Source organism: Streptomyces sp. LMG1-1-1.1 (assembly GCF_040815545.1).
In the GTDB taxonomy this organism is placed as follows: Bacteria; Actinomycetota; Actinomycetes; order Streptomycetales; family Streptomycetaceae; genus Streptomyces.
This window is the reverse complement of sequence record NZ_JBFPNH010000017.1, coordinates 57473-113690: the sequence shown is the minus strand read 5'-3', so window position 1 is coordinate 113690 and position 56218 is coordinate 57473. Positions and strand designations below refer to the sequence as shown.

The 56218-nt window shown below is 70.2% G+C and carries 52 protein-coding genes (2 of these 52 cut by a window edge); 27 read left to right on the top strand and 25 right to left on the bottom strand.

Features of this window, described 5'->3' with window-relative positions:
* The 4 genes in view from MRBLMG1_RS08550 to MRBLMG1_RS08535 are tightly spaced (at most 14 nt apart) and all read right to left on the bottom strand, a layout consistent with a single transcriptional unit that may run on beyond the window.
* Positions 1–580: the 5' portion of an ABC transporter permease gene (locus MRBLMG1_RS08550; RefSeq protein ID WP_367822332.1), read on the bottom strand. Its footprint begins 140 nt before the window's first position; only the first 580 of its 720 coding nucleotides appear in the window; it begins with the start codon at positions 578–580; its stop codon lies off the left edge, out of view.
* Positions 581–594: 14 nt separating this feature from the next.
* The gene (locus MRBLMG1_RS08545) at positions 595–1506 is read right to left on the bottom strand and encodes an ABC transporter ATP-binding protein (protein ID WP_367822330.1); all 912 of its coding nucleotides are present in this window, start codon (positions 1504–1506) and stop codon (positions 595–597) included.
* Positions 1503–2405: an ABC transporter permease gene (locus MRBLMG1_RS08540; protein ID WP_367822328.1), complete on the bottom strand. Its 903-nt coding sequence runs from the start codon at positions 2403–2405 to the stop codon at positions 1503–1505. The genes MRBLMG1_RS08545 and MRBLMG1_RS08540 overlap by 4 nt, the downstream gene beginning before the upstream one ends.
* Positions 2402–3376 (bottom strand): ABC transporter ATP-binding protein, encoded by a 975-nt coding sequence (locus MRBLMG1_RS08535; RefSeq protein ID WP_367822406.1) that lies wholly within the window; start codon positions 3374–3376, stop codon positions 2402–2404. The genes MRBLMG1_RS08540 and MRBLMG1_RS08535 overlap by 4 nt, the downstream gene beginning before the upstream one ends.
* A 272-nt stretch (positions 3377–3648) precedes the next feature.
* Between MRBLMG1_RS08535 and MRBLMG1_RS08530 the strand changes: the two genes are divergently transcribed.
* From MRBLMG1_RS08530 to MRBLMG1_RS08505, 6 genes are all read left to right on the top strand, one after another.
* Complete coding sequence (locus MRBLMG1_RS08530; RefSeq protein ID WP_367822326.1) at positions 3649–4494, top strand: M24 family metallopeptidase; 846 nt, start codon at positions 3649–3651, stop codon at positions 4492–4494.
* A complete protein-coding gene (locus MRBLMG1_RS08525; protein WP_367822324.1) occupies positions 4494–6296 on the top strand; it encodes an SDR family oxidoreductase in 1803 nt (600 codons plus the stop codon). Before MRBLMG1_RS08530 ends, MRBLMG1_RS08525 begins: the two co-directional genes overlap by 1 nt.
* A gap of 94 nt (positions 6297–6390) precedes the next feature.
* A complete protein-coding gene (locus tag MRBLMG1_RS08520) occupies positions 6391–7320 on the top strand; it encodes a MerR family transcriptional regulator (RefSeq protein WP_367822323.1) in 930 nt (309 codons plus the stop codon).
* A 159-nt stretch (positions 7321–7479) separates the two neighbouring features.
* Complete coding sequence (locus MRBLMG1_RS08515) at positions 7480–8037, top strand: RNA 2'-phosphotransferase (RefSeq protein WP_367822321.1); 558 nt, start codon at positions 7480–7482, stop codon at positions 8035–8037.
* Between the two features lie 151 nt (positions 8038–8188).
* Positions 8189–8641 carry a hypothetical protein gene (locus MRBLMG1_RS08510; protein ID WP_367822319.1) on the top strand — a complete coding sequence of 151 codons (453 nt, stop codon included), beginning with the start codon at positions 8189–8191 and terminating at the stop codon, positions 8639–8641.
* 112 nt (positions 8642–8753) lie between these two features.
* Positions 8754–9656 (top strand): LLM class flavin-dependent oxidoreductase, encoded by a 903-nt coding sequence (locus MRBLMG1_RS08505; protein ID WP_367822317.1) that lies wholly within the window; start codon positions 8754–8756, stop codon positions 9654–9656.
* Between the two features lie 107 nt (positions 9657–9763).
* On the opposite strand, the gene MRBLMG1_RS08500 is transcribed toward MRBLMG1_RS08505, so the two are convergent.
* Together MRBLMG1_RS08500 and MRBLMG1_RS08495 are read right to left on the bottom strand one after the other, a co-directional pair.
* The gene (locus MRBLMG1_RS08500) at positions 9764–10045 is read right to left on the bottom strand and encodes a hypothetical protein (RefSeq protein WP_367822315.1); all 282 of its coding nucleotides are present in this window, start codon (positions 10043–10045) and stop codon (positions 9764–9766) included.
* 395 nt (positions 10046–10440) lie between these two features.
* Positions 10441–10962: a MarR family winged helix-turn-helix transcriptional regulator gene (locus tag MRBLMG1_RS08495; protein WP_367822313.1), complete on the bottom strand. Its 522-nt coding sequence runs from the start codon at positions 10960–10962 to the stop codon at positions 10441–10443.
* A 69-nt stretch (positions 10963–11031) separates the two neighbouring features.
* Here MRBLMG1_RS08495 and MRBLMG1_RS08490 point away from each other — a divergent pair, with 69 nt between their 5' ends.
* The 4 genes from MRBLMG1_RS08490 to MRBLMG1_RS08475 all read left to right on the top strand — a co-directional run bounded on the left by MRBLMG1_RS08490 (position 11032) and on the right by MRBLMG1_RS08475 (position 14492).
* Positions 11032–11766 (top strand): hypothetical protein, encoded by a 735-nt coding sequence (locus tag MRBLMG1_RS08490; protein ID WP_367822311.1) that lies wholly within the window; start codon positions 11032–11034, stop codon positions 11764–11766.
* Position 11767: 1 nt separating this feature from the next.
* Positions 11768–12871, top strand: coding sequence for an SGNH/GDSL hydrolase family protein (locus MRBLMG1_RS08485; protein ID WP_367822310.1), 1104 nt, complete (start codon positions 11768–11770; stop codon positions 12869–12871).
* Entirely contained in the window at positions 12868–13518 is a 651-nt protein-coding gene (locus tag MRBLMG1_RS08480) for an NAD(P)-dependent oxidoreductase (RefSeq protein WP_367822308.1), read from the top strand. Before MRBLMG1_RS08485 ends, MRBLMG1_RS08480 begins: the two co-directional genes overlap by 4 nt.
* 89 nt (positions 13519–13607) lie before the next feature.
* Positions 13608–14492 carry a Cof-type HAD-IIB family hydrolase gene (locus tag MRBLMG1_RS08475; RefSeq protein WP_367822307.1) on the top strand — a complete coding sequence of 295 codons (885 nt, stop codon included), beginning with the start codon at positions 13608–13610 and terminating at the stop codon, positions 14490–14492.
* 105 nt (positions 14493–14597) lie between these two features.
* On the opposite strand, the gene MRBLMG1_RS08470 is transcribed toward MRBLMG1_RS08475, so the two are convergent.
* From MRBLMG1_RS08470 to MRBLMG1_RS08455, 4 genes are read right to left on the bottom strand one after another with little or no spacing between them, the layout of a single operon-like run.
* A complete protein-coding gene (locus MRBLMG1_RS08470) occupies positions 14598–16310 on the bottom strand; it encodes a GAF domain-containing sensor histidine kinase (RefSeq protein WP_367822306.1) in 1713 nt (570 codons plus the stop codon).
* A gap of 20 nt (positions 16311–16330) precedes the next feature.
* Positions 16331–19927, bottom strand: coding sequence for a thiol reductant ABC exporter subunit CydD (gene cydD / locus MRBLMG1_RS08465; RefSeq protein ID WP_367822305.1), 3597 nt, complete (start codon positions 19925–19927; stop codon positions 16331–16333).
* Between the two features lie 15 nt (positions 19928–19942).
* The gene (cydB, locus tag MRBLMG1_RS08460) at positions 19943–20944 is read right to left on the bottom strand and encodes a cytochrome d ubiquinol oxidase subunit II (protein ID WP_367822303.1); all 1002 of its coding nucleotides are present in this window, start codon (positions 20942–20944) and stop codon (positions 19943–19945) included.
* An 18-nt stretch (positions 20945–20962) separates the two neighbouring features.
* Positions 20963–22471, bottom strand: coding sequence for a cytochrome ubiquinol oxidase subunit I (locus MRBLMG1_RS08455; RefSeq protein ID WP_367822300.1), 1509 nt, complete (start codon positions 22469–22471; stop codon positions 20963–20965).
* 204 nt (positions 22472–22675) lie between these two features.
* Here MRBLMG1_RS08455 and MRBLMG1_RS08450 point away from each other — a divergent pair, with 204 nt between their 5' ends.
* Positions 22676–23056, top strand: coding sequence for a cyclophilin-like fold protein (locus MRBLMG1_RS08450; protein ID WP_367822298.1), 381 nt, complete (start codon positions 22676–22678; stop codon positions 23054–23056).
* Here MRBLMG1_RS08450 and hisC read toward each other — a convergent pair whose 3' ends face one another.
* Positions 23057–24154 carry a histidinol-phosphate transaminase gene (gene hisC, locus MRBLMG1_RS08445; RefSeq protein WP_367822296.1) on the bottom strand — a complete coding sequence of 366 codons (1098 nt, stop codon included), beginning with the start codon at positions 24152–24154 and terminating at the stop codon, positions 23057–23059. It lies immediately after the preceding gene.
* A gap of 379 nt (positions 24155–24533) precedes the next feature.
* Here hisC and MRBLMG1_RS08440 point away from each other — a divergent pair, with 379 nt between their 5' ends.
* The 3 genes from MRBLMG1_RS08440 (at position 24534) to MRBLMG1_RS08430 (ending at position 28125) form a co-directional block, all read left to right on the top strand.
* Positions 24534–25640, top strand: a complete 1107-nt coding sequence (locus MRBLMG1_RS08440; protein WP_033201421.1) for a LacI family DNA-binding transcriptional regulator — start codon at positions 24534–24536, stop codon at positions 25638–25640.
* Positions 25641–25924: 284 nt separating this feature from the next.
* Entirely contained in the window at positions 25925–27286 is a 1362-nt protein-coding gene (locus MRBLMG1_RS08435) for a metallophosphoesterase (RefSeq protein WP_414721513.1), read from the top strand.
* Positions 27287–27447: 161 nt separating this feature from the next.
* Positions 27448–28125 carry a hypothetical protein gene (locus MRBLMG1_RS08430; RefSeq protein ID WP_367822294.1) on the top strand — a complete coding sequence of 226 codons (678 nt, stop codon included), beginning with the start codon at positions 27448–27450 and terminating at the stop codon, positions 28123–28125.
* A gap of 59 nt (positions 28126–28184) precedes the next feature.
* On the opposite strand, the gene thiC is transcribed toward MRBLMG1_RS08430, so the two are convergent.
* Positions 28185–29969, bottom strand: coding sequence for a phosphomethylpyrimidine synthase ThiC (thiC, locus tag MRBLMG1_RS08425; RefSeq protein ID WP_367822292.1), 1785 nt, complete (start codon positions 29967–29969; stop codon positions 28185–28187).
* Between the two features lie 199 nt (positions 29970–30168).
* Between thiC and MRBLMG1_RS08420 the strand changes: the two genes are divergently transcribed.
* Positions 30169–31647 carry a YibE/F family protein gene (locus MRBLMG1_RS08420; RefSeq protein ID WP_414721512.1) on the top strand — a complete coding sequence of 493 codons (1479 nt, stop codon included), beginning with the start codon at positions 30169–30171 and terminating at the stop codon, positions 31645–31647.
* 119 nt (positions 31648–31766) lie between these two features.
* On the opposite strand, the gene MRBLMG1_RS08415 is transcribed toward MRBLMG1_RS08420, so the two are convergent.
* The 4 genes from MRBLMG1_RS08415 to MRBLMG1_RS08400 form a co-directional block, all read right to left on the bottom strand.
* A complete protein-coding gene (locus MRBLMG1_RS08415; protein ID WP_367822402.1) occupies positions 31767–32207 on the bottom strand; it encodes an SsgA family sporulation/cell division regulator in 441 nt (146 codons plus the stop codon).
* Positions 32208–32345: 138 nt separating this feature from the next.
* Positions 32346–33116 (bottom strand): IclR family transcriptional regulator, encoded by a 771-nt coding sequence (locus MRBLMG1_RS08410; RefSeq protein WP_200146643.1) that lies wholly within the window; start codon positions 33114–33116, stop codon positions 32346–32348.
* Between the two features lie 237 nt (positions 33117–33353).
* Positions 33354–33572, bottom strand: a complete 219-nt coding sequence (locus tag MRBLMG1_RS08405; protein ID WP_367822288.1) for a DUF5326 family protein — start codon at positions 33570–33572, stop codon at positions 33354–33356.
* 210 nt (positions 33573–33782) lie between these two features.
* Positions 33783–34100: a cupin domain-containing protein gene (locus MRBLMG1_RS08400; RefSeq protein WP_367822286.1), complete on the bottom strand. Its 318-nt coding sequence runs from the start codon at positions 34098–34100 to the stop codon at positions 33783–33785.
* Between the two features lie 50 nt (positions 34101–34150).
* Between MRBLMG1_RS08400 and MRBLMG1_RS08395 the strand changes: the two genes are divergently transcribed.
* The 5 genes from MRBLMG1_RS08395 (at position 34151) to MRBLMG1_RS08375 (ending at position 37821) form a co-directional block, all read left to right on the top strand.
* Positions 34151–34528 carry a phage holin family protein gene (locus tag MRBLMG1_RS08395; protein WP_367822285.1) on the top strand — a complete coding sequence of 126 codons (378 nt, stop codon included), beginning with the start codon at positions 34151–34153 and terminating at the stop codon, positions 34526–34528.
* Positions 34529–34537: 9 nt separating this feature from the next.
* Positions 34538–35029: a low molecular weight protein-tyrosine-phosphatase gene (locus tag MRBLMG1_RS08390; protein ID WP_367822400.1), complete on the top strand. Its 492-nt coding sequence runs from the start codon at positions 34538–34540 to the stop codon at positions 35027–35029.
* Positions 35026–36165, top strand: coding sequence for a cystathionine gamma-lyase (locus MRBLMG1_RS08385; protein ID WP_367822283.1), 1140 nt, complete (start codon positions 35026–35028; stop codon positions 36163–36165). Before MRBLMG1_RS08390 ends, MRBLMG1_RS08385 begins: the two co-directional genes overlap by 4 nt.
* A gap of 229 nt (positions 36166–36394) precedes the next feature.
* A complete protein-coding gene (locus tag MRBLMG1_RS08380) occupies positions 36395–37291 on the top strand; it encodes a LysR family transcriptional regulator (protein WP_367822281.1) in 897 nt (298 codons plus the stop codon).
* A 50-nt stretch (positions 37292–37341) separates the two neighbouring features.
* Entirely contained in the window at positions 37342–37821 is a 480-nt protein-coding gene (locus MRBLMG1_RS08375) for an NUDIX domain-containing protein (protein ID WP_367822398.1), read from the top strand.
* Positions 37822–37911: 90 nt separating this feature from the next.
* Here MRBLMG1_RS08375 and MRBLMG1_RS08370 read toward each other — a convergent pair whose 3' ends face one another.
* Positions 37912–39189 carry a globin domain-containing protein gene (locus tag MRBLMG1_RS08370; RefSeq protein WP_414721511.1) on the bottom strand — a complete coding sequence of 426 codons (1278 nt, stop codon included), beginning with the start codon at positions 39187–39189 and terminating at the stop codon, positions 37912–37914.
* 64 nt (positions 39190–39253) lie between these two features.
* A complete protein-coding gene (locus MRBLMG1_RS08365) occupies positions 39254–39907 on the bottom strand; it encodes an HAD family hydrolase (protein ID WP_367822277.1) in 654 nt (217 codons plus the stop codon).
* 102 nt (positions 39908–40009) lie between these two features.
* Between MRBLMG1_RS08365 and MRBLMG1_RS08360 the strand changes: the two genes are divergently transcribed.
* The 3 genes from MRBLMG1_RS08360 (at position 40010) to MRBLMG1_RS08350 (ending at position 42015) form a co-directional block, all read left to right on the top strand.
* A complete protein-coding gene (locus tag MRBLMG1_RS08360; RefSeq protein WP_367822275.1) occupies positions 40010–40873 on the top strand; it encodes a GNAT family N-acetyltransferase in 864 nt (287 codons plus the stop codon).
* Between the two features lie 192 nt (positions 40874–41065).
* Positions 41066–41524: a MarR family winged helix-turn-helix transcriptional regulator gene (locus tag MRBLMG1_RS08355; RefSeq protein WP_367822273.1), complete on the top strand. Its 459-nt coding sequence runs from the start codon at positions 41066–41068 to the stop codon at positions 41522–41524.
* A gap of 38 nt (positions 41525–41562) precedes the next feature.
* Entirely contained in the window at positions 41563–42015 is a 453-nt protein-coding gene (locus MRBLMG1_RS08350; RefSeq protein WP_367822271.1) for a GNAT family N-acetyltransferase, read from the top strand.
* Between the two features lie 75 nt (positions 42016–42090).
* Here the strand turns inward: MRBLMG1_RS08350 and MRBLMG1_RS08345 are convergent, their stop codons facing one another.
* Positions 42091–43473: a serine hydrolase domain-containing protein gene (locus MRBLMG1_RS08345; protein WP_367822269.1), complete on the bottom strand. Its 1383-nt coding sequence runs from the start codon at positions 43471–43473 to the stop codon at positions 42091–42093.
* A gap of 427 nt (positions 43474–43900) precedes the next feature.
* On the opposite strand from MRBLMG1_RS08345, the gene MRBLMG1_RS08340 reads away from it, so the two are divergent.
* The gene (locus tag MRBLMG1_RS08340) at positions 43901–44341 is read left to right on the top strand and encodes a pyridoxamine 5'-phosphate oxidase family protein (RefSeq protein ID WP_367822268.1); all 441 of its coding nucleotides are present in this window, start codon (positions 43901–43903) and stop codon (positions 44339–44341) included.
* 603 nt (positions 44342–44944) lie between these two features.
* Complete coding sequence (locus tag MRBLMG1_RS08335; protein ID WP_367822266.1) at positions 44945–45382, top strand: hypothetical protein; 438 nt, start codon at positions 44945–44947, stop codon at positions 45380–45382.
* Between the two features lie 205 nt (positions 45383–45587).
* Here MRBLMG1_RS08335 and MRBLMG1_RS08330 read toward each other — a convergent pair whose 3' ends face one another.
* Positions 45588–46538 (bottom strand): hypothetical protein, encoded by a 951-nt coding sequence (locus tag MRBLMG1_RS08330; protein WP_367822264.1) that lies wholly within the window; start codon positions 46536–46538, stop codon positions 45588–45590.
* Positions 46539–46645: 107 nt separating this feature from the next.
* Between MRBLMG1_RS08330 and MRBLMG1_RS08325 the strand changes: the two genes are divergently transcribed.
* Both MRBLMG1_RS08325 and MRBLMG1_RS08320 read left to right on the top strand, forming a co-directional pair.
* Positions 46646–46912, top strand: coding sequence for a hypothetical protein (locus MRBLMG1_RS08325; RefSeq protein WP_125746764.1), 267 nt, complete (start codon positions 46646–46648; stop codon positions 46910–46912).
* Positions 46913–47057: 145 nt separating this feature from the next.
* A complete protein-coding gene (locus MRBLMG1_RS08320; RefSeq protein WP_367822262.1) occupies positions 47058–49169 on the top strand; it encodes a KAP family P-loop NTPase fold protein in 2112 nt (703 codons plus the stop codon).
* Positions 49170–49185: 16 nt separating this feature from the next.
* Here MRBLMG1_RS08320 and MRBLMG1_RS08315 read toward each other — a convergent pair whose 3' ends face one another.
* The 5 genes from MRBLMG1_RS08315 to dnaB form a co-directional block, all read right to left on the bottom strand.
* The gene (locus MRBLMG1_RS08315) at positions 49186–51879 is read right to left on the bottom strand and encodes a TniQ family protein (protein ID WP_367822260.1); all 2694 of its coding nucleotides are present in this window, start codon (positions 51877–51879) and stop codon (positions 49186–49188) included.
* A complete protein-coding gene (locus MRBLMG1_RS08310) occupies positions 51876–52994 on the bottom strand; it encodes an AAA family ATPase (RefSeq protein WP_367822258.1) in 1119 nt (372 codons plus the stop codon). Before MRBLMG1_RS08310 ends, MRBLMG1_RS08315 begins: the two co-directional genes overlap by 4 nt.
* Complete coding sequence (locus MRBLMG1_RS08305; RefSeq protein WP_367822257.1) at positions 52991–55120, bottom strand: helix-turn-helix domain-containing protein; 2130 nt, start codon at positions 55118–55120, stop codon at positions 52991–52993. The genes MRBLMG1_RS08310 and MRBLMG1_RS08305 overlap by 4 nt, the downstream gene beginning before the upstream one ends.
* The gene (locus MRBLMG1_RS08300; protein ID WP_367822255.1) at positions 55117–55824 is read right to left on the bottom strand and encodes a TnsA-like heteromeric transposase endonuclease subunit; all 708 of its coding nucleotides are present in this window, start codon (positions 55822–55824) and stop codon (positions 55117–55119) included. Before MRBLMG1_RS08300 ends, MRBLMG1_RS08305 begins: the two co-directional genes overlap by 4 nt.
* 198 nt (positions 55825–56022) lie before the next feature.
* A protein-coding gene (dnaB, locus tag MRBLMG1_RS08295; protein WP_367822253.1) for a replicative DNA helicase crosses the window boundary here: on the bottom strand, positions 56023–56218 show its end. 1286 nt of this gene lie beyond the right edge of the window; the window shows 196 of its 1482 coding nt (coding positions 1287–1482); its start codon lies off the right edge, out of view — the gene reads right to left on this strand; the stop codon is at positions 56023–56025.

Here is a 56218-nt window from a genome sequence, read left to right as displayed (position 1 = left end):
CCGCGAGGGCCAGCGCCCACTGCTGGACGCTCAGGGTCTTCGCTCCGGCGATCAGGGAGCCGAAGAGCGTTTCCCACACCAGGGCGTAGACCAGGCCGATCACCACGGCGTGCCGGCTGACCGTGCCGAGCAGCAGGAACACCGCGCTGTAGGCGATGGACGCCACCAGCGCCGCCACCATGTACGCGACGGCCACCTGCTGGCCGTTGCCGTTGAGGATGAATCCGGCGATCAGCGTCGGGACCGCCGAGAAGACCATCGTGACCGCGATGGCCACGATCAGCTTGGTGAAGATGATCGTCGGCCGCTTCACCGGCTTCGACAGCAGGTAGACGATCGAGCCGTCGTCGATCTCCGGGCCGATCGCGCCCGTGCCGGCGATCACGCCGATCAGCGGGACCATGGTGGCCAGTGCGAAGCCGCCGAGGACGTCGGCAGCGACCTGGTCGTCCGCGCCGTTGAAGCCGCGGACCGCCGCCGAGATGAGCAGCAGCATGCCGGGCAGCAGGAAGAGGATCAGCGCCCTGCGGCGGCCGAGGAGTGCCCGGTAGGTGAGCCGGGCGACTGTGGGGTTGTACATCGGTCAGTCTCCTTTCAGGCCGCGACGAGGTACGAGAAGACCGATTCGAGGGACTCGTCCGATGGCGAGACCGTCAGCAGACGGATCCCGCGCTCTTTCGCGACCTTCGGCAGCAACTCCGTGAACCGCCCGAAGTCCACCGCCTGGACGCGCAGTCCGCCCTCCACGTGGTCGACCTCGATGCCGGCCGTCGACGGGTCGGCGATCAGCGCCGCGGCGAGGGCCCGGTCGTCACTGGAGCGGACGAGATAGCGGTGCGGCCGGTCGGTCATCAACCGGCGGATCTTGCGGAAGTCGCCGGAGGCCGCGTGCCGCCCGGCCACGATCACCTCGATGTGGGAGGCGAGCTGCTCGACCTCCTCCAGGATGTGCGAGGAGAACAGGACCGTGCGGCCCTCCGCGCCCATCCGCCGCAGCAGGTCCATCAACTGCATGCGCTGGCGCGGGTCCATGCCGTTGAACGGCTCGTCGAGCAGCAGCACCGACGGCTCGTGCACGAGGGCCGAGGCCATCTTCACGCGCTGCCGCATGCCCTTGCTGTACGTGGAGATCCTGCGGTCCTGGGCGTACTCCATCTCGACCGTGGCGAGCGCCCGCTGGGCCTCCTTCGAGCCGAGTCCCTGCAACTCCGCGTTCGCCTGGACGAATTCGCGCCCGGTGAGGAAGTCGTACATCGCCTCCCGCTCCGGCACGACGCCGATCTCGCGGTAGACCGACTCGTTCCCCCAGATCTTCGCGCCGTCGAGGGTGACGGTGCCGGTGGAGGGGTCGAGGAAGCCGCCCATCATGTTGATCAGGGTGGACTTCCCCGCTCCGTTGGGCCCGAGGAGGCCGGTGACGCCCGGTCCGACCGACATCGTGACGTCGTTCACGGCCACGACGTTGCCGAACCAGCGGGAGACGTGGTCGATGTGGAGCGTTGTCACAGCCCGACCTTTCGGTAGCGGCGCATCAGGATGCCGTACGAGGCGGCGACGAGCGCGAGGACGACCAGCAGATAGACCACGCCGACACCGGCGCTCGGACCCCCGCCGTCGGGGAAGCCCGTCGGTGCGCCCAGGAAGGCGGTCTGCACACCGTCGATGAGGGTCATCGGCGAGAACAGGCCGAGCCACTGGATGGCGCCGTCGTTCTCCGTGGCGTAGGCGATGCCCATGAGCGTGGAGACCGCCCCGTACGAGATCGTGAAGACGGCGATCACGGCGGCGACGCCGAAGCCGCGGCGCGGCGTGAGGGCCGCCATGACCAGCCCGATGCCGCCGAAGAGCAGCGAGAGCAGAGCCACCGAGACGAGCCCCTGGCCGAACATCTTGCTCTGCTCGGCGAAGTCCATCTTGGCCAGCATCGAGCCGATCCAGAGGATCAGCAGCGGGGCGGCGGTGAGGACGAAGAGCGCCGAGGCCATCGCGCCGAACTTGGCGAGGACGTAGTCCACGCGCTCGATCGGGCGGGAGAAGTACAGCGGCACCGTCCGGAACCGGAGGTCCCGGGAGACGGACTGCGGGGCCTGCGAGGCCAGGTAGATGCTGATGACGACCTGGAGGAACAGCGCGTACTGCGTGTACTCGATCGACAGCTTGGACTGCTTGGTGACGACCGCGACCGCGACGATGATCAGCGCCGGGACGCACATCACCGCGAACAGCAGCATCGGCAGCACCTTGGACTTGGCGCTGCGGCCGAGGCCGTACGCGCCGCGCAGCGACTGCGAGAACAGCGACCGCCGCGCGTACGCCCGGCCGAGGCGCGGGCCGTCGTAGGAGCGGTAGCCGATGTTGTGGATCCGGGTCGTGTCGGGAGCGGCCTTGGAGGTGTCGGTGCTCATCGGGCCTGCACCTCCTCGTGCTGCGCGGACGCCTCGGCGCCCTCCGGGCGGAAGACCTCGGCGATGTGGTGGCGGCGCTGCTCCATGCGGACGAGGCCGAGGCCGAGACCGGCGACGGTGTCCCGCACCAGGTCGTACGTCTCCTCGCCGGCCGCTTCCAGGAGCAGGATGTGCCCGGCGCCGGGCAGGCCGTCCTCGACGCCCGCGTGGATCGTGACGCCGGCGGCGGCGAGCGCCTCGCGGAGCGCACCCGTGCCGTCGGGGTGGGAGTCGGAGTCGGTGACCTCGACCGCGAGCGTCGTGGTGATCCTGGTGAAGTCGCTGGTGGAGCTGGAGCGCAGGAGCCGCCCGCCGTCGATGACGACGACGTGGTCGCAGGTGCGCTCCAGCTCGCCGAGCAGGTGCGAGGTGACGAGGACCGAGATGCCGAAGTCGGTCCAGACACGGCGGATCAGTCCGAGCATCTCGTCGCGGCCGACCGGGTCGAGGCCGTTCGTCGGCTCGTCGAGGAGGACCAGCTTCGGGTCGTGGACAAGGGCCTGGGCGAGCTTCACCCGCTGCTTCATGCCCGTCGAGTAACCCCCGATGGGGCGGTAGCGCTCCTCGTACAGGCCGACATGGCGCAGGGTGTCGGCGGTCCGCTCGCGGGCGGCGGTCGCGGGCAGCCCGGACATCCGCGCCATGTGGACGACGAACTCGGTGGCCGAGACGTCCGGCGGGAGGCAGTCGTGCTCCGGCATGTATCCGACGCGCTCACGGATCTGGGCGCCGGAGGTCCGGACGTCGAGTCCCAGAACCTCGGCGCGGCCCTCCGTGGCGGGGGAGAGGCCGAGCAGGATCTTGATCATGGTGGACTTGCCGGCTCCGTTGGCACCCACGAGTCCGGTCACACCGGGCCCGATGTCCAGGGAGAGCCGGTCAAGCGCGGTCACCCGGGGGAACCGCTTGCTGAGGCTTTCGGTCGCGATCACAGTCACAGTTCGAAGGTAGTGGCGTGGGCCACAGAGGTCGTCAGCCCAATGGCTCGATCGTTGTCCGACCAGAGGACTACAAGCCAGTAGGGGAGGTCGAGACGAAAGTCTTTCCCCGTGTCCGCGACGGGGTTCCCACCGGGCCGCCCGTCGGTGTTTTCCACAGGCTCGTGCCCGACCCCTTGACGCAGCCGCCGAGCATTGTCACATTCATCGGTGTCAAGTTACGGACGCGTAGTGCGATCGGGCGCTCACACGGGACGGCGGGTGGCATGGCCTCGGCAGTGACAGGGGAACTCTCCGCGGAGCTGCGGGGTTTCAGGGAAGTGCAGCGGCTCTCCTACGAGTGCGCGGAATCCGTCGCGGCGCAGCTCAAGCCCGGGGTGACCGAGCGCGAGGCCGCCCGGATGCAGCGGGAGTGGCTGTACGAGCGCGGCGTGCGGGACTGGTTTCACCGGCCGTTCGCCTGGTTCGGGGACCGCACCGCCTTCGTCGACTTCAAGATCCCGCTGCAGTTCTTCCCGACCGGCCGGCGGCTCGAGGCGGGGATGCCGTTCATCCTCGACATGGCCCCGGTCCACAAGGGGTACACGGCCGACGTCGGCTACAGCGGCTGCCTGGGCCTCAACCCCCTGCACGACAAGCTCCTCGCCGACCTCCGGGACCACCGCGAGCTGATCCTGCGCGAGGTGCGCGAGCGCCGCACGCTGCGCGAGATATACGAGGACGTGGACCGGCTCATGGTCCGCCAGGGGTACGCGAACCGGCACCGCGCCTACCCCTTCGGCGTCATCGCCCACAAGATCGACCGGGTGGGCGAGCGACGCTGGTCGCCTACGCTCTTCGGGTTCGGCACCCAGGCGCTCAAGGGGCTCGCGAGCGACGCCCTGCACGGCCACCGGGACGGCTGGTCACCGCTCTGGTCGCCGTACAAGTTCTCCGACCACCCGCCCAGGCCCGGCCTGTGGGCGGTCGAGCCGCACCTCGGATTCCGGGGGACGGGCGCGAAGTTCGAGGAGATCCTGGTCGTCACCGACTCGAAGGATCCCGAGCAGAGCGCTTTCTGGCTGGACGACGACCTGCCGCACGTGCGGCGCTGGAACGAAGGAGCGGTCTGATGGCGGGAATCACCGGCCTCGGCACGGCGCGGGAGCGCTGGGTCCGTACGGGCGGGATAGAGCTGTGCGTCGCCGAGCTCGGCGACGCGGAGCGGCCGACCGTCCTGCTCGTGCACGGCTACCCGGACTCCAAGGAGGTCTGGTCGGAGGTCGCGACCCGGCTGGCCGAGGAGTTCCACGTGGTGCTGTACGACGTCCGGGGCCACGGCCGGTCCACGGCGCCGGCCCCGCTGCGTGGCGGCTTCACCCTGGAGAAGCTGACGGACGACTTCCTCGCGGTCGCCGACGCCGTCAGCCCCGACCGGCCGGTCCACCTCGTCGGCCACGACTGGGGTTCCGTGCAGTCCTGGGAGTTCGCCACCGTCCCGCGCACCGAGGGCCGGATCGCCTCCTTCACCTCGATGTCGGGGCCCTCGCTCGACCACTTCGGGCACTGGATCAAGCGGCGGATGGCCCGGCCCACCCCGCGCCGGGTCGGCCAGCTCCTCGGCCAGGGCGCCAAGTCCTGGTACGTGTACATGCTGCACACGCCCGTGCTCCCCGAGCTCGCCTGGCGCGGGCCGCTCGGCAAGCGCTGGCCGAAGATCCTGGAGCGGATCGAGAAGGTCCCGGCCGGCGACTACCCGACGCCGTCCCTGCCGAGCGACGCGGCGCACGGCGCCTGGCTCTACCGGGACAACGTCCGCGCGCGGCTCGGGCGCCCGCGCCCCGACGCGTACGCCCACACGCCGGTGCAGCTGATCACGCCGACCGGCGACGCGTTCCTCTCCGAGCGGCTCTACGACGACCTGGGGAACTGGGTCCCGGACCTGACCCGGCGCACCCTGCCCGCCAAGCACTGGGTGCCGCGGACCCGACCCGACCAGCTGTCCGCCTGGATCGCCGAGTTCGTGCGGGCCAACGAGGAGCCGGCGACGAAGGCACCGAAGCCGGTCGCGGCGACGGCGGCGAAGAGCGGGGTGAAGCCGGAGTACACGGAGCGGTTCGGCGGCCAGCTCGTCCTGGTGACCGGCGCGGCCAGCGGCATCGGCCGGGCCACCGCCTTCGCGTTCGCGGAGGCCGGGGCCCGGGTCGTGGCCGTGGACCGGGACGGCGAGGGCGCGGCCCGCACGGCCGAGATGGCCCGTCTGATCGGCGCCCCGGAGGCGTGGGGCGAGACCGTCGACGTCGCCGACGAGCAGGCGATGGAGAAGCTGGCCGCCAAGGTGGCGAGCGAGTACGGGGTCGTCGACGTCCTGGTCAACAACGCGGGCATCGGGCTCACCGGCTCCTTCTTCGAGACGACGAGCGAGGAGTGGAAGCGGGTCCTGGACGTCAATCTGTGGGGCGTGATCCACGGATGCCGGATCTTCGGCGCGCAGATGACCGCGCGCGGCCAGGGCGGTCACATCGTGAACACCGCCTCCGCCGCCGCGTTCCAGCCGTCCCGCGCCCTGCCCGCGTACAGCACGTCGAAGGCGGCGGTGCTGATGCTCAGCGAGTGCCTCCGCGCCGAGCTGGCCGGCCAGGGCATCGGGGTGTCCGCGATCTGCCCCGGCATCGTGAACACCAACATCACGGCGACGACGCGGTTCGCCGGGGTCACGGACGGCGCGGAGGAGAAGCGGCGGCAGAAGAAGGCCACCCGGCTGTACGGCCTGCGGAACTACCCGCCGGAGAAGGTCGCGGACGCGATCCTGGGCGCGGTCCTGCACGACCGGGCCGTCGTCCCGGTAACGCCGGAGGCCCGGGGCATCCACTTCCTGTCCCGGCTGAGCCCGGGCGCGCTGCGGGCCCTGGCCCGCTGGCAGCCGCCCGCGTAGGGGGCGGAGTCCGGGAGGGACGTGCGGTCGTACGATCCCTCCCAGCAGGGGCCCCGCGGCGACGGGGTGCGGGAAGCGGTCGGTGGGAGCGGGTTTGTCCGAGCAGTCAGCACAGCCGGAGTACCGGATCGAGGACCTCGCCCATCTCAGCGGGGCCACGGTCCGGACGATCCGCGCCTACCAGGACCGCGGTCTGCTGCCCCGGCCCGAGCGGCGGGGCAGGTCGAACGTGTACGGGGACGCGCACCTCGCGCGGCTCCGGCAGATCGCCGACCTCCTCGACCGGGGATACACCCTGGCCTCGATCAAGGAGCTCCTGGAGGCCTGGGACACCGGCCGGGGGCTCGGCGGGGTGCTCGGTCTGGTCGCGGAGGTCCACGGGCCGTGGACGGACGAGGAGGCGGCCCGGATCTCCCGCGCCGAGCTGGACGCCCGCTTCGGCGGCGTGCCGGACGAGGACGCGATCCGGGAGGCCGTCGAGCTCGGCGTACTGGAGCCGCTGCCGGACCGGGAGACGGAGGAGTACCTCGTACCGAGTCCGCAAGAGCTCGCCGTGGCGGTCGAGTTGTACGCGGCCGGCGTTCCGCTCCCGGCAATCACCGGCCACCTGAGGGAACTTCGCGATCAGGTCGAGCACATCGCCTCCCGCTTCCTGGAGTTCACGACCGAGCACGTCTTCGCGCGCTATCTGGAGCACCGGCCGCCCACGGACGCCGACGCGGCCGAGGCGGCGACCATGGTGCGACGGCTCCGGCCGCTCGCCCAGCAGACGGTCGACGCCGAACTCGCACGCGCCATGCAGCTGTTGGCGACCCAGCACCTCCAGCTCCATCTCTCGCCCGAGGCGCCCCAACCGAAGTCGGACGAGCCGCGCGCGGTGGCCCTACCGGCCGGGACGGTCAGGGCCGTTCAGGATCTGGTCGGATCGGAGGGCGTCGCGGCGTTCGTCACCGCGGCCACGGAACGAGAGCTCCATAAAAGGACATTGGACGCTCTTACCTCAAATCGCCATTCTGTGGACTGAATTACCCAATTCATACGATATAGCAGGGCAGTTGTCCACAGAATCGTCAACTTGCCTGTGGATAAGTCATGTTGGCTGTGGATCAAACATGATCGCCTCCACTCGTGGGGACGATTCAATTCATTGGTCCGGCGAATCAGGCTCCGGCATCCTGACGAGATGACCTCACAACAGAGGGACGAACGACGCACCGTGAAGGTGTCGAAGTACCTCTCCAAGCATCTGCGTCACCAGCCCGAGCGCATCGGTCTCGCCCTCGACGAGAACGGCTGGACGGAGATCGACGCACTCCTCGGGGCCGCCGCCGAGCACGGCTTCCCGATCACCCGCGAGGAGCTCGACCACGTCGTCGCGACCAACGACAAGAAGCGCTTCGCGATCGAGGGCACCCGCATCCGCGCCAGCCAGGGCCACACCGTCGAGGTGGACCTGGACCTGCCCGCCGCCGAACCGCCCGCGTACCTCTACCACGGTACGGTCGCGGACCGACTCCCCGCGATCCGGGCGGAGGGGCTGCGCCCCATGGCCCGCCACCACGTGCACCTCTCCCCCGACCGGGAGACCGCGACCCGGGTCGGCGCCCGCCGCGGCCGGCCCGTCGTCCTGAGCGTGGACGCCGGAGCCATGCACCGGGCCGGACACGTCTTCCGCGTCAGCGCCAACGGGGTCTGGCTGGCCGACGCCGTCCCACCGGAGTTCCTGCGCTTCGCGGGGTGAGGGGGGTGCGCCTTGGCGGGGCCGTAAGCCTTGCCGGGCCGTGAGCCCTGCCGAGGCCGTGAGCCCTGCCGGGGCCGTGAGCTTTGCAGGGCGGTGAGCCCTGCCCCGGCAACCCCGCGCCCGGAATGAGCCATGCGGCATGATCATCGTCATGGCACACCCGCACCTGCCCAGCACCGAGGCCGCCGTCACCGCGATCCGCGAGATCGCCCAGGAGTTCAACCTGGAGATGACCGTGACCGACGACATCGGCGCGGACCAGACGTCCCGGCGCACCTCGTCCGGCGCGTTCGCCGTGCTCGATCCGGACGGGTCCCTCCCGCACGAGGCCTACATCGAACTGGGCGGTTCGCCCTCCGTCACCGTCCAGGTCTTCCCCGAGGACGACGCCAAGATCATCGTGGAGGGGATCGAGTTCGCGGACGTGCCCCGCGATGCCGTCCCCGCCTTCCTCCGCTCCGTCCACGGCGGCCTCGCCCATGTGAAGGGCCGCTTCTTCCCGCCCGGTTGGCGGCTGATCGTGCCGCTGCCCGGCGACGAGACGTACAGGGAGTACGTCCCCGGCACCTCGCTCACCGCCTGGATGAACAAGAACGTCCGCTGACCGGCCCGCGCGCCGGCCCGCGCGCCGGCCCACGCGCCGACCCGCGGCCGGCCGACCGCCGGCGGGGTCCGCGGACGGCGGCGGGGACGCGGACCGCCGTAGGCTCGTGGGCATGAGCCTGCGCCTGAGCACCGTGATCCTTCCCGTCGACCGCTGGCACGAGGGGGGCCGCCAGAAGTGGCGGCACGCCGAGGACCTCGGCTTCCATACCGCCTACACCTACGACCACCTGTCCTGGCGGACCTTCCGCGACGGCCCCTGGTTCGGTGCGCTGCCGACCCTCACCGCCGCGGCGGCGGTCACCGAGCGGCTCCGGCTCGGCACGCTCGTGACCTCGCCGAACTTCCGGCACCCCGTGACGCTCGCCAAGGAACTGATGTCGCTGGACGACGTCTCCGGCGGCCGGGTCACACTCGGCATCGGGGCGGGCGGCAACGGCTTCGACGCCACCGCGCTCGGCCAGGAGCCGTGGACCCCGAAGGAGCGGGCGGACCGGTTCGGCGAGTTCGTGGGCCTGCTCGACCGGCTGCTCACCGAGGACGTGGTGACGGAGCGCGGCACCTTCTACGCGGCGGACGAGGCCCGGAACATCCCCGGCTGCGTCCAGCGCCCGCGGCTGCCGTTCGCGGTGGCGGCGACCGGCCCGCGCGGCCTGCGACTGGCCGCCCGCCACGGGCAGGCCTGGGTGACGACCGGCGACCCGAAGCTGTACGAGGAGGGGACCCCCGAGCAGTCGGTGGCGGCGCTGCGCGGCCAGATCGACAAGCTCGGCAAGGCGTGCGCCGAGGCCGGCCGGGACGTCGCCGACCTGGACAAGATCCTCCTGACCGGCTTCACCCCGGACCGGAACGGTCCGCTGGAGTCCGTGGCCGCCTTCGTCGACTTCGCCGGACGCCACCGTGAGCTCGGCTTCACCGAGATCGTGATCCACTGGCCGATCGCGGACTCCGTCTTCGCCACTGACCAGGCCGTCTTCGAGCAGATCGCCACGGAAGCCCTGGCTCAGCTGGGCTGAATGCTGAGCCGAGTGCTGGGCTGAGTGCTGGGCCCGCATGTTGGGCTGCATCTTGGGCTGAGTGCTGGGCTGAGTGCTGGGCTGAACCCGAGGGGGTGTCCCGCCGATCAGGCCGGACGCCCCCTGGCCGGTGCCCGCCGGCCGTCCGTCCGCGCCGGGGCGCCGGCCCCGCACCCGTCGCGCGTCCCGGTGGACGGGTTCCGCGCGTCCGGCACGGCCCGGCCCGAGCGGGCCGCGAACGTCACGGCGGCCCCGTCCGGCACGGCCCGGCCGGAGCCGGCCGCGAACGTCACCGCGGTCGCCAGACCGGCCAGCACGTCCCCCACCAGCACCGGTTCTCGTACGGGCTGCTCCGAGTCGGCCCGCTCGCAGGCCCCGCAGAGGGCCATGCCGAGGCTCCCGATCCATCTGCCGTACGGCGCACCACAGGACTCGCACTCGTCGGACCGCCGACCCGAGACCATGCCCCACCCCTCCGAAACGCCGCCGGCTCCCCTGCCTCCTGAGGGTCTTCCCCGCACATCCCGGAACCGAACGGGCGTTTACGGCCACATCCGTACCCGCCCGGGCCTTGGCGTGCCCGGGACAGCCGTGCGCCGAGGGGCAACAGGGACAGCCGTACTCCGAGGCACGACCGGTAAGCCGGACGCCGAGGCGCGACCGGGACAGCCGGACGCCGAGGCACGACCGGGACAGCCCGACACCGAGGCGCGACCGGGACAGCCCGACACCGAGGCGCGACCGGGACAGCCCGACACCGAGGCGCGACCGGTAAGCCGTCGGGTCAGCGGCGGCCGGAGCGCTTCGGGAGGTTGCGGTAGCCCGGGTGGACGCCCGGAGTGAGGCCCTGCTGCCCGGCGATCCGCCCGAGGAGCTCCGTCAGCCGGACCCGGTCCTCCGGGTCGAGCGCCGCGAAGAGGTCGTCCTCGTGCGCCGCGGCCACCTCCCGGACCCGTTCCAGGACCCGGCGCCCCTCCTCGGACACGTACAGCTCGTGATGGCGGCGGTCCTCGGCGCTGCGACGCCGTTCCACGAACCCCTTCTGCTCCAGGTTGTCGATGAGCGCGACGACGCGGCTCGGTACGACACCGAGGTCGACGGCGAGGGAGCGCTGACTGCGCCCCGGATCCATGGCGATCATCCGCAGCAGGCCGACGTCCGGCGGTGCGAGGCCCAGTTCGCCGACCCGTTCGCCGAAGCGTCCGGCCGCGTGGGCCCCGAGCTGGGCGAGCAGGAACGCGCCGAAGCGCGGGGGCGCGGCGGCGGCCGCTCCGGGTTCTTCGTCTGGTTGCCGGTCGGTACTCACCCGGTTATGGTACGAGACAAGAATGATTCTCTCCAGTGAACTATTCTCCTCAGAGAACGGACATGACTCATGTCTGCAGAGAGCCCGACCGACACCCGCCATCCGACCGGAACGCCCCGCGAGCGCCGGGAGCCCCGGGAACCCCAGGGAGGACCGCCGCCGGGCGTGCTGGCCGTGGTGTTCACCGCGCTGTTCCTGGCCGCACTCGTCCTCGGCACGCTGCTCGCCGGCGGCGACCCGTTCCCCTCGCCCTTCGGCGACGGCGGCGAGATCGTGGCGTACTTCCGCGCCCACACCGACGCCGTGCGGGTCTCGGGCGCCCTCCAGTTCGCGGCCTCGATCCCGCTGGCCGTCTACGCCGCCACCGTCTCGGCCCGGCTGCACCGCCTCGGCGTCCGCGCCCCCGGCGCGACCATCGCCCTGGCCGGCGGCCTCCTCGCCGCCGGATTCCTCGCCTGCTGCGGCCTGGTGAGCTGGACCCTGTCCCGTCCGGAGGTCCTCGAACTCCCGGCCCTCACCCGGGCCCTCCAGTACCTGGCCTTCGCCACCGGCGGCCCCGGGCACGTCGTGACGCTCGGCCTGCTCGTGGCCGGGATCGCCGTCCCCGGCCTCCTCGCCGGCCTGCTGCCCCGCGCCCTGGCCGTCACCGGCCTCGCCCTCGCGGCCGTCGCCGAACTCGCCACCCTCACCCTGCTCTTCGACGGCGCCGCCCTGCTGCTTCCGCTGGCCCGCTTCACCTGCCTGGGCTGGCTGATCGCCGCCGGATTCCTGCTGCCCCGCCGCCGCACCCGCAAGGAGCACTGACATGACCGGGAAACCGACCGAGACCCTGGCCGCGAGCAGGACCGGGATCGCCACCGAGAACTCCCCCGCGACCCCGTCCGAGACCCCGACCGCGACCCCCACCCCGCATCTGACCGAGAAGCTCGTCCGCTTCCAGCAGCCCGAGAAGGCCCTGCGGTACCTGGGAGAGCTGCCCGAGGCACGGTTGGCCGGGCTCTTCGACCTGGACGCCGACGCCTACCGCGCGCTGCTGCGGGACTTCGACGAGCAGGCTCGTGCCACCGCCGCCGAGCTGACGAAGGACCCCGACTTCGCCGACCGGGCGGACCGGCTGCCCTTCCGGCCCGGGCAGCGGATCGTGGCCCTCGGCGAGAGCACCACCGCCGACCGTCTCTCGTGGTTCTCGATCCTGCGCCACCTCCTCCCCGACGGCGTCGAGCTCGTCAACCTCGCGGTCTCGGGCCTCACCACCTCCCAGGCCCTCGCCCAGCTCCCCCAACTGTCCTTCCTGCGCCCCGACTGGGTGCTGTGCATGCTCGGCGCGAACGACGCCCAGCGACTCGGTCGCGGCCCGGGGGCACCCGGCACCCGGCTGGTCAGCGAGGCGGAGACCATCCGCAACCTCCTCGCCCTGCGGGAACTGGGCGGGGGGAGCGCCCGGACCGGAGACGCCGGAGCCGCCGGAGACCCCGGAGCCGCCGCGAACGTCGGGGATGTCGGGGATGTCGGTGACACCGCCCCGGACCGCTGGATCTGGCTCACTCCGAGCTCCATCGACCAGGAACGGGCCGACGCCTACCCGCACTTCCGCCGCGCCGGGATCGGCTGGGCGAGCGAGGACGTCGACGCCGTCGCCGACTTCCTCCTCGGCCGACCGGAACGCACGGTCGACACCCGGCAGGCCACCGCCGGCCTGCAGCTCGACGACGGGATCCACCTCACGCTCGAAGGCCAGCGGGCGGTCGCCATCGCCCTCGTCGACGCGCTGGCGGAGAGCGCGACGAAGGAGACGAGGGCGGAAAGGGGAGCGGAGAGAGGAACGGACGCAGGAGCAGGAGCAGGAGCAGGCGCAGGAACAGGTACTGGCGCAGGAACAGGCGCAGCGACGGTGGCGGCGACCTCATGAAGCTGCTGCTCTTCGGCGTGACCGGCGGCACCGGCGCGCAACTCCTCGCCCAGGCCCTCGCGGCCGGTCACCAGGTCACCGCCGTCGCCCGCCGCCCCGCCCTGTTGCCGGTCACGGACCCGGGGGCGCGGCTGACCGTCGTGCCCGGCGACGTCCTGGCTCCGGAGGGGTGGCGGCAGGCCGTCCCCGGACACGACGCCGTCCTCTCCTGCCTCGGCAGCACCGACCGCAAGCACCCGACGATCGTCTACTCGGAGGGCACCCGCAACATCGTCGAGGCGATGCGCTCCGCCGGAGTGCGCCGTCTGGTCTGCCTCTCCTCGGCCGGACTGGAGATCACTCCCGACGTCCCGCTGCCGCAGCGCCTCGTCACCCGGTACGTGGTCCAGCGGCTCTACCGGCACGGTTACGCCGACATGGCACGGATGGAGAGCTTCATGGCCTCGGCGTCCGCCGGTGCCACGGACTGGACGGTGGTACGGCCCCCGATGCTCACCGACGGGCCGCTGACCGGCAGCTACCGCACGGCCGAGAACGGTCACCTGGACCGGCCGAAGTCCCTCTCCCGCGCCGATCTCGCGCACTACCTGCTGACCCGCGTCGACGACGACCGCGCCCACCGCGCCGTCGTGGAGGTCGCGTACTGAGCCGTACCGGCCACAGACAGTCCGAAACCAGGCCACTCATATGTGCGGCTCCCCGCACGCACGTGCGCCCGGTGCGGAAGAATGGGGCGGTGACCTCTCCCCGTTCCCCGCGTCCTTCCGCGCCGGCGCCCCGGCTGATCGCCACCGACCTCGACGGCACCCTGCTGCGCGACGACAAGTCCGTCTCCGAGCGCACGGTCGCGGCCCTCGCCGCGGCCGAGCGGGCCGGAATCGAGGTCTTCTTCGTCACCGGCCGGCCGGCACGCTGGATGGACGTCGTCAGCGACCACGTCCACGGGCACGGCCTGGCGATCTGCGCGAACGGCGCCGCCGTCGTGGACCTCCACGGGAAGAACACGTTCGTGGAGGTCCGCCCGCTGGAGCGGTCGGTCGCCCTCGACGTGGTCGCGGCACTGCGCGCCGCCGCGCCTGGCACCTCGTTCGCCGTCGAGCTCACCACCGGCATCCACTACGAGCCGCAGTACCCGCCGTTCTTCCTCGACCCCGGCGCCACCGTCGCCACCGCCGAGAAGCTCCTCTTCGAGGAGGCGCCCGGCGCCGCGGCGCCCGTGCTCAAGCTGCTCGCCCAGCACCCCGAGCTCGACCCCGACGTGTTCCTCGCGGTGGCCAGGGAGGCCGCCGGCGACCTGGCGTCCTTCACTCGCTCCAGCCCCACCGCGCTCATCGAGGTCAGCGCGCTCGGCGTCTCCAAGGCCTCCACGCTCGCGCGGTGCTGCGCCGAGCGCGGCATCACCGCCGACCAGGTCGTCGCCTTCGGCGACATGCCGAACGACATCGAGATGCTGACCTGGGCCGGCCGCTCGTACGCGATGGGCAACGCCCACCCCGACGTGATCACCGCGGCCTCCGGTCGCACGGTCGGCAACAACGAGGACGGGGTCGCCGTCGTCGTCGAACAGCTGGTGGCCGAGGCGCTGACCGCGACCCAGAACGGCCCCGCACACACCGCGTAACGACACGCGCAGAACGACACCGCGTAGAACGGCGCCCCGCGGGGCGGCACCGCACAGAACGAGGCCTCCAGGGCTGACCCTCCGGCGGACCGGCCCGTACGGGGACTACAGCGGCGCCTCCCACACCACCGTCGTACCGCCGCCGTCCTCCCCCAGACCGGGCCCGCACCAGCTGGCGCCGCCCAGGGACTCGGCCCGCCGGGCCAGGTTGCGCAGACCGCTGCGGCGCCCGCCCGCCGGGATGCCGATGCCGTCGTCGGCGACGGAGAGCCGCACCCCCGCGGTGCCGTCGGCAAGGGTGGCGTTGGCGTCGACGACGACCTCGATCCGGTCCGCCTCGGCGTGCCGGAAGGCGTTGGAGAGCGCCTCGCGCAGGGCGGCGACGAGGTTCTTGCCGGTCAGTTCGCCGACCGTCGAGTCGATCGCGCCGAGGAAGCGGTGCGCGGGCTTGAAGCCGAGCGGCACGGCCGCCATGTTGATCTCCCGCAGGACGCGGGTGCGCAGTCCCGACGGTGCTTCGGCGGGGCCCTGCTGCAACGCGAAGATCGCGGTGCGGATCTCCTGGATCGTCACGTCCAGCTCGTCGACGGCCTTGCCCACGCCCTCGCGTACGGCCGGCACGATCGACCTGCGCTGGGCGCTCTCCAGCATCATCCCGGTGGCGAAGAGCCGCTGGATGACCAGGTCGTGCAGGTCACGGGCGATCCGGTCGCGGTCCTCGTACACGGCGAGGCGCTCCCGGTCCCGCTGGGCGTCGGCCATCATCAGGGCGAGCGCGGCCTGCGAGGCGAACTGGGTGGCGAGCGTCCGCTCCGCCTCGGTGAACTGGCGGGCACCCCGGGCACGGGGCGTGGCGAGCGCCCCGAGGACCCGCCCGCCGCTCTGCAGCGGCAGCATCATGCTGGGCCCGTACGCGGAGGTCAGCCGGCTGATCATGCGCGGGTCCGTCGAGGCGTCCGCGATGAAGACCGCCTCGCCCTCCAGGAGTTCCTTGACCACGGCGCTCTCGGGCGGGATCACCACGCCGAGCGACTTGGTGGTCCGGGGCGAGGAGACGGCGACGATCTCCAGGCCGCCCTCCTCGGCGGGCAGGAGCACGATCCCGGCGTCCGCGTCGGCGAGCCGCCGGGCCTGTTCGGCGACGACGGTGAGGGCGTCGTCGGCGTCGCCGCCGGAGAGCAGCGCGGTGGTGACGGCGACCGAGCCGTCGATCCACCGCTCGCGCTGCCGGGCGGCCTCGTAGAGGCGGGCGTTGCCGATGGCGATACCCGCCTCGGTGGCGAGCACCCGGACCATGTGGACGTCGTACTCGGTGAACTCGCCGCCGCCGTGCTTCTCGGCGAGGTACAGATTGCCGAAGATCTCGCCCTGCACCCGGATGGGGACGCCGAGGAAGGTCCGCATCGGCGGATGGCCCGGCGGGAATCCGGCCGCGCGGGGATCGGTGGACAGATCGGCGAGGCGGATGGTCTGCGGGTCGCGGATCAGCGCGCCGAGCAGTCCCGCGTGTCCGTCGGGGCGGCGGCCGATCCGGCGGGCCGTGTCCTCGTCGACGCCGAAGGTGACGAAGTCGGACAGTCCCTCGCCCTCGTCGTCGACGACGCCGATCGCCGCGTAACGGGCGTCGGCGAGCTCGGCGGCGGTCTCGCAGATGCGGTCGAGGGTGGAGTGGAGTTCGAGCCCGGTACCGACCGAGCGCATGGCCTCCAGGAGCTGCGGCACACGGGCGGTGAGCTCCGTGGACAGTCCCTGGAGGCTGCGGGTGGCCTGGGTGGCTGCTTCCAGGGGGTCCGGGGCGTCGGACTCTGCGGCGGTCATGGGCTTGAGCCTAGTAAGTCCTATTTGGCGAGAAAAGTCGGCCGATCCTCTCCGCCGCCCGCCCCCAGGCCGGCAGCGCCCGCTCCCACCGCCAGCAGATCCGTCTGCCGCTCCTGCTCCAGCATCCGTCGCAGCGGGCCGTCCGCCGCGGCCAGCTCCGCGTACGGGCCGCGCTGCACGGTCCGGCCCTCGTCGAGGACGATCACCTCGTCGACGGCTTCGAGGCCGTGCAAGCGGTGGGTGATGAGGACGGTCGTACGGCCTTCGGTGGCCCTGAGCAGATCGTCGGTGAGCGCGTCGGCGGTGGCCAGGTCGAGGTGCTCGGCCGGCTCGTCGAGGACGAGGACGGGGAAGTCGGCCAGGAGGGCCCGCGCGAGCGCGAGGCGCTGGCGCTGGCCGCCGGAGATCCGGGAGCCGTGCTCGCCCACGAGGGTGTCGAGCCCGGCGGGCAGCCCGTCCACCCAGTCGAGGAGCCGGGCGCGGCGCAGCGCCTCGCGGAGCTCGTCGTCGTCCGCCCCGGTGCGGGCGAGCCGCAGGTTCTCGCGGACGGAGCTGTCGAAGAGGTGGGCGTCCTGGGCGCAGAGGCCGACCAGGCGCCGGACCGCGTCGCCGTCGAGTTCCCCCGCCGTCACCCCGCCCAGCCGGTACGTGCCGTGCTCCGGGTCGAGGAACCGCAGCAGCACCTGGGCGAGCGTGGTCTTGCCGGAGCCGGAGGCGCCGACGACGGCGATCCGGCGCCCGGCGTCCAGGGTGAGCCGGAAGTCGGCGAGTGCCGCCCGGTCCTGTCCGGCGTACCGGGCCGAGAGCCCGTCGAGTTCCAGCGGGAACGGGCTCGCCGGGGGAGTCGCGGGCCGCGCCGGTTCGTGTACGGGGACGGGGGTGTCGAGCACCTCGAAGATCCGCTCGGCACTGTGCTTGACGCGCTGGCGGTACTGCACGGCGAGCGGCAGTCCGGTGACGGCCTCGAAGGCGGCGAGCGGCGTCAGGACGACCACGGCGAGGGCCACCCCGTCGAGCCGCCCGTCCCGCACGCCCTGGACTCCGACGAGCGCGGCGGCCACGACCGTGAGCCCGCAGACGACGGCCGAGAGCCCGGCGCCGAGCGCGGTGGCCGCGGCCTGCCGGGAGGCGATACCGGTGAGGGTGCGGTCGGCGTCGCGGGTGCGGTCGATCCGGCCCCTCAGCGCACCGGCCACCGTCAGCTCGGCGCAGCCGCGCAGCAGGTCGGCCACGGCGGTCGCCAGGGTGCCGCGGGCGGGGGAGAGCCGGCGTTCGGCCCGGCGGGCGAGGGCTCCGCCGGCCGCCGGCACGGCGACGCCCGCGACGAGCAGGCCCACGGCGAGGACGGCGCCGGCCTCGGGCAGCAGCCAGGCGGTGAATCCGGCGGAGGCGACGCCCACGACGAGCGCCGCGCCGACCGGGAGCAGCCAGCGCAGCCAGTAGTCCTGGAGCGCGTCGACGTCGTGGACGAGCCGGGCGAGCAGGTCTCCGCGCCGGGTGCGGCGCAGCCCGGCCGGGGCGATCCGCTCCAGGCCCCGGTAGACGGAGACCCGCAGCTCGGCGAGCATCCGGAGCACGGCGTCGTGCGAGACGAGCCGCTCGGCGTACCGGAACACGGCCCGGCCGATGCCGAACGCGCGCGTGGCGGTGACGGCGACCATCAGATAGAGCACGGGGGGCTGTTCGGATGCGCGGGAGATGAGCCAGCCGGAGACGGCCATGAGGCCGACCGCGGATCCGAGGGCGAGGCTGCCGAGCAGCAGGGCGAGCGCCATGCGCCCCTTGAGCTCCCCCGCCATGCCCCGGACCCGCGCGAGCACCGGCTGACGGGCGGACGGCGTCGCGTCCACCGCCCCGGCCGCGGGCGCCGCATCCACCGCACCGGCCGCGGGCATCGCGTCCGCCGCCGGAAGGGCGGGGCGCGCCTGGACGGCGATCCCGCCGTCCGTCGTGCCGGCACCCGTGCCACCGGTGGCGTCGGCCCCGGCGCCCACCGTCACCACCCGGTCCGCGACCGCGAGCAGCGCCGGCCGGTGCACGACCAGCAGCACCGTCCGCCCTGCCGCCAGCCGCCGGACCGCGTCGACGACACCCGCCTCCGTGTCACCGTCCAGCGCCGCCGTCGGCTCGTCGAGCAGTAGGAGCGGCCGGTCCGCCAGGAACGCCCGGGCGAGTGCGAGCCGTTGCCGCTGGCCGGCCGAGAGTCCCGTGCCGTCCTCGCCGAGGACCGTGTCGAGCCCCTGGGGCAGCCCCGTGACGAACCCGTCGGCCCCGGCGTCCCGCAGTGCCTCCCGTACCGCCTCGTCGGAGGCGTCCGGGCGGGCCAGCCGCACGTTCTCGGCGACCGTCCCCGCGAAGAGGTACGGGCGCTGCGGCACCCACGCGATCCGCGACCGCCAGGCCTCCAGGTCGAGCGCCGCGAGGTCCTCGCCGCCGACCCGTACCGAACCGCCCTCCTCGGGCACCGCGAAGCCCAGCACCACGTCGAGGAGCGTGGACTTCCCGACGCCGCTGGGTCCGACCAGGGCGACCGTCTCACCGGGCTCGACCGTCAGCGTCGCCGCGTCGAGCGAGGGTTCGGCGCGCCCTTCGTGGCGTACCGTCACCCGGTCGAGCGCGAGCCGCAGGACGTCCGGCACCGGCGCCGTGCCGCCGTCACGTACCGGCTGCTCCAGGACGTCGAAGATCTCCTCCGCCGCCGCGAGCCCCTCGGCCGCCGCGTGGAACTGGGCGCCCACCTGCCGCAGCGGGAGGTACGCCTCGGGGGCCAGGATGAGGATGACGAGACCGGTGTAGAGGTCGAGTTCGCCGTGGACCAGTCGCATGCCGATGGTCACGGCGACGAGGGCGACCGACAGCGTGGCGAGGAGTTCCAGGGCGAAGGAGGAGAGGAAGGCGATCCGCAGCGTGCGCATCGTCGCCTGGCGGTACTCCGAGGTGATCGCACGGATCGACTCGGCCTGGGCCTTGGCCCGGCCGAAGATCTTGAGCGTGGGGAGACCGGCCACCACGTCCAGGAAGTGCCCGGAGAGCCGGGAGAGCAGCTTCCACTGCCGGTCCATCCGGGCCTGGGTGTACCAGCCGATGAGGATCATGAAGATCGGGATGAGCGGCAGGGTGACGACGATGATCGCCGCCGAGACCCAGTCCTCGGTGACGATCCGGGCCAGCACCGCCACCGGCACCACCACCGCGAGCCCCAGCTGCGGCAGATAGCGGGCGAAGTAGTCGTCGAGCGCGTCCACTCCCCGCGTCGCGAGCGCGATCAGCGAACCGGTCTTCTGGCCGCTCAGCCACCCGGGACCGAGCGCGGCCGCCCGGCCGAGCAGCCGGCCGCGGAGTTCGGACTTGACCGCCGCGCTCGCCCGGTGGGCGGCGAGCTCGGTCAGCCAGGAGACCAGCCCCCGTGCCACCGCGACGCCCGCGAGCAGCAGCAGGGGGGTGGTCAGGGCGGAAACCGACTGGCCCTTCTGGAAGGACCCCACCACGATCTCGGCGATGAGCATCGCCTGGGCGACGACCAGCGCCGCCCCGACGAGGCCGAGGACGACCACCGCGATCAGGAAGAGACGGGTGGCCCGGGCGTACCGGAGCAGGCGCGGATCGATCGGTTTCACGTGAAACATGCCCCTCTAGTGAGCGTCGGCGATGTGCTGCGTACCGATGCGCTTACGGAACACCCAGTAGGTCCAGCTCTGGTAGAGCAGCACCAGCGGGGTCGCGATCGCCGCGCACCAGGTCATGATCTTGAGCGTGTACGGGCTCGACGACGCGTTCGTCACGGTAAGGCTCCACTCGGGGTCGAGCGAAGACGGCATGACGTTCGGGAAGAGCGCGAGGAAGAGCATCGCCACGGCGGCGGCGATCGTCACACCCGAGAGCGCGAAGGACCAGCCCTCACGGCCCGCCTTGATCGCACCGATCGCGCCGACGAGGGACACCACGGCGACCAGCATCGCCGCCAGGCTCCAGCCGTCTCCCGTGTCGACCTGGGTCCAGATCAGGAAGACCAGTGCGAGCACCGCCGTCACCAGGCCCAGCTTGAACGCGAGCGCCCGCGCTCGGCCCCGGATGTCTCCCACCGTCTTCAGCGAGGCGAAGACCGCGCCGTGGAAGGTGAAGAGGGTGAGGGTTACCAGACCGCCGAGGAGCGCGTACGGGTTGAGCAGGTCCCAGAAGGTGCCGACGTACTCCATCTCCGCGTCGATCTTCACGCCCCGGACGATGTTGCCGAAGGCCACGCCCCAGAGGATCGCCGGGATCAGCGAGGTCCAGAAGATCGCCTGCTCCCAGTTGCGCTGCCAGTTCTCCTCCGGCCGCTTCGCCCGGTACTCGAAGGCGACGCCTCGGATGATCAGGCAGACCAGGATGATCAGCAGCGGCAGGTAGAAGCCGGAGAACAGCGTCGCGTACCACTCGGGGAACGCGGCGAAGGTCGCGCCGCCGGCGGTCAGCAGCCACACCTCGTTCCCGTCCCAGACGGGCCCGATCGTGTTGATGAGGACCCGCTTCTCGACCCGGTCGCGGGCGAGCAGCTTGGTCAGGACGCCGACCCCGAAGTCGAAGCCTTCGAGGAAGAAGTAGCCGATCCAGAGGACGGCGATGAGTACGAACCAGACGTCGTGGAGTTCCATGCCTCGTTCTCCTGAGCCTCAGTACGAGAAGGCCATGGGGCGGTCGGGGTCACGAGAGTCCCCGCCGATCTTGGTGGGCGGGTTGAGGTCGTCGTCGGTGAGCTCCGGCGGGCCCGCCTTGATGTACTTCACGAGGAGCTTGACCTCGATGACGGCGAGGATCGCGTAGAGGGCCGTGAAGACGATCATCGAGGTGAGCACCTCGCCCTGGGAGACCCCGGGGGAGACCGCGTCCCGGGTGCGCAGCACGCCGTAGACGACCCAGGGCTGGCGGCCCATCTCGGTGAAGATCCAGCCCCAGGAGTTGGCGATCAGGGGGAACGCCATGGTCCAGAGGGCGATGATCCAGTACCACTTGCCCAGGCGGGGGCTGAGCGCCTTCCGCTTGAACAGGACCAGGTTCGGCACCTCGTCCTCACCGGTCCTCAGGCCGGGCGCCAGCATGAACTTCTTCCGGGTCAGCCAGAGGCCGAGCATGCCGATGCCCAGCGAGGCCATGCCGAAGCCGATCATCCAGCGGAAGCCCCAGTACGCGACGGGGATGTTGGGCCGGTAGTCGCCGGGCCCGAACTTCTCCTGCTCGGACTTGTTGACGTCGTTGATGCCGGGGACGTACGAGGAGAAGTCGTCGTTCGCGAGGAACGAGAGCAGACCGGGGATCTCTATGGCGACCTTGTTGTGGCCCTGCTCGACGTCGCCGTAGGCGAAGATCGAGAAGGGTGCGGGCGCCTCGCCGTCCCAGAGCGCCTCGGCGGCGGCCATCTTCATGGGCTGCTGCTTGAACATGACCTTGCCGAGCAGGTCGCCGCTGATGGCGGTGCCGAGGCCGGCGATGATCAGGGTGATCAGGCCGAGCCGCAGCGAGGTCCGCATCACCGGGATGTGCTTCTTCCGCGCCAGGTGGAAGGCGGAGATGCCGACCATGAACGCGCCGCCGACCAGGAAGGCCGCCGTGATCGTGTGGAAGAACTGGGTGAGGGCGGTGTTCTGGGTGAGCACCAGCCAGAAGTCGGTGAGCTCCGCGCGCCCGCGCTCCGCGTTGATGCGGTAGCCCACGGGGTGCTGCATCCAGGAGTTGGCCGCCAGGATGAAGTACGCGGACAGGACGGTGCCGATCGACACCATCCAGATGCAGGCGAGGTGGACCCTCTTCGGGAGCTTGTCCCAGCCGAAGATCCACAGACCGATGAAGGTCGATTCGAAGAAGAAGGCGATGAGCGCCTCGAAGGCGAGCGGGGCGCCGAAGATGTCGCCGACGAAGCGCGAGTAGTCGGACCAGTTCATGCCGAACTGGAACTCCTGCACGATGCCGGTGACGACTCCCATGGCGATGTTGATCAGGAAGAGCTTGCCCCAGAACTTCGTCGCCCTGAGGTACTTCTCCTTCTCGGTCCGCACCCAGGCGGTCTGGAGACCGGCGGTGAGGGCGGCGAGGGAGATCGTCAGGGGGACGAAGAGGAAGTGGTAGACGGTGGTGATGCCGAACTGCCAGCGCGCCAGAGTCTCTGGCGCAAGAGCGAGGTCCACGTCGTTTTCTCCTTACATCGCCGTGGTCACATCGGCAGTTTGCCCCGGTGATCCCACTGAATAGGGGACGAACCAGGACACGCTTGTGAACGCGTTCACATTCACAAGCATTATTGCTCATACGAAATCCATACCTTCAGTCGGGGTCCCCCCACCGAAGGTCACCTCTTCCCAGGACCTTCAACATATTGTTGAATCCGGGTCATGACCCTTCGGATACGCATCGTCTGGCCGGCCGGACACACCACGGCCACCCTGGAGGACACCCCCACGAGCACGACGCTCGCGGGAGCCCTCCCGATCTCCTCCACCGCACGGACCTGGGGTGAGGAGGTCTACTTCGACACCCCGGTCTCCGTCCCCGTCGAGGACGGCGCACGCCAGGTCGTCGACCCCGGCACGGTGGCCTTCTGGACGGACGGCGACGCCCTCGCCCTCCCCTACGGCCCGACCCCGATCTCCCGGGGTGGGGAATGCCGCCTCGCGAGCCCCTGCAACCTGCTGGGCTCGCTCGACGGCGACCCGCGGATCCTGGCCACCGTCAGGGACGGCGACCCGATCCGCGTGGAGCTCGTCGGCGGCTGATCAGCCCTCCTTGCGGAAGCCCTCCGCCACCTTCAGGAACAGGTCGTTCGCCTCGGTCTCACCGATCGTGACGCGCACGCCCTCGCCCGCGAACGGCCGCACCACCACACCGTGCCGCTCGCACTCCGCCGCGAAGTCCACCGTGCGCTCACCGAGCCGCAGCCAGACGAAGTTCGCCTGGGTGTCCGGCACGGTCCAGCCCTGGGCCACGAGCCCGGCGTGGACCCGCTCGCGCTCGGCCACCAACGAGCCGACCCGCCCCAGCAGTTCGTCCTCGGCCCGCAGCGAGGCCACCGCCGCGTCCTGCGCCAGCTGGCTCACCCCGAACGGCACCGCCGTCTTGCGCAGCGCCGCCGCCACCGGCTCGTGGGCGACCGCGAAGCCGACCCGCAGCCCCGCCAGGCCGTACGCCTTCGAGAAGGTGCGCAGCACGGCGACGTTGGGCCGGTCGCGGTACAGCTCGATGCCGTCCGGGATGTCGGCGTCGCGGACGAACTCGCGGTACGCCTCGTCGATCACGACCAGGACGTCGGACGGCACCCGGTCGAGGAAGCGCTCCAGCTCCGCGCGGCGGACCGCGGTGCCGGTGGGGTTGTTCGGGTTGCAGACGAAGATCAGCCGGGTCCGGTCGGTGATCGCCTCCGCCATCGCGTCGAGGTCGTGCACCTCGCCCTCGGTCAGCGGCACCTGCACCGAGGTGGCGCCGCTGATCTGCGTGATGATCGGGTACGCCTCGAAGGAGCGCCAGGCGTAGATGACCTCGTCGCCCGGGCCCGAGGTGGCCTGGAGGAGGGACTGCGCGACGCCGACCGAGCCGGTGCCGGTGGCCAGGTGGGAGACGGGCACGCCGAAGCGGTCGGCCAGCTCCTCCATCAGGCCGGTGCAGGCCATGTCCGGGTAGCGGTTGAAGTTCGCGGCGGCCGCGAGCGTGGTCTCCATGACCCCCGGCAGCGGCGGGTAGGGGTTCTCGTTGGAGGACAGCTTGAAGGCCACCGGACCGCCCGCGGCGGCCGGCTTGCCCGGCTTGTAGGTGGGGACGCCGTCCAGCTCGGCCCGCAGCCTCGGGCTGCCCTTGCTCGTCCCGCTGGTCTCGCTCACTGTGTGGCCTCCTCGACCGTCCGTACCGCCAATACTCCTCACCTTAAGAGGATTCGCGCCCGCTGCGAATGGCCTGTGGACAACAGGAGGGACACGCTGTGGAAACGCGCCGACCGACGGGGGGCGTGCAGAAGGGTGGCGCGCGCCGGTGGCGGGCGCCGTGGCGCGCATCCCCCGTAGAGGTGAGTTGAGACCTCTTCGAGACCTCACCCCCTCACCAGGCGTACACCGTTCGACAACCACAGGTCTCATGGTGAAGTCCTGAACTGCCTTTGATTACATGTCTCTTGATGTTTTTCGATCATGCAGAAACGTGCCTGTCAACGCGTGCATATGCGACCGTCGCCACCGACCCTCATCGCCCTACTATCGGCTCGCCATGACAGCAGCAGGGAAGCACCAGGTGAGCCGGGCACAGACCCGGGGAAGCCGGCAGGGCCGCGCGGGCATCCGGGACGTCGCCGCCGCCGCCGGGGTCTCCATCACGACTGTCTCCGACGCGCTCAACGGCAAGGGCCGACTCCCGGACGCCACCCGCCGCCACGTGCGCGAGGTCGCCGACCGGCTGGGCTACCGCCCATCCGCGGCGGCCCGCACACTCCGTACGGGCAAATCGGGACTCATCGGCCTGACCGTGACGACGTACGGGGATGAACCTTTCACCTTCACCGAATTCGCGTACTTCGCGGAGATGGCCAGAGCCGCCACATCGGCAGCACTCGCCCGGGGCTACGCCCTGGTCATCCTCCCCGCCACCTCCCGCCATGACGTCTGGTCGAACGTCGCCCTCGACGGCACCGTCGTCATCGACCCCTCCGACCACGACCCGGTCGTCACCGAACTGGTCCGCCAGGGCCTGCCCGTCGTCTCCGACGGACGCCCCGCCGGCACCCTTCCGGTCACCGCCTGGGTCGACAACGACCACGAAGCCGCCGTCCTCGACCTGCTCGACCACCTCGCCGACGCCGGCGCCCGCCGCATCGGCCTCCTCACCGGAACCACCACCGACACGTACACCCGCCTGTCCACCACCGCGTACCTGAACTGGTGCGAGCGGGTGGGCCAGGACCCCGTCTACGAGGCCTATCCGGCGCACGATCCGTGCGCGGGCGCCGTCGCGGCCGACCGGCTGCTCGCCCGCCCGGACCGGCCCGACGCCGTCTACGGCCTCTTCGACCCCAACGGGACCGACCTCCTGGCCGCCGCGCGCCGCTACGGACTGCGCGTCCCGGACGACCTGCTGCTGGTCTGCTGCAGCGAGTCGACCGTCTACGCCACCACCGAACCGCCCATCACGACGCTCTCGCTCAAGCCGCGCCGCATCGGCACGGCCGTGGTCCAGCTCCTCATCGACGCCATCGAGGGGATCGACACCGACGGCCCGGTCGAGCAGGTGATACCGACCGAACTCATCATCCGCACCTCCTCGCAGCGCCGTTCGCCGCGCACGACGGTCAGCCCGCCGCGCTCACCCGCGAAGGACTGACCCGCCGAGGACCGACCCGCCCGGCACGCCGACGCGGCCGCCGTCCCCGCCCCTGCCCGTGGGCAGGGGCGGCGAAACCGGACACCACACCGGCCTCAACCCTGGACTAGACCTTCCCAATTCGGGCGAAACAACCGATGAACCCGGAGTGGACCCGGATTCATCACCCCTGGTGCGTCACACAGGAGGACGCTCATTCCTATGATGGGCGCACGACATCGTGGACCACCCCGACCAGGCCGGGACGCGATGTGCAGGGCATCGCGACGGTGGTGGAGGGGTCGATGACTCAGGGGGCCGGGCAGGATCCCGTGGTGCGCACGGCGACATTGCGTGACTTCCGCGTACCGCCGTACGCCCGGGTGCCCGTACAGGGGCACGCCGCCGAACCGCCGTCCGCGGAACCGATGCCGGTGCCCGCACCGGCCGAGGTCTCGGCCGGCGAGCAGCCCGCTCCCGTCGAGCGCCGGCTGCCCGAACCATCCGGGCCCGTGCCGCCCGTGGCACCCGCGCCGGTCGAGGTCGTGCCGATCCTGGCCGTGCCGCTCACCCCCGCGGCTCCGGCGCCGGCCCCCACCGCGCCCATGCCCGCCGCCCCGACGCTCCAGCTGGGCCGCCGCCTCGCCCCGGCGTACCCCGAAGCGACCGGCTCCTCCATCGTCTCCGTCGCCACCGGCCACCCCGGCAACGCCTTCCCCGAGGACGAACTGCCCGAGGGGTACACGCCGACCGAGCGCGACCTCCCGGTCATCCACCGCGGCGACACCCTCCAGGTGCCGGTCACGCCCGAGGCGGCGACCGAACCCGCCCCCGCCAACGGCGAGGGCCCGGGCCCCCTCTTCGTCGTGGGCGACGTCCACGGCTACCTCGACGAGCTCGTCGCCGCCCTGCGCGCGCAGGGCCTCATCGACGAGAACGGCAGCTGGTCCGCGGGCAACGCCCGCCTCTGGTTCCTCGGCGACTTCACCGACCGCGGACCCGACGGCATCGGTGTCATCGACCTCGTCATGCGGCTCTCCGCGGAGGCCGCCGCCGCCGGCGGCTACTGCAAGGCCCTCATGGGCAACCACGAGCTGCTCCTCATCGGGGCCAAGCGCTTCGGCGACACCCCCGTCAGCTCCGGCGCGGGCACGGCCACCTTCCAGGCCGCCTGGCTGCTCAACGGCGGCCAGAAGCACGACATGGACCGCCTCCAGGACGTCCACCTCCAGTGGATGTCCCGCCTCGACGCCGTGGTGCGGGAGGACGACCACCTCCTCGTGCACTCCGACACCACCGCGTACCTCGAATACGGCGAGACCATCGAGGACGTCAACGACACGGTCCACGAGATCCTCAACCGGAACGACGCCGACGAGGTCTGGGACGTCTTCCGGAAGTTCACCAAGCGCTTCGCCTTCCGCGACGAAGGCGGCGCCCAGGCCGTGCAGGAGCTGCTCGGCACCTACGGCGGCCGCCGGATCGTGCACGGCCACAGCCCGATCCCGTACCTCCTCGGCCAGGTCGGCACGGAGGAGGGCGAGGGAAGCGGAGGCCCGATCGTCGACGGACCGCACGTGTACGCCGACGGCCTCGCGATCGCCATGGACGGCGGAGTGACCATGGCCGGAAAGCTACTGGTCGTCCAACTCCCCCTGAACGGCTGACGCATAACCCTACGCATCCGGGGAAGTCGAATTCCGGAAACACCCTGTCAGGCTGTGGCGTCGCCGCAATACCATCGGGTCCATCCGTAGCAGGCTCTCCTCCGTTTCCGCCCAGCCGAGCGTTTCCCACGGCTGATCCCGGGCCTACGGAGCATCGGGGGATGCACATGAACGTGGCTCCGCACCTGATGACCGAGGATCGCGCCGAGTACGAGCGGGTCCTCGACGACGCACTGAACACCGCCCACGCACGTCCGGATCTCGCCGGAGTCGGCAGTCGGCTCACGGTCGCGCAGCTGCGCTCCATGACGCTGAACGCGACCGCTCTGGTCACCACCGCGGCGGCGAGCGAGTACGACCACTTCGTCAAGGTCCGCGAGCAGAACCGCGCGGCCGTCGGCACCCGGACGCCGTCGCCGTACGACCTCGACCGTCCCGGTCCCGGCGCGGGTGTCGCCGCGATCGTCACCGTCATGGTGCCGGTCCTCGCGGGCGCGGCCGCCGTCATCTTCCTGCTGGTCGGGGCGGTCCTGCACGCCGTCGCCCCCACCGTCGCGTTCGGCGCCACGCTCCTGACGGCCGGTCTCGTCTTCGGCTCCGTCGCGGCGGGCGGGCTGCTCTGCGCGGCCGCCGGGCTCCTCCTGACCGCCCTGCGCAACAGCCCGACCGAGGTGGGACCGGCCTCGGCCGCACCGGACGACGAACTCGGCCGCGCCCGCGAGGCCTGGCGTCACGCCCTCCTCGAACGCGGCATCCTGCCCTTCCTCCGTGACGCCCTCGCCGCCACCGCCCCGCCGGACCCGGCCGGACCGCCCGGCCCCTGGGACGACGCGGCCTGACGCGACGGACCGGCCCGCGACTCCCCCGGGGGTCGCGGGCCGGTCCGCGTGCCGGTGCCTCAGTCCGCCAGCGGCAGGTAGACGCGGTTGCCGCTCGCCGCGAACTCCGCGGACTTCTCCGCCATGCCCGCCTCGATCTCCTGCTGCGTGCCGCCGTGCTCACGCCGGATGTCCTGGGAGATCTTCATCGAGCAGAACTTCGGACCGCACATCGAGCAGAAGTGCGCGGTCTTCGCGGGCTCCGCCGGCAGCGTCTCGTCGTGGAACTCGCGCGCGGTGACCGGGTCGAGCGCCAGGTTGAACTGGTCCTCCCAGCGGAACTCGAACCGCGCGTCCGAGAGCGCGTCGTCCCATTCCTGCGCGCCCGGGTGCCCCTTGGCGAGGTCCGCCGCGTGGGCCGAGATCTTGTACGTGATGACGCCCGTCTTCACGTCGTCCTTGTTCGGCAGGCCCAGGTGCTCCTTGGGCGTGACGTAGCAGAGCATCGCCGTGCCCCACCAGGCGATCATGGCCGCACCGATGCCCGAGGTGATGTGGTCGTACGCGGGCGCGACGTCCGTGGTGAGCGGGCCGAGCGTGTAGAACGGCGCCTCCTCGCAGATCTCCTGCTGGAGGTCGATGTTCTCCTTGATCTTGTGCATCGGGACGTGCCCGGGGCCCTCGATCATCGTCTGCACGTTGTGCCGCTTGGCGATCGTGTTCAGCTCGCCGAGCGTGCGCAGCTCGGCGAACTGCGCCTCGTCGTTGGCGTCCGCGATCGAGCCGGGGCGCAGGCCGTCGCCGAGCGAGTAGGTGACGTCGTACGCCGCGAGGATCTCGCAGAGCTCCTCGAAGTTCGTGTAGAGGAAGTTCTCCTTGTGGTGCGCGAGACACCAGGCGGCCATGATCGAGCCGCCGCGCGAGACGATGCCGGTCTTGCGGCGCGCGGTGAGGGGCACGTACGGCAGGAGCACGCCGGCGTGCACGGTCATGTAGTCGACGCCCTGCTCGGCCTGCTCGATGACCGTGTCCTTGTAGATCTCCCAGGTCAGCTCCTCGGCCCTGCCGTCGACCTTCTCCAGGGCCTGGTAGAGCGGCACGGTGCCGATCGGGACGGGGGAGTTGCGCAGCACCCACTCGCGGGTGGTGTGGATGTTGCGGCCCGTGGAGAGGTCCATGACCGTGTCGGCGCCCCACTTGGTCGCCCAGGTCATCTTCTCCACCTCCTCCTCGATGGAGGAGGTGACGGCGGAGTTGCCGATGTTGGCGTTGACCTTCACCAGGAACCGCTTGCCGATGATCATCGGCTCGATCTCCGGGTGGTTCACGTTCGCCGGGAGCACGGCCCGACCCGCGGCGATCTCCTCCCGCACGACCTCGGGGGAGACGTTCTCGCGGATCGCGACGTACTCCATCTCCGGGGTGATCTCCCCCCGGCGGGCGTACGCCAGCTGCGTCACCGCCTGGCCGTCGCGGCCCCGGCGCGGCAGGCGCGGCCGGCCGGGGAAGACGGCGTCCAGGTTCTTCAGCCCGCCACCGCGCGGCGAGGTGTGCTTGATGCCGTCGTCCTCGGGACGGGCCGGGCGGCCCGCGTACTCCTCGGTGTCGCCGCGCGCGATGATCCAGTTCTCGCGCAGCGGCGCGAGGCCGCGACGGACGTCGGTGTCGATGGTGGGGTCGGTGTACGGGCCGGACGTGTCGTACAGCGTCACGTCCTTGCCGTTGGTGAGGTGCACCTGACGGACCGGCACCCGGAGGTCGGGGCGCGAACCCTGGAGGTACCCCTTGTGCCAGCCCGGCGTGCGCTCCTGCCCTTCGGGCCGGTTCTGCTCGGAGGCAGGCGTGCGTGCATCCTGAATGGTCATGAGACCGATCTCCCTACGCCGGCATTACCCGGTAACAGGTTCGGCGGTCGGCGCAGCCTCTTCCCGTACGTGGGTACGGTGATCAGCGCCCTCTCAGCCCGGTGCTCCGAGCTCCCGCGTGTGCAAAGGTGCCACCACGCTAGCGTCATCCCTGGCGTGCTGAACAGTGGGCCTCCGCCGTTCTTGCGATGATCGGCCGGTGACCTCCCCCCAGCAGACCCCCGATTCCCACGACCCGGCCCACTCTTCCGGCCACGGCACGGGGCACGATCCCGGCCCTCCCCACGGGGACGGGCACGGCCACGGGCACCGGCACGGCCCGGCTCACGGACACGGCCGCTCCCACGGAAACGAAGCAGGTCACGGCCCCGGGCACTCCCACGGCCACAGCCACAGCCACGGCCCCGCCGCCCCCGTCTCGCGGCATCTGCGCAAGGTCATCGCCGCCGTCCTGATCCCCTTCGCCACCGCCGTCGTCGTCGGGCTCGTGGTCCTGTGGCCCGGCGGCACCCCGGCGCACGAGCGCACCGGCGTCGGGTTCGACCGGCAGACCGAGCAGGGCAAGGTCGTCTCCGTCGAGCAGGTCGACTGCAAGAGCGTGAACGCCGCCCAGGTCCCGCCGACCGGTGACACCTCCACCCCCGAGGGGCGCGAGGCGCTCGCCGCCCAGCAGGGGGAGTGCGGGAAGGCGACGATCGAGGTCACCAGCGGCCCGGAGAAGGGGCGCACGTTCACCGAGATCGTGCAGCCCGACGCCCCGCGCCAACTGCACGAGGGGCAGGGCGTGGTGGTGGCGTACGCCCCCGACGCCCCGCGCGACCTGCAGTACTCGGTGACGGACGTGAACCGGAAGCTGCCGCTGGCGCTGCTCGCCGGCATCTTCGCGCTCGCGGTCGTGGTCGTCGGCCGGATGAAGGGCGTGATGGCGCTCATCGCGCTCGTCATGAGCTTCCTGGTACTGACGTTCTTCATCCTGCCGGCGATCCTGGAGGGATCGAACCCGCTGGTCGTGGCGGTGGTCGGGTCGAGCGCGATCATGCTGATCGCGCTCTACATGTGCCATGGGCTATCGGCCCGCACCTCGGTCGCGGTGCTCGGCACGCTGATCTCACTGCTGCTGATCGGTCTGCTCGGATCGCTCTTCATCGGCTGGGCGTCGCTGAGCGGCAACACCGACGACAGCACCGGCCTGATCCACGGCCTGTACCCGGAGATCGACATGTCCGGCCTGCTGCTCGCGGGGGTCATCATCGGTTCGCTCGGCGTGCTCGACGACGTGACGGTGACCCAGACCTCGGCCGTCTGGGAGCTCCGCCAGGCCGATCCGGGCATGGGGCCGCGCGCGCTGTACCGGGCAGGCATCCGGATCGGTCGCGACCACATCGCCTCGGTCGTGAACACCCTGGTACTGGCCTACGCGGGTGCCGCCCTCCCGCTGCTGCTGCTCTTCTCCATCGCGCAGAGCAGCATGGGGACGGTGGCCAACAGCGAGCTGGTCGCCGAGGAGATCGTCCGGACGCTGGTCGGGTCGATCGGTCTGGTCGCCGCCGTGCCGCTCACCACGGCCCTGGCGGCTCTCGTGGTCTCGGCCGACCGCACGGACGCCGAAGGCCTTCCGGTCGCCGGTGGCCGGAAGTCCACGGCGGGACGGGGCGGACGACGCCGTCGCGCCAAGTGAGGGCGGGACCTGCCGGGGCCTGGAGTGCGCGTGCCAGGCCCCGCGAGCCCGGCGTGATCGGCACGACGCCCCGTGCGTTCCGGGGTGCCGCCGGCCAGACGGGAGTTTGACGGCAGACTCTAGGCGGGTCCGGCGTTCTCCTCGGCCAGGATGCGGCCGAGCGCGGCCTCCAGGTTGTCCTCGAAGTCGCCGAGCGTGCGTTCCTGGCCGAGCGGCACGAGCTTGTCCGTGCGGTCGAGGAACGCCACCAGCGGCGGTGCGCTGGCCCGGAACAGGGCGCGGTCGCCGCCGACCTGGAGCCGGATGGAGACGTCCGAGAGACCCTCGGGCTCGGTCGGCGCGATGTGCACGTCGCCGTCGCCGCTCGGCCGGTTGATCCCGTCGAGCAGCAGTTCCCTGCCGAACGCCCACGTCACCGGCGCGTCTCCGGGGAGGTGGAAGGTCATTCGCACCGCGTAGGGATCCCTGGCCTCGTATCGCAGCTCTACCGGGATCTTGAAGGAGAGCTCCTCGGAGACGAGGAAGCTCATCAGGACCTCGGCCTGAACCGACTCTCGCATCATGTACCCCGCAGTAGATGAAGCAGTTGTGTAAACACAGCTGCTGAAAGCTGTGACCGAAACGGCCAGGAATGATCCCCCATGGCCCTCTTGACGCAATCGTGCTGTAAGCGATAGCAGATCACAAGGAGTGATTTTTCAGATACTGATAGAGAAAGCGAGCGAGCTGAAGAGCCTTCCGATCTCCGTGCGTAGCCGCTCGACTGCTGGGAGCAACCGTTCTTCCTGGTGGAGGGGGAGTGAAATGGCCATCGCGCCCGCCGCGGAGCCCGCCGTAATGGGGATGGCGGCACAGACCGTGCCGAGCGCATATTCCTGACGCTCCACCAGGGGCTCCATTCGCCCCAAACCACCCAAACGTTCCAAAAGCAGACTCCGGTTACGCACCGTGTACGGAGTGATGGCTTCCACCGGGTGGCGGTCAAGGTGGTCTTGACGAGATTTCAGATCGAGTTGACTCAGCAGACACTGCCCGATGGCATGGGCGTGCGCGGTCTCGCGGAAGTCGGCCCATTCCTCCACGGCGGGGGCGGAAGGAGTGTCGGCGACGGCGACGAGCTCGATCTCGCCCTCGCGGTAGAGGGCGAAGTAGACGGGCACACCGATCTCGTCCCGCCATCGGGCAAGGGAGTCTTCGATCTTGATGCGACGATTCTGCACATCTCCGCCGCCGGCCAGACGGACGGCGGCGTCGCCAAGGACGAACACACCCTTCTCGCGGCGTAGATAGCCTTCGTGCGTCAGGGTGCGGAGCAGGTGGTACGTGGTGGGCAGCGGGAGGCCCGTCTCACGGGCGAGCTGTTTGGCCGGAGCGCCGTCCGCGTGGGAGGCGACGGCCTCCAGGAGTCTCAGCGCTCGCTGCACCGAGCCGATCAGGGTAGGCGCAGCCGTCTGCGTAGCCGTGGCCAAAGGTCACCCCCAGGCGTGACGACGGATGCAGTGCACCCGCCCGCGGGGGCCGCCCCCGCGCGCCCGCCGGGCCAGGGAAACCGCTGGTCAGTACGGGGATCTACGCCCGTAGTCCCCAACACGGCGGAGAGATTCCACTCTAGTGGCAGCCCTTGGGCCCATGCCCTGATTCGACCAGCGCGTTCCCCCGCGCGGGCTAATCCCCACCATCGGCCTCATACTGATCAGTAGCTTGTGCTACCAGTCCTCACGCGACCTGCCGGACGAGCTGAACTTCCGTACGACGTAGATCAGTCCGGCGACCAGGGCGACGAAGAGCAGCACCTTGAAGAGCAGTCCGACCACGAAGGCCAGGACGCTCGTGATCAGCCCGCCGAAGACGAGCAGGGCCAGCGCGGGTATCGCGACCCACTTCACCCACCAGGGCATCCCCGCGAGAATCTCCTGTACGGCCATCGTCCCTACCTCGCTCTCGAAGATCCGTTCCGCGCACTCCGCGCCGAACGTCCTCAAGGCTAGGCGCCGGGAAAGCACCACGGGGGCCCCGCGGCCCCCGCTCTCCCCTGATCCGACCCCTAGGGGCTTCGGCCCCACGACCCTCAGCCGCCCGCACGGTCCCGCGCGTGCTGAGGCAGCACCGACCGCTCCGGGAGGCGTTCCCCGACGTCAGCTCTCCGCCGGGGCGAAGACCACCATCACCCGCAGGTCCTCGCTGATGTGGTGGAACTTGTGCTCCACCCCCGCCGGCACGTAGACCACGCTGCCGCGCGCCACCTGGGTCGTCTCCTCCCCGACGGTGATCGACGCACGGCCGCTCACCACGAAGTACACCTCGTCCTGGCGGTGCGGCTGCTGCGGGTCGAGCGCCCCGGCATCCAGCGCGTACAGACCCACCGACATGTTCCGCTCGCGCAGGAACTGGAGGTACGCACCGTCGTTCGCGGCACGCTCCGCTTCCAGTTCTTCCAGTCGGAATGCCTTCATCGCCTGTCCGCCCCTGCCTCGGCCCGATCTTCTCTGCCACGATCAGACACATGAAGAATTTCGTAGTCAAGACGCTCGCGAACGCGGGCGCCCTCGGAGTCGCCATCTGGCTGCTCCAGGACATCACCCTGACCGGCGACAGCACCGGCAAGAAGGCCCTGACCCTCATTCTCGTCGCCCTGGTGTTCGGGCTCGTGAACTTCCTGGTCAAGCCGATCGTCAAGCTGCTGACGCTTCCCCTTTTCATCCTGACCCTCGGCCTGATCACCCTCGTGGTCAACGCCCTGATGCTGCTCCTCACGTCCTGGCTGGCCGAGCAGTTCGACCTCAGCTTCCACGTGGAGGGCTTCTGGACCGCCGTCCTGGGCGGCCTGATCATCTCCGTCGTCTCGTGGGCGCTGAACGTCCTGCTCCCCGACGGTGACTGAGTGGGGACCGTGACCTACCGCGTCTGCTTCGTCTGCACCGGCAACATCTGCCGTTCGCCGATGGCCGAGCACGTCTTCCGCCGCCACGTGGAAGAGGCCGGCCTCGGCGGGACGGTGGTGGTCGACAGCGCGGGAACCGGAGGCTGGCACGAGGGCGACGGCGCCGACCCGCGCACGGTCACCGTGCTCGAGGAGAACGGCTACACCTCCGCGCACACCGCACGGCGGTTCCGGGCCTCCTGGTTCTCCGCCCTCGACCTGGTGATCGCGCTCGACGAAGGCCACCTGCGGGAGCTCCGCTCACTGGCCCGCACGCCCGAAGAAGCGGCCCGGATACGACTGCTGCGCTCCTACGACCCGGCCGCCGGGGACGGAATCGACGTCCCCGACCCCTACTACGGGGGACGTGAGGGCTTCGAGGAGTGCCTGGAGATGGTGGAGGCGGCGAGCGAGGGCCTGCTCGCCGCCGTCCGCGCGGAACTGGAGGACCGGACAGCATGACCGACACGACATACGGCGACGGCACGCGCGCGGTACGGGCCGGGCTGCCCGAGCCCGTGAAGTACGAACCGACCCTGCCGGGCCCGGTCTTCGCCGCCCACTTCCACCTGCCGGGCGAGCCCACCGGCGGGTACGCGTACGGCCGCGACGAGAACCCCACCTGGACCCATCTGGAGCGGGCGATCGGCGGGTTGGAGGCGCCGGGGGAGGAGGGCGTCGAGACGCTCGTCTTCGCCTCCGGCATGGCGGCGATCTCGGCCGTGCTCTTCTCCCAGCTGAAGGCCGGCGACGTGGTGGTGGTGCCGACCGACGGCTACCAGGCCCTGCCGCTGCTGCACGAGCAGCTGAGGGCGTACGGCGTCGAGGTCCGGACCGCCCCGACCGGAGGCGACGGCCAGCTGGCCGTCCTCGAAGGGGCCCGGCTGCTGTGGATCGAGACGCCCTCCAACCCCGGGCTCGACGTCTGCGACATCCGGCGCCTGGTGCGCGAGGCGCACGCCGTCGGGGCGCTCGTGGCGGTCGACAACACCCTCGCCACTCCGCTCGGCCAGAGGCCCCTCGAACTGGGTGCGGACTTCTCCGTCGCCAGCGACACCAAGGGCATGACCGGCCACGGCGACATCCTGCTCGGTCATGTGAGCTGCCGCGATCCCCAGCGGGCCGCCGAGGTACGGCGCTGGCGCAAGATCGTCGGCGCCATTCCCGGCCCCATGGAGGCCTGGCTCGCCCACCGTTCGCTCGCCACGCTCCAGCTGCGGATCGACCGGCAGTGCTCCACCGCGCTGGCGCTCGCGCAGGAGCTCGCCCGGCGCGCGGACGTCACCGGGCTCCGCTACCCGGGGCTGCCCGACGACCCGTCGCACGCGGTGGCCGCCCGGCAGATGCGGCGCTTCGGCCCGGTGATCTCGTTCGAACTGGCGGACCGGAAGCGGGCCGAGCGGTTCCTTGAGGAGCTGCGGCTCGTGGACGACGCCACCAGCTTCGGCGGTGTGCGCTCCACGGCGGAGCGGCGCGGACGCTGGGGCGGCGACGCGGTCGCGGAGGGCTTCATCCGCTTCTCGGTGGGTGCCGAGGATCCGGAGGACCTGATCGCCGATGTCCTGCGGGCCCTCGACGAGGCCGGCGCCGCCGGCTGAGAGCAGCCCGACGACCTGCGGAACGAGACGCTCCGAGCCTCCCCCCTCGTGGCTCGGAACGCCTCGGTTCCACGCGCGGAGACCGCCTGAACAAGGCTAGTTGACTGTGCGTCAGTGTCCAATCACGGTAGCGACAGCGACCTATCGACTTATTTATAGTTGGACAGTCCTGAGGCGCAGTCAGCCGACCGCGTGAGTCGCACGGCCGCACGGCCGGGAGGGGGCGGGCATGGATCTGTCCCTGCTGCGCACGTTCGTCGCCGTGCACCGGGCCGGCTCGTTCACCCGCGCCGCGGCGCTCCTCGGGCTCTCCCAGCCGGCCGTCACCAGCCAGATCCGGACACTGGAACGGCAGCTGGGCCGACCGCTCTTCCTGAGACAGGCGCGGGGCGTCACCCCGACCACGGTCGGCGACGAACTGGCCCATCGCGCCGCACCCCACCTGGACGCCCTGGTCGAGATCGCCGAGGCCGGCGTCGACGAGCAGGGCGGCGCCCGCACCCTTCACATCTCCGGGCCTCCGGAGTTCACCGCGCTGCGCGTGCTTCCCGCCCTCACGCCGCTGGTCGGGGAGGGGCTCGCCGTGCGGGCCTCGTTCCTCGGGAACACCGAGGAGATCCTCGACGGGCTCGCCGCGGGCCACCATGACCTGGCCGTCACCACCGCCCGTCCTCGTGGCGGCCTGTTCGTCTCCACCCCGCTCTGCGACGAGGAACACGTCCTGGTCGCGGCGGAGCGCTGGGCGGCCCGGCTCTCCCCCGAGGTGCTGCTCGGCAAGGGCTCGGTGGTCCTGGAGCAGCTTCCGGTGGTCGAGGTGCACGAGTCGCTGCCGTTCGTCTCCCGCTACTGGGCCGCGGTCTTCGACACCAAACCGGCGGCCGCCGCGACCGTGATCGCCCCCGACCTGCGGGCCGTCCGGGATTCCGCCGCCTCCGGTGCCGGCCTGGCCGTCCTGCCGCGCTATCTGTGCGAGGAGGATCTGGCGGACGGGCGGCTCGTGGCGCTGCTCGATCCCCCGGTCCCTCCGCTGCGGACCTACTTCCTGGTCGCGCGCACGGGCACGCTCGCGCTGTCTCCCGTCGCGCGGGCTCACGAGGAACTGCTCCGCGCCGCGGCGGGCTGGTGAGTTTCAGGACACCTCGGACGGGCCATTTTCTTCCCATGAACGAACGGCCCATGACCGAACGGCCCGTGATCAAGCGCACCGCCCGCGCCATCCTGCTCGATGGGGACGACCTCATCCTCATCAAGCGCACCAAGCCGGGGATGGATCCCTACTGGCTCACGCCCGGCGGCGGCGTGGAGCCCTCCGACGCCACCGTCGTCGAGGCCCTGCACCGTGAGGTGCACGAGGAGCTCGGCGCCAAGATCACCGATGTGGTGCCCTGCTTCGTCGACACCGTCGAGCACATCGTCGACGGCGGGGTCTCGGGGGTGAAGGTCCAGCACTTCTTCGTGTGCCGGCTCGGTTCCATGGACCCCTCGCTGCGGCACGGCCCCGAGATGGACGAACCCGTCGGCGAGTACGAGATCGTCCGGGTGCCCTTCAGCCGGGTCGGCATCGCCGCCGTCCACCTCGTCCCCCTCTCCCTGCGCCACTACCTCGACGGAAACATCGAGGGCGTCCGCGCGATGCACGCTCCCGACCTGGGGTGAGGCGCCTCGGCCCCGACGTGCCCGCGCCCCTCCGTGCGTCAGCCTGAGGACCGCGCCTCTGCCCAGGACGCCCCCGCGTCCTTCCATGCGTCAGCCTGAGGACGCCGGGGCCAGCTCGGCCAGGAAGTCGTGCCGGATGCGCTCCGACGGGACCCCCGCCCCGCGCAGCACGTCCACGCCCTGCCGGACCATGCCCAGCGGGCCCGAGAGATAGGCGTCGCGTTCGGTCCAGGGGCCGTAGCGGCAGACGGCCTCCGGAAGCCGCCCCTGTTCCTCGGTGACCGGGTGGACGGAGAGCCAGGGGAAGGTCTTCTGGAGCCGCAGCATCGTGTCGATGTCGTAGAGGTCGTGGTCGTGGCGAGCCCCGTAGAAGACATCGACCGGACGCCGGTCCCCGTGCTCGGCCACGTCCTCGACCAAGGCCTTGATCGGCGCTATCCCGGTGCCGCCACCGAGACAGAGCAGAGCGGTGTCCGTGGCGTGGTCGACCGTCATCGAGCCCGCCGGCGGGCCGAGGCGCAGCACGTCCCCGGGGCGGGCCCGGTGGACCAGCGCGTTGGACACCCAGCCGGCCGGGACCGCCTTCACATGGAGGGACAGCAGTCCGTCGGGCCGCGGGGCCGAGGCGAAGGAGTAGTGCCGCCAGGTCCTGGGCCACCAGGGCGTCTCGAGCGTGGTGTACTGCCCGGCGAGGAACGGGTACGGCTGGTCGGGCCGGAGCGTCACGACGGCGACGTCCGGGGTACGCAGATCGTGGGAGACCACCTCGGCGTACCACCAGGCCGGTGCGGCCTGCTCGTTGTCCGCCGCCGCGTCGATCATGATCTGGGAGATCGTCGTGTACGTACGGACCCAGGCCGCCTCGGTCTCCTCGTCCCAGCTCTCCGCCGCGTATCGCAGCAGCGCACCGATGAGCGCCTCGCCGACGGCCGGGTAGTGGTCCGCACGGGTCCCGTACTTGCGGTGTCCCCGACCGAGGTTCTGGAGGTACGCGGTGAGCACCGGTGCGTCGTCCATGTGCTCGGCCGCGGTCAGGAGCGCCTTCAGGAGCCGGTCCCGCTGGGTGTCCATGGCCGCGGGGAACATCTCGCGCAGCTCGGGGTTCCGGACGAACAGCAGGGCGTAGAAGTACGAGGTCACCTTGTCGGCGATGGGTGCGATCTCCGCCAGCGTGCGGCGGACGAGCAGGGCGTCGGCGGAGGCTCCCCCCGGTATCCGGGGTTCGTTGCCCTCCGTCTCCGGTTCCGCCGCGGTCTCGTGCGCCACCCCGGGCTCGATTCGGTCCGCGTGCTCTGCGGCCGTCGTGGTGGTCGGAGCATCCATCATGTGCCTCGCCCTCGCGCTGGCCGGCTTCCGTGCTCGCAGCATGGCCCCTCGGTTCGCCGCGTCGGACGGAAAGCGGAGTTCTCGGGCCATAGAGCCGGGTTTCTGGCTAAGCTGCGCTGTTTCGGACCAGGGCGTAGGCCTCGCGCAGGTCTCCACCGGTGTAGGTGTGGCGGGACAGCCCGGCGAGATGGTGGTCCGCGTTCACTGCCACGGTGTCCGGCACGAGCGCGAACAGCCCGGCGTCGGACATCGAGTCTCCGTACGCGACGCAGTCGACCGGGTCCACGCCGTACCCCGCGCAGAGCTCTTGCGCGATCCGGACCTTGGCCGCGGCGTTGAGGATGCCCGGCCGGTGGATGGGTTCACGGAACGGGACGGACGGCCAGGCCGAACCGTGCACCGTATCGACCCCCCACTCCAGCAAGCGCTGGACGAAGAAGTCGGGCGAGAGCGAGATGACGGCACAGCGGTCGCCCCGACCCCGGATGTCCGCCCAGACCTCACGGATCCCCGCCAGCCACGGAGCCCCTTCGAATGCCGCGGCGACCTGCTCCAGGGTGAGCTCGGCCCACAGGTCCCGTGCCCGCACGGCGAACTCGTCCGGCGTGAGGCCCTCCAGGAAACCCCGCTCCAGGGCATCGATCTCCTCGACGAGGTCCAGCTGCCGGGAGATCTCGACCGCTGCGGCCGACCCGCGGATCAGAGTGCCGTCGAGGTCGAAGAGGTGCAGTCGCCGTGGGGAGGGTTTCACGTGAAACATCGTCCGATGTGCCACGGGACGGAAGCAACGCCCCCTCGGGATATCGGCCGGATCCGGTAAAGCAGTGGACGGAAGATCGCCGCTTCGGACAGCCTGAAAGGTATGCCGACCTCCCCCACGCCCCTCGCACAGCTCCCCGTCCGGCACCTCACCTCGGACGACCTCCTCGCCTGCGCCGACCTCTCCGAGAACCGGGGATGGCCGCGTGAGGAGCACAAGTGGGGATTCCTGCTCACCGCCGGCACCGGGTACGGCATCGACGACCCCTCGGGCAAGGGACTGCTCGCCTGCTGCGTGGTCACGTCCTACGATCCCGGGCTTGCGGCGATCGGGATGGTGCTCGTCGCCGAGCGGTACGCACGCCAGGGCGTGGGACGCCGGCTCATGCGACACGTCCTGGCGGAGGCCGGCGACACCGCGCTCACCCTGCACGCCACACCGAACGGACAGCCCCTGTACGAGGAGCTCGGCTTCACGGAGACGAGCCGGGCGGAGATGGTGTGCGGGCGCTTCACGTTCACGACGCCCGCTCCCGCCGTTCCGGTCCGTCCGGCGACGGCGGAGGACCTCCAGGCGATCCTGCGACTGGACCGCGAGGTCTTCGGCCTGGACCGCACCCACGTCCTCACCAGGCTCCCCGCGTTCGCGGACCACCTCCGGGTCGCCGAGGAGGACGGCGAGATCACGGGCTTCGCGGCGGCCTGGCCCAACATGGACACCCATGTCGTCGGCCCCCTGGTCGCCCGGGACACGGGTACGGCGCAGGCCCTCATCGCCTCGCTGGCCGCGGCCACGGACCGGCCCCTGCGGACGGACATCGACGTGCGCCATACGCCCCTGCTGCGCTGGGTGAAGGAGAACGGCATCGACTCCGTCGCCTCCAACGCTGTGATGGTCAGGTCACTGCCCGACCTCCCCGGCGACTGGCGACGCCGCTTCGCACCCCTGACGGTCGCGGCCGGATAGCCCGGCGGGCCCGGGTCTCGCCCTGCGGGCCAGGGTGCTGTCGGGCCAGGACACTGGCGGGCCAAGGGCCCCGCCAGGCCGGGCGCCGGCGACCAGACCCGGTAGATTTACTTGCACACGCGCATTATTGCGTCAGATCGTCTACCCTGGTCGAGAGCCGCTCCGCCGCCCAGGAGAGACCGAGGAGAGACCATGACCGCCACGGACCCCGCACTCACCGCGCTCTCCCAGCGCTGGTGCGCCCTCTCCTTGCTGCACGGCCGGATCGAGTCCCACATCGAGCGCGCACTGGAGTCGGGGCACGGTCTGAGCGTGCGGGAGTACTCGCTCCTCGACGTCCTCAGCCGTCAGCACAGCGGCCCGGGCGGCCACCTCCAGATGAAGCAGGTGGCCGACGCCGTCGTGCTCAGCCAGAGCGCCACCACCCGGCTCGTCACCCGGCTCGAGGATCGCGGCCTGCTCACCCGGTACCTCTGCGCCACCGACCGGCGCGGCATCTACACCGATGTCACCGAGGCCGGCCAGAAGCTCCTCGAGGAAGCCCGCCCGACCAACGACAGCGCACTCCGCGAGGCCCTCGACGAGGCGGCGAAGAACCCGGAGCTCGCCCCGCTGGTCCAGGTCGTCGAGGGCGTGAGCGTTCCCGCCTGAGCCGGGGAAGCCCGACGACCGGGCGTACGCTGCCGGGCATGAGCGATCTTGACATACGCCCCGCCACCGCAGACGACCTCCCGGCCATCGTCGCCATGCTCGCCGACGACCCGCTGGGCGCGCAGCGGGAGTCCCCCGACGACCTCACCCCGTACCTCACGGCCTTCGAACGCCTGGCGAACGACCCTCACCAGCACGTCGTCGTGGCCGTCCGTGGCGAGAAGGTCGTCGGAACGCTCCAGCTCACGGTGATCCCGGGGCTCTCCCGCCGGGGCACGACCCGCTCGATCATCGAGGGCGTCCGCATCCATGCCGACGAACGCGGCAGCGGCCTCGGCACGCAGCTCATCGAGTGGGCCGTCGAGGAGTCCGGCCGGCAGGACTGCCGGCTGGTGCAGCTGACCTCCGATGTCACCCGCACCGACGCCCACCGCTTCTACGAGCGGCTCGGCTTCGAGGCCTCCCACGTGGGCTTCAAGAAGAGCCTCTGAGGCCGGCACGCACGAACAGCGTGCCGGAAAACGGCCCCGGCACGCTGTTTCACGTGAAACACCCCAGGTAGGGACTCAGAGGCCGCGCCAACCCGCCTCGTCGACACCACCCGGCACGGCGTCCGCCGGCGCGTACGGCTCCCGCGTGAAGACGAACGACGCGAGGTCGAGATGGCTCACACTGCCGTCGGCGCGCCGCACCGCCCGGAGCGTCTCCCCCTCGTAGTAGCCGTTCAGCCCGACCCAGCCGCCCTCGGGCAGCGCCCGGAAGCAGGCCCGCCGACCGGCACCTCGCAGCGGTTCGAGCACCACGGTCCGCTCGGGACCGAGCCGGAGCCCGTAGGAGTACGTCCCCCAGTACCAGGGCCCCGTGAGGGACAGGAGCTCCTCGTCGACCTCGGCCTCCGGCAGGGGGCGCCATGGCTGCGGGAACCTCGGTTCGGCGTCCGCCACGATCCGGATCAGATCGGCGGCGACGGCGCCGATCGCCACCCCCGAGGTCGCGTTGGCGAGAGCGACCCCCGCCAGCCCGTCCTCGACGCTCACCCAGAGACAGGCGACGAAGCCCGGGAGCGATCCGCTGTGGCCGATCAGGGTCCGGCCGTCCCTGCTGACCAGCTGGAGCCCGAGGCCGTAGCTCCCCTCCCAGTCGCCCTCTCCGGTCGCGGCCGCGGGAGCCCGCATCTCCGCCACAGAGGCCGCATCGAGCACCCGCTCGCCGCCCGCCGCGAGGAATGCGGCGAACCGGGCGAGGTCCGCGGCGGTCGACCAGAGCTGACCGGCCGGCGCCATGATCCCCAAGTGCTCGGACGGCTCGGGCAACATCACGTCGGCCCAGGGGTGCACCGCCCAGCCGCCCGCGTGCGGGGCAGCGGGGTCCACCGTCGTCCGTTCCATCCCCAGCGGCTCCAGGATCTCGCGCCGCAACGCCTCTTCCCAGGGCACGCCTCGCACGGCCTCGACCAGCGAACCGAGCAGGGTGTAACCGGGGTTGGAGTAGTGGTGACGGCGCCCCGGAGCCCGGACGAAGGGCTCCTCCCCCAGCACGTCGGAGAGCTCCGGGCGCAGCTCGGCGGACGACCGCTCCCACCACGCGCCGGGCGTCTCGGCCGCGAGGCCGCCGCTGTGCCCGAGGAGTTGAGCGATCGTCACCTCGCCCACACCCGTTCCCTTCAGGTGCCGCTCCAGCGGATCGTCGAGTCCGAGGAGCCCTTCGTCGCGAAGTCGCAGCACCAGGACGGCGGTGAACACCTTGGTGATCGAGCCGATCCTGAACTGCGTGTCGGCGTCCGGCGCGTGTCCGTCCACGCAACTGCGGGCACCGCTCCAGACCATCGCCCCCTCGCGGACCACCGCCCCCACGAGGGCCGGCGCCCGCCCCTCGGCCTGGGCCACCGCGACGCGGTGCAGCAGAGCACGCTCGGTACCGGGCAACAAAGCTTCGAAAGATGTCGTCACGGAAACATCCAACACCCCGTCACATACGAAGCTTCCCGGGGAGGGTGCTGTAGGGCCTCGCCGCGCGAGGCACAGGCCGCGCTCGCCGACCAGCGGTTCTTCCGCCGTCTCAGATCGATGGCACAGCCGCTCAGTCTCACGGACGTGGCATTTCCTCGCGGCCTTGGCCGACCGGTGAGCCCTGAACCGACTGGTCGACGACGGCGACTCCTACCCTTGGGTGAGGCCGAACCAGATAGTCTGCAACAAAACCATCTGCTACGGTCCCCCTTGTTGCGACAACCGGCGGGGGAGACCACACGTTTGCCGCATTCGACTCCGCGCCGTCGCACGCCTCGCCCACCGCCGACGAGCCGGCTCGCCATCCATGCCGCAGCCGCCCGACCCGCCCTCCCGCCCCACCCCGACCACCGAAAGGCTGACCGACATGAGCGAGCGCACCGCCACTGAGACCACCACCGGCACCACCCAGAACGACGGCCCGGCCCCCCGAGTGCTCACCGACCAGGAGCTCTCCCAACTGTTGAGCCGACAGCAGTTCGGCGTACTCGCGAGCGTCAGGAGCACCGGCCACCCGCACCTGTCGACCGTCCTCTACGACTGGAACGCCGAGGAGCGCGTCCTGCGGGTCTCCTCCACCGCCGACCGCCTCAAGGTCCGCCAGTTGCGCCGCGACCCGCACGCCTCACTGCATGTCAGCGGCCCGGACATCTGGTCGTTCGCCGTGGCGGAGGGAGAGGCGGAGATCGCGGACCCGGCCGACGAGGCGGCCCCTGGCGAGCAGCCGCTGCCTGACCGGCGCGTGACCATCCTGCTCCGGGTCTCGCGCCTGTACGGGACCGCCCTGGACGTCCCCGCCCAGGACTGAGGAACCGCGCCTCGCCGAAGCAGGAAAATGCGATCAAACCTCACATATGGGGCGAGCAACATCGCTCGCTGCGCAGCGAGCGAGATCCCGACACCCTTCAGTGCGGCAGGGAGCCTCACAACTGCGGCATAAGTGCCATCGGCGTGCCGTCGCAGCTGAGACCGGGCCACGAAAATTGCGACCCTACAGTGCTGTAGGGTCTCGCGGCCTGTGTCGGACGCCGGTCCTATGGCCTGAGGGTTTGCCCGCTGTCTCACGCCTTGTCGGACGCTCGGCGTCTCAACTCTGTGTCGGAAATCGCAGGTGACGGCGAGCGGCTGCGGCGGCGCAACCCGCCGAACTGGGGTACGGGCAAGAACTGCGTCACCAGCCGCTTCTCACGGTGGGCGCCATGCCATGCCAGCGGCTGCGACCCGTTCCAGAGAGAGGGCGCCCGTCGAGCCAGGCGTTCACGCGACCGATCAGCAGCAGGCAACGGTCACGAGGCCTGCTCGGCGCCCAGTGAATGCCCTGGCGCCCCGGATCCACATCCTCTCCGGACAGGCCCAGGCGTCCCAATGCAAAGCCGGGGAGCAGCGAGAGCGCGGCCGCTACCGTCGGGTCATGGAGACCATCATCACCGCAGTGATAGCTGCGATCGCCGCTGTCAGCGGCGGCCTGATCGGAAGATCCGCTGGGCTTAAGACCGCCCAACTCACCACTGAGGCCGCACGCGCCGCCACGCACTATGCCACCCAGCGCGACACCATCGTCGAGTTCCTCGCTGCCGCCGACAGAGAAATGACACTGGCCTGGGAGGCTGAGGCCGGCCGCGCCGACCACACTGGCTACGCGCACACCCGGGCACAGGACGAAGCGCACTTGGCGTCCCGCCGCGCCCTGACGCTGATCGAGTTGACCAACGCCCCCGAGGTAGGAGCCCAGGCCCACGCGGTATTGGTCGGCCTGCGTAGCGCACGTGCGGCAAAGGATTGGGAACCGTTCAAAGCAGCCCGGGCCCGGCTGATCTCCACCGCCCGAAACCACCTGGACGCTCTGTGACCTTTTTCGCCCCGGCAGTTAAGCAGCGCCGCCGTTTGCGACACGGTCTGGACCGCACCGGCCGGTCGGCCTTGGCGCCGTCGGGAAGTGAAGAGACAGTTCGGTCCCGAGGACGTGCCGGCGACCCGACACCTTTGCCTCGGATCCGTCCATCCGGTTGGTCCTCCGGCGTAGTCGAGCACGCCCGTCCGCAAAGACTTCCCGGTTACGACTGGGGGCCTGGTCCGACGCCGTGAGCAGTCCGATCCGGGGGCTGTCCCATCGCCTGGGCGCTGACCGTAGCCGTGACTTTCGCCCCGGGATAGCGTCCTTCCAGCTCCTTGACCAGGCTCTGCACTCGGCGGGGGGTCTCCCTTGGGCTGACGCACCGCAGCACGGGAAGCGGCGGCAATTCCTCGCCGTTGGACCAGGTCCCCTCGATGACCAGGTCCGGGCCGATCATCCGGGATCCTCGTTCCCGGGCTTCTTGGGCTGCCCAGTCCGGCGGCGCCGTTCTCGACACCCTCAAAGTCAGGACGTGGCCGGCGTACCGTCCCTCTCGGACGGGCTCGGGCATCGCTGGCCTTGCGCGGCGCGGCTCCAGTGGGTGTCCGCAGCCGATCGGCCACAGCCTCGGGGCGTGGAGCTCACTGTTGTAAGGCTGGAGGTACGGCCTGCCGGTTTCTGGGTTGATCGTCTTACGCGCCTGCTCGATCCAGCGCTCGTACTTGCGGGAGGGCTGCGCGCGCTCACCCTCGGCTTCCACCAGAGGGAGGTCATAGACCTCCGAGATGGCGCGCTTCGGGGAGAGGCCGAGCTTAAGCGCGTAGTTGTACATCGTGCCGATGGTGGCGGCCCGCAACTGCACACCGTCCGCCTTCTTCTTGTGCGGTGTGGGAAGGGCCAGGGAGACCACCCAAATCGAGCTGCGGGGGAGTTCCTTAGCTGCCTCAGCTGCCTTTCTTATGCGCCGGACCAGTTCGGGGTCGTCGGTCGGTCGCCGGGCGTTGCTCCGGGTTCGAGGGGGCGGGACGTCCCGGACGGTGCGCGTGCTCCAGGTCGGCCAGTCGATGTCGACCTCTATCACCCAGCCCGGCCACCCATAGAGATTCCGCAGGGTGACGCCGGTCTCGGTGAGGTCCATCTCGATCTGACCGAACCCCATCCCGAATGCCATACGGCCACTATCTCGCAAGCCCACGTTCGGCACCGTCACGGTCGTCCGGAGAACACCCCCGATTTTGTCGGGCAGGATCTCCCTACGATCGCCACGATGCTCGTGCCATGACCAACAGCAGCTCCGCTCAGACGCCTTCCGCCCAACCCCAGCAGTCCTACCCGGCTCCCGCAGGCCCGGCTGCTGCGGCCCTGCTCCCTCTCCTGATCCTGCTCTTCGTCCTCGTCGTCCTCATTATCGGAGCTGGCCTGCTCTACGTGACGATCGCGCATCCCTCGCTCGCGACCCCGCTCACAGTCGCGATCGCCGGCGTGACCCTCGTCGTCACGATCGCAGGTGCGATCGCCGCCTTCCTCGCCATCTCCAGGAGGTAACTTCCCTTCGCGCAACCGGTGTGCCCTCTACGCTGGTTGTGGATGGGCAGTGCCAAGGTACTTCCCACCACTGTCCGCATGCCGCCCCTACAGTCAGAGCACGGCAGTACGCTCGTTCTCCACGGTGACTAAGGGTGGGTTACGCATGGACGACGGCGCTCCGATCAACGTCAGCAGCCTCCTCAACGGGGACGACCCTATTGAGGAGGCCGGCGAAGACTTGTTGCAGCGGGCCGATCTCGCGGACGCCTTCGCTGCAGAGATCCGCAACACAGCCGCGAGGTACGGCGCCGTTTTCGCGCTTACGGGAAGGTGGGGGTCCGGCAAGACCTCGTTGCTGAACCTCACGGCTAGCGCGCTGGAGTCGGCCGACGACGTACAGGTCGTGAAGTTCAACCCGTGGTTCTTCTCTGGCACCGACCAGCTCATGCAGTTCTTCTTCGACGAACTGGCCGGACAGCTGCGGGACGGCCGGACGCGGAAGGACAAGCTCAAAACCGCAAGCCGTGCTGTCGCCGAGCGTCTGGGCAAATACTCATCCGCCCTGTCACCGCTGAAGTTCATCCCTGGCGCTGGCGCCGTTCTGGAAGTCGCAAGCGCCCTCACCGAAGGAACTTCCAAGCTCTTGGGTGACGATCAGACGAGCGTTCACCAGCAGCGGGCTGAGATCACTGAGCTTCTCGCGAACCTGCCAGGTCGGATCGTCGTCTTCGTCGATGACATTGACCGCTTGTCGCAACAAGAGATTCGAGACCTCTTCAGACTGGTGCGTCTAACTGGCTCGTTCCCGAACGTCGTCTACGTCCTGTGCTTCGACCGTAGTGTCGTGGAGTCTGCGCTGACGGATGGAGCTGTCCAAGGATCTGCTTACCTCGAGAAGATCGTGAAGATCTCGATGGAGGTACCACCCCTCCCCACTCAGGCCCTCTCGCCGGTTATCTCCTACGGGCTGGCCGAGTCGCTCGACGGTATCGATGGCGGACCACTCGACGAAAAACGCTGGCCGGACATCTTCGTGCAGCTCATTCTCCCGATGTTCTCCACCATCCGAGATGTGAAGCGGTACTTGGCCTCGGTCCCCTTGGCGGTCCGCAGCCGCCACGCAGAAGTGAGCCTCGTGGACGTCCTTGCGCTCGAGGCGCTTCGTGTCCGCTACCCCGCAGCGTACGACCTCCTGCCAACCGCTGCGGACTTGCTCACGGGAACCTCCTCGATCGGACAGCGCAACGCGGAACAGACACCGCGCGAGAAAGCCTTCGCGGACGAGTTCATCCACCTTTTGGGCGGCCATGCCAAGTCGGTCATCCAACTGCTGTTCCCCGCTGCCAACCGGCTCTTCGGCGGCCCTGCTTACGGTTCGGATTGGATCTCGACCTGGGAGCGGGACCGACGCGTGGCTTGTGGCAACGTGCTGGGTATCTACCTTCACCGGCAACTTCCCGCAGGACGGGCGCCTGTCTGGTTTGTCGACAACGCCGTGGGCACGATCGGCAATGAGACAGCGCTCACCGAAGCATTGGAACAGGTGCCGGACCCTCTGCTGGACGACGTCCTCAAGCGTCTTGTCCCCCATCTTCGGGAGGTGTCCGTGGATCAGGTGCTGCCCTCAGCTACGGCACTGATGCGTCAACTGCCCCGCATCCAGTTGGGCCCAACCGGGATGTTCTCCCCAAGAGGCGAGTGGGCTGTCCTAGGCCCGGTGATTACCCTTCTCCGCACACTTGATGGAGAACCTGCCGACCGCGCCGTCACCAGCCTCTTCCACAGCACCACGCACCTCTATGGAAAGGTCTTCTTGCTCGACCTCATCGGAGGCCACTCGAACGAGCAGAGGCTGGTCTCAGAAGGAACCGAGCGTTCCCTGAGGCAGGAACTCTTCGCCCAGCTCTGCGCAGCCAGTCCTGAGGATCTTGCGCGCGAAAGGATGCTGCTGCGGACGGTAGTCGTGGCGACGGTCGACGCAGACAGCCCTTCAGCCGCGGAGTGGCTCGCCAACACCGAGGTTGTGGCGCGCCTGTTGGAGAGCGCGGTGACGTCAGCACACAGCCAGACTATGGGCAGCGTGGCGGTGAGAACGGAGGCACGGCTGGTGTGGGACTCGCTAGTGAGCGTCTTCGGTGGGGAAGCAGGGCTAGCTGAAGCCGTCGTATCCCTTCGCCGTTCCCTGGACGAGGGAGCGATCGAGTCAACCGAGGAACTGACGACTGCTCTGGCACTCTATGAGAAGTACTCGGCAGGATGGCGCCCCGAGTTCTGACTATGCGTCATGCCGCTCACTCCGCCTGTACCGAATTCCTGCCTGCTTGATCGGCCAGTTGCTGTTCATCGCGTTGATGTGTCCGGATCGCCCTGAGTGTCTTCCTCCCCAAAGGAGTCAGGGTCATCGGCCGTCCCCGTTCGGCTCTGACCAGCAGCGGTCCGCCGAGCTCTCGTTCGATCCGGTTAATCTGCGCGACGAGGGTGAACGTGTTGAGACCGAGGTCACTCGCCGCCGCGCCGAGGCTGGGAAAGGCGGATGCAGCCGCGAACCGCCTCAAGCGTTCACTGGCACCCTGACCGCTTAGTGCTGGCCGGAGGACGCGCGGTGCTCGATAGGCCTGGTCGGCAGCGCGAAGTGCCTGGCTGTGACTGGCTCCTCCGCGTGATCGCAGCGGAACGTTGTGGGTGTGGGCCCAGCGGGCCATGTTCGCGGTGCTCATGCCGGCTTCTCGGGCGAGATCCGGCAGGGTCCGGCGGCGGTGGACGTACTGCTCGATGAGCCAGTCCCGTTCGACGGTGCCGCGGCGCTTGTAGTCCTTGGGGCCCTCGCGGAGCGGGATGCCGTACTCCTTGGCGAGGTCGGTCAGCACTCTGCGGGAGAAGCCGGTGAGGGTGGCGATCTGCTGGAGGGACCGATGCTCATCAAGGTAGAGCCGGGTGAAGCGCTCTGCCGGAATGGCTTGCCGGGCCTGCTGCCGGATGCGGCCGGTGGCCCTGGCGGTGCTTTTCGTCAGCGGGGATGCAGGGGCTGGATGTTCATCGAGGACATGTCGGATGGCCTCGACGGTCGTGCCCAGAACCTGGGCGGCGTGCTGAACAGGGTGCTGGCGTTCGCGGACAAGGTGGTGCAGGCGGGGTAGGTCGACGTGTGCCGGGTCAGGGCCGGGAAGGGAGAGCCCTGCCAGCAGGGTGGCGGGCGGCTGCCAGGTCACGGGCTCGTCGTGGATGTGGTGTGAGGCCAGGAAGGTGAGAGCTTCCTGCTGGAGGGCGTGCGCGAGTTCGGGGGTCTGAAGCGCGGTGAACCGTAAGGACGTCGCCCGGAACTCTGCGCTGTCGAACCCGCCCAGGTCGTCGGGGAGAGACTCGGCAGGCAGGCCGCTGAGGCGTTGGAAGAGCTGGCTGCGTGCGATGCGTTCGCGCCGCCCGGTTCCCGGTGGTGTTCCGGTGCGGCGGCAGATCTCCAGCCAGCGGTCATGAGGAAGCAGGCCGGTGTAGTCCAGGAGTCGGCGCCGGCCGTAGTCGATGGGGGTGCTATTGGCATCGAGGTAGTCCGCGAGCCGGTCCAGGGCAGTGGCGATGCCCGGCCAATGCGGAAGGTCGTCGAGTTCCTGGAGAAGGCGTGAGACCTCAGTTCCGTCGATGGCGTCGCCGATCAGCCCGGCTGCCTGGTCCAGGGATGTTCGGCTGTCGGGTATCAGCAGCAGGGCGGCGAGGACTGGGGCCAGAGCCCGCGCATGGATGCCTTCAGGTGGTGCGAGGCGGATCGTCCAGGACGGCCAGAACATCGTGGGGATCTTCCTGGCTCGCTGCTCGATGTCCCGAGTGGTCCGGGTCGGCCGACGGGGGGTCTCGGTCGCGACGCGGTAGCGGACATATTCGCTGGGACGGAGGGCAGGAGCGAGGGCAGCCAGGTGCACGGACTGCAGCACCGGGCTGATACCCCTGCCCCAGCTGTCGATACTGGTCGCCGAGATCTGCGTGAGTTCCTCGCGTACTGCTTCCAGCAGGCGTCGCAGGGCCTCGCCGGCCGGGTGGATTCCTGGTTGCTCCAGGATGCTCAGGGCCATGGTGACCGCGACGGCCGTGTCAGCGGCTCGTGGCGGTGCCATGAACCCCGGACGTTCCATCGCCTGTCCGGTGTGCAGGGAGACCGGATCGGTGCTGAGGTGCGCTTCTGCGATGTCAGCCGGGATCCTTTCCCGTAGGACAGCCGCAGGCAGGTCGCTCAGGACGCGTATGCCCAGGGCCCGGATGTCGGCCAGCACTGCCGATGCCGGCTGGGGAGAGGTCCGGTAGGGGCCGAAAGTAGCTGTTGCCCCATCGATGATCTCCATCACCCGGTCCTGCGCCATGAGAACCGGATGGCCAGGAGGCAGAAGAAGCGTCGAAGCGCAGGTCAGATCGGTGCCGCAGCCAGCCGAGAACGGCCGGGTGGGACGGGTCGGTGGATTGCCGCAGAGTTCAGGCAGGGGGACGGACCGGCCGGAACGGGGCCGCTGCCGCGGCACCCTCCCGCAGTGCGGGCAGCAGTCCGCCAGCAGCCTGCTGTGCCGGGTGCAGGCGAAGGAGAAACCGAGCCTCCAGGACAGTTGCCATCGCCCGCCAGTGGCAAGAAGGCACTCCGGGCAGAACCGGGATCCCCCTCCACGGCCCCAAAGGACGTGCCGTGACACGGCCCGGCCTCCGGCACTCATGTGGAGGGCCCGTCCGTCGTAGTGCGCCAGGGTCAGGGCAGTGACTGTCTCCGGGGACGTCCCGGTGGCGTGCGCGACGGCATTGGTCTGCGGTTCGTCGAGGACGATCGTCCAGTCTGCCGGGATGCCCCGGAACTGGTTTCCGGCCCGGTGCCGGACCGGGAAGCCAAGGTGCAGCAGGACATCACCGAGTGCGGTGTCCATCCGTCTGGCCGTTGCCTCCAGCCATGAGTCCAGGGCCTCGCCGGGCAGCGGAGGCAGCCGGATCGGCAGGGTTCGGGCCAGCGTTCTCATGCGGGTCGTCGCATCCGGGGCCGCGGGCGGCTGGTCAGCCGTTTCTTCTCCAGCGCTGCCTGAAGTTCGAGGCGGGCAGCCTCGGATGCCTCGTCGTTCTTCACCCGGTCCATGAGCTCCTGGTCAAGACGTTCGGCGCCGGTGCGGACCGCCCGCTGGCAGCTGCGGTTGATCAGCGTCATCAGCGAGCCGATGTGTCCGGTGCTGCGGGCGAAGAGGTAGTCCGACAGGTCGTCCGCGAGCATGCCGGGGTGCTTGTCGGTGAGCACGACGCGCTGTTCGAGGGCCAGCAGCATCTGCCGCCATTCCCGGCGCCCGGCCTCCGTATCGATGGTGAACGGGCGAAGCCCGAGGCGGGTGGTGCGGCGGCCGGTCTGGGCCAGAGCCGTGTCGCGCCCGTTCGTTCCTTCGCCGAACAGGCCCTTCTTCGCGAGCTCGACCCCCACCATCAGCAACGTCACTGGGAACTCGTTGGCGATCCACTTCAGGTGGTTGCTCACCTCGATCCCGCTCTTCTGTCCCCATTTCAAAAAGTGCAGATCGTCCAGAACCACCAGGCGGACATCGCAGGACAGCACGCAGTCCAGCACCCGCCGTCCGAACTGGGCGGTGGTCCCCCGCATCTGTCCGGGGTGGCCGAAGAACTCCAGCATGGCCCGGTTGAGATCCTTCATTCCGGTGTTCCCAGTCAGTCCGACCCGGCAGACCGGGATCCGCTCGTGCCCTTGGCTCGTGAACGCTCCAGACTCCTCGATCTCCCGCTGGTGGAAGTCGCGGGCGAAGGCCAGCACCGAGGTCGTCTTGCCCAGCCCCGGGAACGCATCGACGGCCACCGCCCCCTTGGCCTTGTCGCCGTCCTGCTCGTTGCTGTCGACGATGTCCCATAGGTCTTCATGGAGCTCTGTCAGTTGCGGCGTCTTCACCGGGCCGATGTTCGCGTGCCACTGCCGGCGCTGACGGTCATAGTCCGCCCGCGCCTGTGTGGGCAGGGACTTCAGCTGCTTGCGGGTCAGCAGGTCGGGCCGGCTGCGGCGAGGGCTCTCCGCGAACGCCTTGAAGTCCTCCTTCCGCGACAAGGCAAGACTGCCCGGCTGCAGAACGCTGCCGACGTTCACACGTCCTCCAGGGCATCAGCGTAGAAGTCGTCCTCCCCGGCGAGGTCCTCCAGATCAGCCTCGTCGTCATCCCCGGTCTCCGTCACCACGCCGGGCTCCCGCAGCTCCGCGGTCTGCTCGTCCTGGCCGAGGGCCTTGCGTACGGACGGAAGCGAGACGACCGTCTCCGCCTCACTCTCCGGAAGTTCGATGGCGGCCTGCTCGCGCGAGAGCCGCAGGGCCATGCGCCGCTCGGCGATCGTGGTACCCAGGCCGAGATTCCACCGCTCCAACAAGTCAGCGACGGCGAGCCGGTCGTCGGGAAAGCGATACTTCGAGGCCGCCAGTTGGCGGGCGAACGTCAGCGCGTCCTCGCTCAGCGGCATCTCGGCCGACGGCGCGTGTTCCCAGACCAGCGTGTTCCAGGCCCGGGTAGCCGGATCGCGGAAGTAGATCCGGGTGATGTCGTCGGGGTCCACCTGGAAGGGCCAGCCGTTCTTGACCGGACTGTCGTAGGGGCTGCGGACTCCCGGCTCGGGCAGGCCAGGACCGATGTAGCGGCGGCGGCCGATCTCGACCCCGTAGTGCTGGACCGTGCGCCACTTCGTCTGCAGGAACTCGAACGCGAGATCGCGATCCCGGGGAACCTCGATGTAGCCGGCGCGGGCCATGCCGTGCTCGAACATCTTCGCCGGGGACATCCGCAACCCCGGCAGACCCGGATCGACCAGACTGGAGTGCGGTCGGCAGTGATAGACGGTCGCAGTCCACTCGCGGATGATCGCCTCAAGCTCGTCGAGGAAGAAGAACGCGTCATCCTCCGGGCGCTCGCCCCGCGAGTGGATGTCGGGCCCCTTGTAGCCGGGCAGCACCTGCAGCAGTCCCTCCCTTAGGGTCCGGAAGTAGCGCTCCACCGGCCCCTTGTCGCGGCCCGTCCGCAGCCGGGCCGGCTGGATGGAGATGCCCATCCGTCGGCAGACGCTGGTCAGATGTTCCGAGACGTAGACCTTGCCGTGGTCGACGACAAGGGTCTCGGGGACCAGGGGTGGCGAGGCCAGGCCCGGTCCGGTGGCGCCTTCGACGTCGACCAGGACGGTGCGGGGGATGCCATGCTCGGGCCAGACCGCGTGCCGCGGCCAGTCCCGCCCCGCCGGCCTCGGCCGAAACGACTGGAACAGCACCGCACTGATATCCACCGCCTTCGTCGAGACCGGCGTGAGCCGGATCCCCGTGATGCAGCGGGTGTACCAGTCCATCCCGACACTCAACTCGGCCTGAACCCACTTCAGCGTCAGCGGGTCGAACGCGAAGACGTCCAGGCGGGTGGAGTCCATCAGCAGGTACTCACCCGGCCGCGTCGGCCGCAGCTTCCCGTACGGACCCTCCGGCCGACTAGCGATATCCCGATTGCGCTTCGTACTCAGCCGGAACAGCGGATGGCGTCGCTCCAACTCCTCCAGAAGGCGGAACGCTGTCGCCCTGCTCGGTTGCGGCACCACCCCATCACCGAACCTCGCGATCACCCGAGCCCGGGTCCGCTCGATCACCACCGTCCGAGACGGCCGCGACTGATCGGCGTGCTCGACCATCACCTCCACCGCGGTCTCCACCCACCGGTCATCGACCGAGGTCTGTGACCGCTCCGACCGCATCCTCCTCGGTGCAAGCCCGGCCTCGCCATGTTGGAGAAACCCAGCGACCCAGCGCTCAATGGTGCGGATCGTCACGCCAAGTTCGGTCGCCTTCGCTGCCTTCCTCGCCTCCATCGGCGCGGCCGTGGCGTAGGCGGCCTTCGGCTCGTCGTCGGCCGCCAACTCCCTGCTGCCGGAGCGAAAACCCGTCAGCACCTCGCGGACGTGCCCAGCTCGCTCCAGGACTTTCTGCCTCTCCTCCGTATCGAGCTGCCCGAGGACCACGGAGGCGATCTCGCCTTCGTCGTCCGCAGATGGTCCCGGGCTGTCAGGACTGATCGCAGCGCGATCGGAGAACAGCAGTTCCTTGAGAGACAGCCGCAGCAGCCGCCCACGACCATCCTTCAAGACCACTTCGTTGCCCGCCGTGGTCGCGGCCATCTCCACCACCTCGACGGATTCCCCGTCGTACCAGAAGCGCGTGCCAACTCCGACTCGAGTCGCCGCCCCGCTCACGTTGCCCTCCGCAGGACGTGCGAAGGGCCGAGGGGCCGGTCGAGATCGGTGACGAAAACCTGCGTCCAGAGCAAATGGTGGATCGCGGCGCGGACTTGAAGTTCTGGGTGATCCGGCAGGCACCCCATGGCCTGTCCCAGAAGAAGCCCGTCGAGATCCGCGTCCCGTAGCGCTTCCAGGATCTCGGTGTTGAACAACCACTCCCTGCGGTAACCCGCGAGGAACCGGATGTTCTCCAGTTCTGCTGCCGGAGGATCACTCCAGACCTCGTACTCCCATCCCCGCGACTCCACCACCCTCCGGGTCCAGTCGAATGTGAACGCCACCTCCGGCTTGGACAACCGCTGCATCGGCTTGACGTCAACAACCACCGGCACCTGCCCTGTGAACAGGAGGTAGTCCGGGATGTGCCGACGTACCTTCCCCTCCAGTGCCGTCTGCAGCAGAAAGGGCTGGGCCACGATGGCTCGTACGGACGGATCAAAATCGGCGAAGAGCAGGCGTGACAGCTCAAGTCGTGACTCGTAGATCACGTGGTCGCGCATCGTCGCCGACCAATAGGTACCCGAGTAGTGCTTCTGGTCCCTGTACCAGCGGAAAGTCCGCCACGGACGAGCCGTCTGCAGCGACACCGCTGCCACAGACGCCCAGGAACACTCTTCAACCCCGCCACCGTGCCCACGAAAGCTGACCGTCGCTTCCATCCCCACTCCCGAGTTGGAGTTGCCCCCGGCAGCACGATGCTCCCGCCCAACACACCGACGGGAGCACACCAGCAGCGCTTTCACTCGAATGAGGTACAGGAGCGACCTGCGAATCTCAGATTGATGTCGGATCCGACTTCCATCCGACATCGACCGTGAGATTCCGACACGAAATTTGAGACCCTACAAGTGCTCCGATCAGGTCTGTGCCATGTCGACGAAGCGCGAGTAGTGGCCCTGGAAGGCCACGGTGATCGTGGCCGTCGGACCGTTACGGTGCTTGCCCACGATGATGTCCGCCTCGCCGGCTCGCGGGGACTCCTTCTCGTAGGCGTCCTCACGGTGCAGCAGGATCACCATGTCGGCGTCCTGCTCGATCGAGCCGGACTCACGC

What these genes read in the sequence shown, in the direction of transcription:
- MRBLMG1_RS08540 (WP_367822328.1), bottom strand. Translation starts at nt 2,405, where the DNA reads ATGAGCACCGACACCTCCAAGGCCGCTCCCGACACGACCCGGATCCAC.
- MRBLMG1_RS08530 (WP_367822326.1), top strand. Translation starts at nt 3,649, where the DNA reads ATGGCCTCGGCAGTGACAGGGGAACTCTCCGCGGAGCTGCGGGGTTTC.
- MRBLMG1_RS08525 (WP_367822324.1), top strand. Translation starts at nt 4,494, where the DNA reads ATGGCGGGAATCACCGGCCTCGGCACGGCGCGGGAGCGCTGGGTCCGT.
- MRBLMG1_RS08515 (WP_367822321.1), top strand. Translation starts at nt 7,480, where the DNA reads ATGACCTCACAACAGAGGGACGAACGACGCACCGTGAAGGTGTCGAAG.
- MRBLMG1_RS08510 (WP_367822319.1), top strand. Translation starts at nt 8,189, where the DNA reads ATGGCACACCCGCACCTGCCCAGCACCGAGGCCGCCGTCACCGCGATC.
- MRBLMG1_RS08505 (WP_367822317.1), top strand. Translation starts at nt 8,754, where the DNA reads ATGAGCCTGCGCCTGAGCACCGTGATCCTTCCCGTCGACCGCTGGCAC.
- MRBLMG1_RS08500 (WP_367822315.1), bottom strand. Translation starts at nt 10,045, where the DNA reads ATGGCCCTCTGCGGGGCCTGCGAGCGGGCCGACTCGGAGCAGCCCGTA.
- MRBLMG1_RS08490 (WP_367822311.1), top strand. Translation starts at nt 11,032, where the DNA reads ATGTCTGCAGAGAGCCCGACCGACACCCGCCATCCGACCGGAACGCCC.
- MRBLMG1_RS08485 (WP_367822310.1), top strand. Translation starts at nt 11,768, where the DNA reads ATGACCGGGAAACCGACCGAGACCCTGGCCGCGAGCAGGACCGGGATC.
- MRBLMG1_RS08480 (WP_367822308.1), top strand. Translation starts at nt 12,868, where the DNA reads ATGAAGCTGCTGCTCTTCGGCGTGACCGGCGGCACCGGCGCGCAACTC.
- MRBLMG1_RS08470 (WP_367822306.1), bottom strand. Translation starts at nt 16,310, where the DNA reads ATGACCGCCGCAGAGTCCGACGCCCCGGACCCCCTGGAAGCAGCCACC.
- cydB (WP_367822303.1), bottom strand. Translation starts at nt 20,944, where the DNA reads ATGGAACTCCACGACGTCTGGTTCGTACTCATCGCCGTCCTCTGGATC.
- MRBLMG1_RS08450 (WP_367822298.1), top strand. Translation starts at nt 22,676, where the DNA reads ATGACCCTTCGGATACGCATCGTCTGGCCGGCCGGACACACCACGGCC.
- MRBLMG1_RS08440 (WP_033201421.1), top strand. Translation starts at nt 24,534, where the DNA reads ATGACAGCAGCAGGGAAGCACCAGGTGAGCCGGGCACAGACCCGGGGA.
- MRBLMG1_RS08435 (WP_414721513.1), top strand. Translation starts at nt 25,925, where the DNA reads ATGACTCAGGGGGCCGGGCAGGATCCCGTGGTGCGCACGGCGACATTG.
- MRBLMG1_RS08430 (WP_367822294.1), top strand. Translation starts at nt 27,448, where the DNA reads ATGCACATGAACGTGGCTCCGCACCTGATGACCGAGGATCGCGCCGAG.
- thiC (WP_367822292.1), bottom strand. Translation starts at nt 29,969, where the DNA reads ATGACCATTCAGGATGCACGCACGCCTGCCTCCGAGCAGAACCGGCCC.
- MRBLMG1_RS08415 (WP_367822402.1), bottom strand. Translation starts at nt 32,207, where the DNA reads ATGCGAGAGTCGGTTCAGGCCGAGGTCCTGATGAGCTTCCTCGTCTCC.
- MRBLMG1_RS08405 (WP_367822288.1), bottom strand. Translation starts at nt 33,572, where the DNA reads ATGGCCGTACAGGAGATTCTCGCGGGGATGCCCTGGTGGGTGAAGTGG.
- MRBLMG1_RS08400 (WP_367822286.1), bottom strand. Translation starts at nt 34,100, where the DNA reads ATGAAGGCATTCCGACTGGAAGAACTGGAAGCGGAGCGTGCCGCGAAC.
- MRBLMG1_RS08395 (WP_367822285.1), top strand. Translation starts at nt 34,151, where the DNA reads ATGAAGAATTTCGTAGTCAAGACGCTCGCGAACGCGGGCGCCCTCGGA.
- MRBLMG1_RS08385 (WP_367822283.1), top strand. Translation starts at nt 35,026, where the DNA reads ATGACCGACACGACATACGGCGACGGCACGCGCGCGGTACGGGCCGGG.
- MRBLMG1_RS08380 (WP_367822281.1), top strand. Translation starts at nt 36,395, where the DNA reads ATGGATCTGTCCCTGCTGCGCACGTTCGTCGCCGTGCACCGGGCCGGC.
- MRBLMG1_RS08375 (WP_367822398.1), top strand. Translation starts at nt 37,342, where the DNA reads ATGACCGAACGGCCCGTGATCAAGCGCACCGCCCGCGCCATCCTGCTC.
- MRBLMG1_RS08370 (WP_414721511.1), bottom strand. Translation starts at nt 39,189, where the DNA reads ATGCTGCGAGCACGGAAGCCGGCCAGCGCGAGGGCGAGGCACATGATG.
- MRBLMG1_RS08365 (WP_367822277.1), bottom strand. Translation starts at nt 39,907, where the DNA reads ATGTTTCACGTGAAACCCTCCCCACGGCGACTGCACCTCTTCGACCTC.
- MRBLMG1_RS08360 (WP_367822275.1), top strand. Translation starts at nt 40,010, where the DNA reads ATGCCGACCTCCCCCACGCCCCTCGCACAGCTCCCCGTCCGGCACCTC.
- MRBLMG1_RS08355 (WP_367822273.1), top strand. Translation starts at nt 41,066, where the DNA reads ATGACCGCCACGGACCCCGCACTCACCGCGCTCTCCCAGCGCTGGTGC.
- MRBLMG1_RS08350 (WP_367822271.1), top strand. Translation starts at nt 41,563, where the DNA reads ATGAGCGATCTTGACATACGCCCCGCCACCGCAGACGACCTCCCGGCC.
- MRBLMG1_RS08340 (WP_367822268.1), top strand. Translation starts at nt 43,901, where the DNA reads ATGAGCGAGCGCACCGCCACTGAGACCACCACCGGCACCACCCAGAAC.
- MRBLMG1_RS08335 (WP_367822266.1), top strand. Translation starts at nt 44,945, where the DNA reads ATGGAGACCATCATCACCGCAGTGATAGCTGCGATCGCCGCTGTCAGC.
- MRBLMG1_RS08330 (WP_367822264.1), bottom strand. Translation starts at nt 46,538, where the DNA reads ATGGCATTCGGGATGGGGTTCGGTCAGATCGAGATGGACCTCACCGAG.
- MRBLMG1_RS08325 (WP_125746764.1), top strand. Translation starts at nt 46,646, where the DNA reads ATGACCAACAGCAGCTCCGCTCAGACGCCTTCCGCCCAACCCCAGCAG.
- MRBLMG1_RS08320 (WP_367822262.1), top strand. Translation starts at nt 47,058, where the DNA reads ATGGACGACGGCGCTCCGATCAACGTCAGCAGCCTCCTCAACGGGGAC.
- MRBLMG1_RS08315 (WP_367822260.1), bottom strand. Translation starts at nt 51,879, where the DNA reads ATGAGAACGCTGGCCCGAACCCTGCCGATCCGGCTGCCTCCGCTGCCC.
- MRBLMG1_RS08300 (WP_367822255.1), bottom strand. Translation starts at nt 55,824, where the DNA reads ATGGAAGCGACGGTCAGCTTTCGTGGGCACGGTGGCGGGGTTGAAGAG.